Origin of the sequence: Sulfitobacter sediminilitoris, from assembly GCF_010667575.1 — a bacterium.
Lineage (GTDB): Bacteria > Pseudomonadota > Alphaproteobacteria > Rhodobacterales > Rhodobacteraceae > Sulfitobacter > Sulfitobacter sediminilitoris.
The window spans coordinates 1-57,671 of sequence record NZ_JAABNT010000013.1 but is presented as its reverse complement, the minus strand read 5'-3'; the positions used below and the strand labels follow the sequence as shown (position 1 = coordinate 57,671).

General features: G+C 53.7%; 44 protein-coding genes and 1 tRNA gene. 21 read left to right on the top strand and 24 right to left on the bottom strand.

Translation table 11 applies throughout. The features are described 5' to 3' along the window. Positions 1 to 135 precede the first annotated feature (135 nt). Positions 136 to 924: a crotonase/enoyl-CoA hydratase family protein gene (locus GV827_RS17715; RefSeq protein ID WP_164355150.1), complete on the bottom strand. Its 789-nt coding sequence runs from the start codon at positions 922 to 924 to the stop codon at positions 136 to 138. A 73-nt stretch (positions 925 to 997) separates the two neighbouring features. Next, positions 998 to 1,162, bottom strand: coding sequence for a twin-arginine translocation signal domain-containing protein (locus tag GV827_RS17710; protein ID WP_164355149.1), 165 nt, complete (start codon positions 1,160 to 1,162; stop codon positions 998 to 1,000). A 99-nt stretch (positions 1,163 to 1,261) separates the two neighbouring features. Here GV827_RS17710 and GV827_RS17705 point away from each other — a divergent pair, with 99 nt between their 5' ends. Beyond that, on the top strand, positions 1,262 to 2,365 hold the full coding sequence (locus GV827_RS17705) for a pyridoxal phosphate-dependent aminotransferase (RefSeq protein ID WP_164355148.1): 1,104 nt from the start codon (positions 1,262 to 1,264) through the stop codon (positions 2,363 to 2,365). Positions 2,366 to 2,417: 52 nt separating this feature from the next. Beyond that, positions 2,418 to 2,612 carry a hypothetical protein gene (locus GV827_RS17700; RefSeq protein WP_164355147.1) on the top strand — a complete coding sequence of 65 codons (195 nt, stop codon included), beginning with the start codon at positions 2,418 to 2,420 and terminating at the stop codon, positions 2,610 to 2,612. Positions 2,613 to 2,656: 44 nt separating this feature from the next. Here the strand turns inward: GV827_RS17700 and GV827_RS17695 are convergent, their stop codons facing one another. Next, the gene (locus tag GV827_RS17695; RefSeq protein ID WP_164355146.1) at positions 2,657 to 3,865 is read right to left on the bottom strand and encodes a pyridoxal-phosphate-dependent aminotransferase family protein; all 1,209 of its coding nucleotides are present in this window, start codon (positions 3,863 to 3,865) and stop codon (positions 2,657 to 2,659) included. A gap of 142 nt (positions 3,866 to 4,007) precedes the next feature. Between GV827_RS17695 and GV827_RS17690 the strand changes: the two genes are divergently transcribed. Further along, complete coding sequence (locus GV827_RS17690; protein ID WP_164355145.1) at positions 4,008 to 5,873, top strand: ABC transporter ATP-binding protein; 1,866 nt, start codon at positions 4,008 to 4,010, stop codon at positions 5,871 to 5,873. Here the strand turns inward: GV827_RS17690 and GV827_RS17685 are convergent. Continuing rightward, positions 5,861 to 6,538, bottom strand: coding sequence for a TIGR04283 family arsenosugar biosynthesis glycosyltransferase (locus GV827_RS17685; protein WP_164355144.1), 678 nt, complete (start codon positions 6,536 to 6,538; stop codon positions 5,861 to 5,863). The genes GV827_RS17690 and GV827_RS17685 overlap by 13 nt on opposite strands. A 63-nt stretch (positions 6,539 to 6,601) precedes the next feature. On the opposite strand from GV827_RS17685, the gene ygfZ reads away from it, so the two are divergent. Continuing rightward, positions 6,602 to 7,360 carry a CAF17-like 4Fe-4S cluster assembly/insertion protein YgfZ gene (gene ygfZ / locus GV827_RS17680; RefSeq protein ID WP_164355143.1) on the top strand — a complete coding sequence of 253 codons (759 nt, stop codon included), beginning with the start codon at positions 6,602 to 6,604 and terminating at the stop codon, positions 7,358 to 7,360. Between the two features lie 94 nt (positions 7,361 to 7,454). On the opposite strand, the gene efp is transcribed toward ygfZ, so the two are convergent. After that, on the bottom strand, positions 7,455 to 8,018 hold the full coding sequence (efp, locus tag GV827_RS17675) for an elongation factor P (protein ID WP_164355142.1): 564 nt from the start codon (positions 8,016 to 8,018) through the stop codon (positions 7,455 to 7,457). Between the two features lie 221 nt (positions 8,019 to 8,239). Here efp and GV827_RS17670 point away from each other — a divergent pair, with 221 nt between their 5' ends. Continuing rightward, positions 8,240 to 8,560, top strand: a complete 321-nt coding sequence (locus GV827_RS17670; protein WP_164355141.1) for a DUF6280 family protein — start codon at positions 8,240 to 8,242, stop codon at positions 8,558 to 8,560. A gap of 55 nt (positions 8,561 to 8,615) precedes the next feature. Here the strand turns inward: GV827_RS17670 and GV827_RS17665 are convergent, their stop codons facing one another. Continuing rightward, complete coding sequence (locus GV827_RS17665; protein ID WP_164355140.1) at positions 8,616 to 9,194, bottom strand: cobalamin biosynthesis protein CobQ; 579 nt, start codon at positions 9,192 to 9,194, stop codon at positions 8,616 to 8,618. 67 nt (positions 9,195 to 9,261) lie between these two features. Here GV827_RS17665 and GV827_RS17660 point away from each other — a divergent pair, with 67 nt between their 5' ends. After that, a complete protein-coding gene (locus tag GV827_RS17660) occupies positions 9,262 to 10,719 on the top strand; it encodes a cobyric acid synthase (protein ID WP_164355139.1) in 1,458 nt (485 codons plus the stop codon). A gap of 13 nt (positions 10,720 to 10,732) precedes the next feature. Here the strand turns inward: GV827_RS17660 and GV827_RS17655 are convergent, their stop codons facing one another. From GV827_RS17655 to GV827_RS17645, 3 genes are all read right to left on the bottom strand, one after another. Beyond that, positions 10,733 to 11,959 carry a hypothetical protein gene (locus GV827_RS17655; RefSeq protein ID WP_164355108.1) on the bottom strand — a complete coding sequence of 409 codons (1,227 nt, stop codon included), beginning with the start codon at positions 11,957 to 11,959 and terminating at the stop codon, positions 10,733 to 10,735. A gap of 72 nt (positions 11,960 to 12,031) precedes the next feature. Beyond that, positions 12,032 to 13,441, bottom strand: coding sequence for a TolC family outer membrane protein (locus tag GV827_RS17650; protein ID WP_235930423.1), 1,410 nt, complete (start codon positions 13,439 to 13,441; stop codon positions 12,032 to 12,034). A 71-nt stretch (positions 13,442 to 13,512) separates the two neighbouring features. Further along, positions 13,513 to 14,166 (bottom strand): protein-L-isoaspartate O-methyltransferase family protein, encoded by a 654-nt coding sequence (locus tag GV827_RS17645; RefSeq protein ID WP_164355137.1) that lies wholly within the window; start codon positions 14,164 to 14,166, stop codon positions 13,513 to 13,515. 142 nt (positions 14,167 to 14,308) lie between these two features. Between GV827_RS17645 and GV827_RS17640 the strand changes: the two genes are divergently transcribed. The 7 genes from GV827_RS17640 (at position 14,309) to GV827_RS17610 (ending at position 29,808) form a co-directional block, all read left to right on the top strand. Beyond that, positions 14,309 to 14,382: transfer RNA gene (locus GV827_RS17640), tRNA-Cys, on the top strand. 555 nt (positions 14,383 to 14,937) lie between these two features. Continuing rightward, the gene (locus GV827_RS17635; protein ID WP_164355136.1) at positions 14,938 to 17,913 is read left to right on the top strand and encodes a helicase-related protein; all 2,976 of its coding nucleotides are present in this window, start codon (positions 14,938 to 14,940) and stop codon (positions 17,911 to 17,913) included. Then, positions 17,910 to 21,851, top strand: coding sequence for an Eco57I restriction-modification methylase domain-containing protein (locus tag GV827_RS17630; protein WP_164355135.1), 3,942 nt, complete (start codon positions 17,910 to 17,912; stop codon positions 21,849 to 21,851). The genes GV827_RS17635 and GV827_RS17630 overlap by 4 nt, the downstream gene beginning before the upstream one ends. Then, entirely contained in the window at positions 21,848 to 25,345 is a 3,498-nt protein-coding gene (drmA, locus tag GV827_RS17625; protein ID WP_164355134.1) for a DISARM system helicase DrmA, read from the top strand. The genes GV827_RS17630 and drmA overlap by 4 nt, the downstream gene beginning before the upstream one ends. Next, on the top strand, positions 25,342 to 27,177 hold the full coding sequence (gene drmB / locus GV827_RS17620; RefSeq protein WP_164355133.1) for a DrmB family protein: 1,836 nt from the start codon (positions 25,342 to 25,344) through the stop codon (positions 27,175 to 27,177). The genes drmA and drmB overlap by 4 nt, the downstream gene beginning before the upstream one ends. A gap of 133 nt (positions 27,178 to 27,310) precedes the next feature. Further along, on the top strand, positions 27,311 to 28,243 hold the full coding sequence (locus GV827_RS17615; RefSeq protein WP_164355132.1) for an ATP-binding protein: 933 nt from the start codon (positions 27,311 to 27,313) through the stop codon (positions 28,241 to 28,243). 470 nt (positions 28,244 to 28,713) lie between these two features. Beyond that, positions 28,714 to 29,808, top strand: coding sequence for a hypothetical protein (locus GV827_RS17610; RefSeq protein ID WP_164355131.1), 1,095 nt, complete (start codon positions 28,714 to 28,716; stop codon positions 29,806 to 29,808). A 303-nt stretch (positions 29,809 to 30,111) separates the two neighbouring features. Here GV827_RS17610 and GV827_RS17605 read toward each other — a convergent pair whose 3' ends face one another. Both GV827_RS17605 and GV827_RS17600 read right to left on the bottom strand, forming a co-directional pair. Beyond that, positions 30,112 to 31,653, bottom strand: coding sequence for a recombinase family protein (locus GV827_RS17605; protein ID WP_235930422.1), 1,542 nt, complete (start codon positions 31,651 to 31,653; stop codon positions 30,112 to 30,114). Continuing rightward, entirely contained in the window at positions 31,650 to 31,805 is a 156-nt protein-coding gene (locus tag GV827_RS17600) for a hypothetical protein (RefSeq protein ID WP_164355129.1), read from the bottom strand. The genes GV827_RS17605 and GV827_RS17600 overlap by 4 nt, the downstream gene beginning before the upstream one ends. 343 nt (positions 31,806 to 32,148) lie before the next feature. Between GV827_RS17600 and GV827_RS17595 the strand changes: the two genes are divergently transcribed. The 3 genes from GV827_RS17595 to GV827_RS17585 all read left to right on the top strand — a co-directional run bounded on the left by GV827_RS17595 (position 32,149) and on the right by GV827_RS17585 (position 33,568). Continuing rightward, entirely contained in the window at positions 32,149 to 32,493 is a 345-nt protein-coding gene (locus GV827_RS17595) for a helix-turn-helix domain-containing protein (protein WP_164355128.1), read from the top strand. Continuing rightward, positions 32,483 to 32,956 carry a hypothetical protein gene (locus GV827_RS17590; protein WP_164355127.1) on the top strand — a complete coding sequence of 158 codons (474 nt, stop codon included), beginning with the start codon at positions 32,483 to 32,485 and terminating at the stop codon, positions 32,954 to 32,956. Before GV827_RS17595 ends, GV827_RS17590 begins: the two co-directional genes overlap by 11 nt. Positions 32,957 to 33,037: 81 nt before the next feature. After that, complete coding sequence (locus tag GV827_RS17585) at positions 33,038 to 33,568, top strand: DUF3768 domain-containing protein (protein WP_164355125.1); 531 nt, start codon at positions 33,038 to 33,040, stop codon at positions 33,566 to 33,568. 32 nt (positions 33,569 to 33,600) lie between these two features. On the opposite strand, the gene GV827_RS17580 is transcribed toward GV827_RS17585, so the two are convergent. Beyond that, on the bottom strand, positions 33,601 to 34,881 hold the full coding sequence (locus GV827_RS17580) for a type IV secretory system conjugative DNA transfer family protein (protein WP_235930421.1): 1,281 nt from the start codon (positions 34,879 to 34,881) through the stop codon (positions 33,601 to 33,603). A gap of 421 nt (positions 34,882 to 35,302) precedes the next feature. Here GV827_RS17580 and GV827_RS17575 point away from each other — a divergent pair, with 421 nt between their 5' ends. After that, positions 35,303 to 36,109: a hypothetical protein gene (locus GV827_RS17575; protein ID WP_164355124.1), complete on the top strand. Its 807-nt coding sequence runs from the start codon at positions 35,303 to 35,305 to the stop codon at positions 36,107 to 36,109. A 494-nt stretch (positions 36,110 to 36,603) separates the two neighbouring features. Here GV827_RS17575 and GV827_RS17570 read toward each other — a convergent pair whose 3' ends face one another. The 5 genes from GV827_RS17570 to GV827_RS17550 all read right to left on the bottom strand — a co-directional run bounded on the left by GV827_RS17570 (position 36,604) and on the right by GV827_RS17550 (position 42,060). After that, positions 36,604 to 37,359 carry a hypothetical protein gene (locus tag GV827_RS17570; protein WP_164355123.1) on the bottom strand — a complete coding sequence of 252 codons (756 nt, stop codon included), beginning with the start codon at positions 37,357 to 37,359 and terminating at the stop codon, positions 36,604 to 36,606. Positions 37,360 to 37,941: 582 nt separating this feature from the next. Beyond that, on the bottom strand, positions 37,942 to 38,562 hold the full coding sequence (locus GV827_RS17565; RefSeq protein WP_164355122.1) for a hypothetical protein: 621 nt from the start codon (positions 38,560 to 38,562) through the stop codon (positions 37,942 to 37,944). Positions 38,563 to 38,611: 49 nt separating this feature from the next. After that, the gene (locus GV827_RS17560) at positions 38,612 to 39,511 is read right to left on the bottom strand and encodes a metallophosphoesterase (RefSeq protein ID WP_328823182.1); all 900 of its coding nucleotides are present in this window, start codon (positions 39,509 to 39,511) and stop codon (positions 38,612 to 38,614) included. Positions 39,512 to 39,840: 329 nt separating this feature from the next. Next, a complete protein-coding gene (locus GV827_RS17555) occupies positions 39,841 to 40,434 on the bottom strand; it encodes a YqiA/YcfP family alpha/beta fold hydrolase (RefSeq protein ID WP_164355121.1) in 594 nt (197 codons plus the stop codon). Between the two features lie 57 nt (positions 40,435 to 40,491). Then, on the bottom strand, positions 40,492 to 42,060 hold the full coding sequence (locus GV827_RS17550) for an ADP-ribosylglycohydrolase family protein (protein ID WP_164355120.1): 1,569 nt from the start codon (positions 42,058 to 42,060) through the stop codon (positions 40,492 to 40,494). Positions 42,061 to 42,306: 246 nt separating this feature from the next. Here GV827_RS17550 and GV827_RS17545 point away from each other — a divergent pair, with 246 nt between their 5' ends. Then, positions 42,307 to 44,982: a PD-(D/E)XK nuclease family protein gene (locus GV827_RS17545; protein ID WP_164355119.1), complete on the top strand. Its 2,676-nt coding sequence runs from the start codon at positions 42,307 to 42,309 to the stop codon at positions 44,980 to 44,982. Next, on the top strand, positions 44,975 to 48,127 hold the full coding sequence (locus tag GV827_RS17540; RefSeq protein ID WP_164355118.1) for a UvrD-helicase domain-containing protein: 3,153 nt from the start codon (positions 44,975 to 44,977) through the stop codon (positions 48,125 to 48,127). Before GV827_RS17545 ends, GV827_RS17540 begins: the two co-directional genes overlap by 8 nt. Before the next feature lie 213 nt (positions 48,128 to 48,340). Here the strand turns inward: GV827_RS17540 and GV827_RS17535 are convergent, their stop codons facing one another. The 6 genes from GV827_RS17535 to GV827_RS17510 all read right to left on the bottom strand — a co-directional run bounded on the left by GV827_RS17535 (position 48,341) and on the right by GV827_RS17510 (position 55,231). Then, on the bottom strand, positions 48,341 to 49,786 hold the full coding sequence (locus GV827_RS17535) for a 5-methylcytosine restriction system specificity protein McrC (RefSeq protein ID WP_164355117.1): 1,446 nt from the start codon (positions 49,784 to 49,786) through the stop codon (positions 48,341 to 48,343). Positions 49,787 to 49,789: 3 nt separating this feature from the next. Continuing rightward, on the bottom strand, positions 49,790 to 51,433 hold the full coding sequence (locus GV827_RS17530; RefSeq protein ID WP_164355116.1) for an McrB family protein: 1,644 nt from the start codon (positions 51,431 to 51,433) through the stop codon (positions 49,790 to 49,792). A 35-nt stretch (positions 51,434 to 51,468) separates the two neighbouring features. After that, entirely contained in the window at positions 51,469 to 51,741 is a 273-nt protein-coding gene (locus GV827_RS23885) for an AAA domain-containing protein (protein ID WP_164355115.1), read from the bottom strand. A gap of 7 nt (positions 51,742 to 51,748) precedes the next feature. Beyond that, the gene (locus GV827_RS23880; protein WP_164355114.1) at positions 51,749 to 52,036 is read right to left on the bottom strand and encodes a hypothetical protein; all 288 of its coding nucleotides are present in this window, start codon (positions 52,034 to 52,036) and stop codon (positions 51,749 to 51,751) included. A gap of 69 nt (positions 52,037 to 52,105) precedes the next feature. Then, positions 52,106 to 53,062: a helix-turn-helix transcriptional regulator gene (locus GV827_RS17515; protein ID WP_204325953.1), complete on the bottom strand. Its 957-nt coding sequence runs from the start codon at positions 53,060 to 53,062 to the stop codon at positions 52,106 to 52,108. Between the two features lie 132 nt (positions 53,063 to 53,194). Then, entirely contained in the window at positions 53,195 to 55,231 is a 2,037-nt protein-coding gene (locus GV827_RS17510; protein ID WP_164355112.1) for an AAA family ATPase, read from the bottom strand. 118 nt (positions 55,232 to 55,349) lie between these two features. Here GV827_RS17510 and GV827_RS17505 point away from each other — a divergent pair, with 118 nt between their 5' ends. Beyond that, positions 55,350 to 56,726: an exodeoxyribonuclease I gene (locus tag GV827_RS17505; RefSeq protein WP_164355111.1), complete on the top strand. Its 1,377-nt coding sequence runs from the start codon at positions 55,350 to 55,352 to the stop codon at positions 56,724 to 56,726. 2 nt (positions 56,727 to 56,728) lie between these two features. Then, entirely contained in the window at positions 56,729 to 57,397 is a 669-nt protein-coding gene (locus GV827_RS17500; RefSeq protein ID WP_164355110.1) for a HEPN domain-containing protein, read from the top strand. Between the two features lie 140 nt (positions 57,398 to 57,537). On the opposite strand, the gene GV827_RS17495 is transcribed toward GV827_RS17500, so the two are convergent. Further along, a partial coding sequence (locus GV827_RS17495; RefSeq protein ID WP_164355109.1) for an IS3 family transposase occupies positions 57,538 to 57,671 on the bottom strand: 134 nt, incomplete at its 5' end.

Here is a 57,671-nt window from a genome sequence, read left to right as displayed (position 1 = left end):
TTTGCCTCCGGCGGGGATTTTTAACCATTTGGAAACCAAGACTGCGCGAAGAATAAGACGCGGTCCTAGCTGGGAAGCGAAGATCGTCCATTTGGAAGGCCCCATCCGATAACGGGTGGGGCTGACCTTTTGAGGCTACTTGAAGACCGGGGCGCGCTTCTGCATCTGGGCGGCAATCACCTCCATCTGTTCGGGCTTGCCGATGAGCTGTGACTGGATGCGCGACTCCGCTTCGAGGACATCCTGAGCTTCTGCCGTCTCGGCGAGGTGGATCAGTTTCTTGGCGGCGCGGATCGCGCTAGGGCTCTTGCCTGCAATGGTTTCGGCCAAAGCCGTCGCCGCCGCGAGCGGATCATCCGAAATCTCGGTAATCAGACCCCAGTCCGCAGCCTGTTCGGTTTCCACCTGTTCGGCCGTATAGGTCAGTCGGCGCAGCACGTCTGATCGCACCAGTTTAGGAAGCAGTACCATACCGCCCATGTCGGGCACGATACCCCATTTCATCTCCATCACCGCGAAGCGAGTGCCGGGCGCGGCGATGCGAATGTCACAGCCCAGCGCCAGTTGTATTCCCGCCCCGAAACAGACGCCATGAATTGCCGCAATCACCGGTATTTCCATCCGGTGCCAGATCATCGCAACCTCTTGCCATTGGTTCGTCGTACCATGGCCATGGGTCCGCGGCATCAAGACCTCTTTCGGATCCCTGCCCATCATGCCCGACAGGCCGGTGATGTCGATCCCGGCGCAGAACGCTTTACCCTCGCCGGAGATCACCGCAACGCGGGCGTCTGATGCGGCAACTTCTTGTCCTGCAGCGATGATTCCGTCGATCATCTCCTGATCGACGGCGTTCATTTTGTCTGCACGGGTCAGACGGACAAAAGCGATGTGATTTTCGTATGTGACGGTGACGCGGGCCATGGGATCCTCCGAATTGGTTGGGGATCACTGAACCGCAAACCGACCGCTCAGACCAGCAAAACGTCGCGGCAGATCAGGGCACCAGCCGGTCAATCGCACGCATCATGGCAAGGCTCTTGTCGTAGACGAGCGTCAGGATACGCCGCGCCGGTGGTTTCGTGGCAAGGCTTGGCACTGTGCGGACAACACCGGCAGCAGCGGTCGCAGCAATAAATCCACGGCGGGTGAGTTTCGGCATCTTGGTGCCGCCGACCAGTTGCGAGTGATTCTCATATAAGGTCGATTGTGCCGTTTTCCAACCCTTGCCCCGCATCCCTAGCCCGCCTATCAGATTGGTATGACTGAATATCGCCTGACCCCGCTTGCCCTATCCCTGCCCGCGACAGTCCCCTTTGTCGGGCCCGAAACGCAGGAACGCGCCATGGGCCTCGCCTTTGATGCCCGGCTTGGAGCGAACGAAAATGTTTTTGGCCCCTCACCTTTGGCGAAGGAGGCCATGTGCGCAACTGAAATGTGGATGTACGGAGACCCCGAAAGCCATGATCTGCGCGCGGCGTTGGCCGCACATCACAACACCACGATGGATCATATCGTCGTGGGCGAAGGCATTGACGGTCTGCTCAGCTATCTGGTGCGACTTTTCGTTGGGCCAGACGACGCGGTAGTAACCTCAGATGGCGCATATCCGACGTTCAATTACCACGTAGCAGGTTTTGGTGGTGCACTGCACAAAGTCCCCTACCGGGACGACCACGAAGACCCAGCGGCGCTTTTTGCGAAAGCAGCCGAGGTTGATGCCAAACTGGTCTATATTGCCAATCCCGACAATCCTATGGGGTCTTGGCATAAAGGCGCTGACTTGGCTGAAGCGATGAAGGATCTGCCCAAGAACACGCTCCTTGTTCTGGATGAGGCTTATGTCGATACAGCCCCCGAAGGCACGGCCTTACCGCTCCCCCTTGATGATCCACGCTTGATCCGCATGCGCACATTTTCAAAGGCTTATGGTCTTGCGGGGGCACGTGTCGGCTATGCGATCGGCGCGCCTGAACTGATCACCGCCTTTCACAAGGTCCGCAATCATTTCGGGATGAACCGCGCAGCACAGGTCGGGGCGCTTGCCGCGCTCAAGGACCAGATCTGGCTGGCGCAGGTGATCAGGCAAGTGAGCGATGCACGCAACCGTATCGCGGCAATAGCACGCGCACATGGGCTCACGCCTTTGCCTTCTGCCGCGAATTTCGTGGCGATAGACTGCGGCCAAGACGGCGCTTTTGCCAAATCTGTTCTGGACGGACTGGTAGCACGCGGAATTTTTGTCAGGATGCCCTTTGCCGCCCCGCAGAACCGTTGCATTCGGATCAGTTGTGGCACGCAGGAACAACTTGGCGCCCTAGAAGCCGCCTTGCCAGCAGCCCTTGCGGAGGCAAAAAGGGGCTGACGGCGCTATATGTCGCGCTATACTCGATAACGGATCAGATGATGAGACCGTTATGCGCCATAGTAACGACCGCCCCGCTGCACCAAATTTTACGCAAGCCTGCATCGTGATGTTCGGTATAAACCTGACATGGATATTCATGGTGATCTGGGCGATCTGGGGATTGCTGGCTGTCGCCCTGATCGGGTGGGTGGTAAACAAGGTGATCACGCGCATTGACGTGGCACGCAACGGCGCACGCGCCTGACGTCAGACTTTTTGCGCGACGTGCGTATCCTGACCAGAAGCGGTTCAGTTCTCTGCAATTACCGCCGATGCGGCATCCAATGCACCCGGTCCATGCTCTATGTTCAGGCTGCGCATCCCTGCTTCGATGCCGCCCAAAAGTCCCATGATCATCTGCCCGTTTACATGCCCCATATGTCCAAGCCGGAAAAATCCGTGCCATGCCGGGTCCTTCGGTGGCGCCATGCCCAAGCCGATGCCAAGGGTCAGCCCAAGCTGTCCTTCCACCCAGTTGCGCAGGGCTGTCGCCTTGGGCGCTTCCAACCGTAAGGACGTCACCGCGTTACTGCGATAAGCCCGGTCCGTGACGTTCATTGCAAAACTGCCAGCCTCCGACCATGCCTCGCAAGCAGCCCAGATCGCACGGGCCAGAACCGCGTGGCGTGCCCAGACGGCTTCAATACCTTCCGCGTGGATCATGTCGAGCGCGGTGCGCAAGCCATAAAGGTGATGGGTGGGTGCTGTGCCGCCGTGATACTGAAAGAACTCTTCGGCATGGGCACGCGGTGACCAGTCCCAGTACCAGCTGACCCGTGGCATGCTGGCGCGGGCTGCATCCGCCTTGTCATTGAAGAAAACGAATGACATGCCGGGCGGCACCATCAGCCCCTTCTGGCACCCGGTCACCATCACATCGACGCCCCAATCGTCCATCTCGAACAGATCACACCCCAAGGACGCGATGCAATCGGCCATCAGAAGCGCCGGGTGATCGGCGGCGTCGATCACTGCGCGCAGGGCCGGAATATCATTACGGATTGAGGTCGACGTGTCCACATGCACGCCCAGCACCGCTTTGATTTCATGGGCCTTATCGGCCTTCAGAACCTCGCTGATGCGGTCCATATCCATTGGGGAGTGCAGTCCGAAGTCCAGCAGATCAACTTCCGCGCCGATGCCTTTTGCCATCTCGCCCCAGCCGACGCCAAAGCGGCCCGTAGCGGGTACCAGCACCTTATCGCCGGGGCGGATCACGTTGGCCAGGGCCGCCTCCCACGCCGCATGACCGTTGCCGGTGTACATCGCAACATGGTGTTGTGTCCGTGCCACCCGTTTCAGATCGGCCGTCAGCCCCGGCATCATGTCGACCAGTTCCCCGTCATAGATATTGGGTGCAGCCCGATGCATCGCCTGCAAAACCGGATCTGGAATCACCGAAGGGCCGGGGATCGCAAGGTATGGGCGTCCGTGAGAGAGATTGGGGGGCGTGGTCATCATGACGGCCTTTTATGCTTGAACTGGCCGGACATTAGAACCACCTCGTGCGAGGTCAACATCATATCGGTCACCTTGCCCATCGCCATCGCGATGCGTAGACCGGGCCGCAAGCTTCTATCCAAAGGATAAACCGCTTCCTATGAACGATCAGACATATACCTCGAAAGAGCTGCTGTCGTGGCTTTGGCGGGATTATCTGCGCAAACACGTCGGGCTGATGGGCGTGGCCGTGGTCTTCATGATTATCGAGGGCAGTACGCTGGGCGCACTGGCGCGCCTGATGGAGCCGATGTTCGACCGTGTGTTTGTCGCTGGTCAGGAAGACGCACTGATCTGGGTCGGCCTTACGCTGATCGGCATCTTCATTCTGCGCGCCATCGCCGGGGTCAGTCAAAAGGTGCTGCTGACCAAGGTGGCGCAGCGCACGGCAGCGGATATGCGCATCGACCTGCTGGAACGGATGATGAAGCAGGACGGGGCGTTTCACCAATCTCATCCGCCGGGCTTTCTGATTCAGCGGGTGCAATCGGATGTAAATGCCGTGGGCGATGTCTGGCGTGCCGTGATCACCGGCGCAGGCCGTGATTTCATCGGTTTGCTGGTGCTGTTGGGCGTGGCAATATCCATAGATCCAATCTGGGCGCTGATGGCCTGTGTGGGCATCCCTATCATGGTGCTGCCCGCTGCTGCCGCTCAGAAATTCGTGCGCCGCCGTGCACGCGAGGCACGGGATCTGGGCGCAAGTCTCGCCACTCGGCTGGACGAAGTGTTCCACGGCATCGTGCAAGTCAAACTAAACGCGCTTGAAGCCTATCAGACCCGGCAATACCGCGACCTGACGGGCAAATTCATCGACACCGAAGTGCGCGCCGCGTTCGGCAATTCCGCGATCCCGGGCATGGTAGATATCCTCTCTGGCATCGGGTTCATGGCCGTGATCCTTTATGGCGGATCCGAGATCATCTCTGGCGATAAGACCATTGGTCAGTTCATGACATTCTTCACCGCGATGGGTTTTGCTTTCAGCCCCCTGCGGCGATTGGGCGGGATCAGCGGGTTATGGCAAATTGCTGCCGCCGCGCTGGAGCGGATCAGGGAGCTGTTTGAGGCGCCGCTTCACCTGCGTGACCCGGCGCACCCGGTCCCTGCCCCTGTAGGCACCCCCGATATCAAACTTGAAAATGTCGATCTGTTTTATAGTGAAACCAAAGTTCTTGATGGCCTCACGTTCACTGCAAAGGCAGGTGAGACGACAGCGCTTGTCGGGGCATCCGGCGCAGGCAAGTCCACCGTGTTCAACGTTCTGACCCGTTTGATTGATCCACAAGGTGGCAAGGCCTTGCTCGGCGGTATCGCAACGACGGATATGGCCCTAGCTGATCTGCGCAGCCTCTTCTCCGTGGTCACACAGGAGGCATTGCTTTTTGACGCAACGCTGCGTGAAAATATTGTGTTGGATCGCAAAGACGTGACCGAAGCACGTTTGAACGAGGTGCTCGACGCAGCTCATGTGGCGGACTTTCTGCCGAAGCTGGAGAAGGGCCTCGATACCCTTGTCGGCCCGCGTGGCTCTGCCCTGTCCGGTGGTCAGCGTCAGCGCGTTGTGATTGCACGCGCGCTGCTGCGCGACACGCCCATTCTGCTGCTGGACGAAGCAACATCGGCGCTTGATGCGCAATCCGAACAGGTGGTGCAGGAAGCGCTTGATCGTCTTTCGAAAGGGCGCACAACAATCGTCATCGCACACAGGTTGGCCACCATTCGCAGTGCGGACCGGATTGTCGTGATGGACCGGGGCCACGTGGTGGACGAAGGTACCCATGACGCGCTGTTGGAACGGGGCGGGCTTTACGCTGATCTTTATCGGTTGCAGTTTCAAGACGGACGACAGGTTGGCGACCCGGTGCCCGAAAAACGCGCTGCCAATCGGGCAAGCCCAGACACGTCGGAGCACATTGGACTTTGGCAGCGCATTGGACGCAGGCTTTTCGGTCAGCGGCGATAACTTGCGGCAAGCGCAGATGCGTCAACGCCGGCAAAGTAACGCAGCAACGTCCAAAGATTGCGCGCGCCGCGTCTGATCCATCCCTGACGGGTGTATTTCTCGGCGCTTGTGACCGCGTCAATCGGCAGGCCCTTCAGCTTACCCTTCAAAGCACGTGCAAGCGCTACATCTTCCATCAGAGGGACATCTGGGTATCCCCCTGCCCGCGCATAGAGCGCCGACGAGATCAACAAGCCCTGGTCCCCATAGGGCAGCCCGAAACGACTGCGCAGGTTGGCCCAAGTTGCAACCAGACGCGCTGCCGCCCCTGGCTGATCAAAGCGCAGTTGGAACCACGCGGCCTTGTCTGGTTGACCAAGATGCGCACGGACTGATTTTGTCCACCCCGACTGCAGCACGGTGTCCGCATGCAATATCAGCATCCAATCGGCTTTCGCCACCTCACAGGCCCGGCGAAGCTGCCCCCCCCGAGACGGTTCCCCATGCAACACCTCAGCGCCCCATGCCTGCGCCGTGGCGCCTGTTGCGTCGTCCGATCCGCCATCAGAGATGATGAGTTCACGGATCAGGCCTGCCTCCAGCCCTTCCATTAAAGCGTCGAGACACTGTGGCAAACGATCAGCTGAATTCAGGGTCGGGATGATAACGGAAATAGGTGCGCGCATGTTGCCCCTTTTGGTGTGGCGTGTGATCACTATATCTCATCCCGAACCGCAAAGGACAAATCCATGATCAAACGTCGCATTCTGCGCCTCTCGGGAACCGACACGAAAGACTTCCTGCAAGGGCTGGTGACCAACGATATCGGCAAGCTCTCGGAAGGTGCGGTGTATGCAGCCTTGCTCACGCCGCAGGGCAAATATCTGGCCGATTTTTTTCTCGTACCAGATGGAGATGCCGTACTTCTGGACGTCGCGGACAGTCTTGGCGACATGGTGATGCAGCGCCTGTCCATGTACAAGCTTCGTGCCAAGGTCGACATTGCCGAAACGGATCTGCATGTGCATCGGGGCTTGGGCGACACGCCAGCGGACGGTTTTGCCGATCCACGCGCTGCTGAATTGGGCTGGCGCGCCTATCGCGATGAACCGCAGACCGATGACACGATCGATTGGGATGCTTTGCGTGTGGCGCTCCTGATCCCTGAAACGGACGTTGAATTGACACCGGATACCTTCATTCTTGAGGCGGGGTTTGAGCGGCTGAACGGCGTGGATTTCCGCAAGGGCTGCTATGTCGGTCAGGAGGTCACCGCACGCATGAAACACAAGACCGAATTGCGCAAAGGTCTGGCACCGGTACTGGTAGACGGGAGTGCTGAGGTAGGCACAGACCTGATGTCAGATGGCAAACCAGCTGGCACGCTCTTCACTCAGGCGAACGGGAAAGCGATCGCCTACCTGCGTTTTGATCGCGCCAAGGGCGAGATGCTAGCCGGTGACGCCCGCGTCAAATGGGCGGATGCGCCGGAAAATGCGTCAAATTGAGTCGAAAAGCCCCGCCAGATGCGGGGCTCTCGTTTCCTCAGAACGTTAACTGAGTATTACGTCGCGTCAGCGAGGGCTCCCGCCTAACGGGAAATCATGCGCGCTCGACGTATTCCATTGTTTCAGTGTTCACCACGATATCTTCGTCTTGACCGACGAAAGGCGGTACAGACACCTTGACCCCATTATCCAATATGGCCGGTTTGAAAGAGTTCGCTGCCGTTTGGCCTTTCACGACAGGCTCCGTCTCGACCACTTTGCAGATGACCTTTTGCGGCAGTGAGGCATTCAGCGCTTCGTCCTCATGGTACTCGACCACGACCATCATGCCGTCCTGCAAGAAGGGGCGCCGTTCCCCCAGAAGCTCGGCCGGGAGCTGGACCTGCTCGTAGGTTTCGGTGTCCATCAGAACCAGCATCCCACTGTCTTCATACAAGAATTGCTGGTCTTTCTGCTCCAGACGCACCCGCTCGACCTTGTCGGCAGAACGAAAACGTTCGTTCAGTTTGGAGCCGTTGCGCAGGTTGCGCATCTCTACCTGAGCAAAGGCGCCGCCCTTGCCGGGCTTCACGTGGTCGACCTTGACCGCCGCCCAAAGGCCTCCGTTATGCTCCAGGACATTTCCTGGGCGAATCTCGTTTCCGTTAATTTTGGGCATGTGGCAAAACCATGGCAAAAGGTTGATGAAAAGTTAGCGCACCCTATATCTCGCCCTATGGGACCCTGCAAGCCAACGATATGTCGTAGTGCACCTGCAGCATGCTATGCACAGCGCGCATGGGTGCCATGTCAATTAGATGTATCCGAATCGAGGGATATCGGTCATAAGAGGCGTCACGCCGAAATGACAAGAGCAAGAATAATGGAAAGGACGACGAGTTGAGAGATTTCGTTGATGGCACTGCTTTCAATAATGAGCAAGGCAACCGTGCCCGCAAACTTTTTGCTGCCGTGGTACTGGCAGCTCTGGATGACGCGATTGCTGATGACAAGAAGTACGGCAATGGCCCAGAACAGATCGCCCGCTGGGCGCGCTCCCGCGATGGCCGCGAAGTGTTGAGCTGCGCCGGTATCGACCCTAACGAACGTGTGGTAGCGGGTTTGATGGATTTCGTCGGCAAAGGTGTCCGCACCTCTGTTGCGCTGTCGCGCGAAGAGTCTGAGCGCCGCCATGCTGCACAGCAGGCTGAAGCTGCCTAAATCAGGCCGCAAGACCTACAAAATCGCAGTCCTTCTCAGGGCTGCGTTTTTCGTTTCAGGCACCTGAAAATACGAACATCCAGACCTGCGCTACCATCAGCTCTGCCAGTAGCAGCCCCAATATCAGGCCAGAGAGTACCAGGCCCGGCTTCCGCTTCCACAGGATCAAAGCGCAGATCGCAGCGGCAGCTGCACCAAGGGGTGCAATCCATTCTGCCCCCCTGCTCCGGTCCCAATAGCTGACCGGGCTTTCAAACACCCAAGAGGTGATGGGCCAGAAATGGGGGCGGCCGTCATCATGATGCAGTGGGAAATCCAGCGTCAGGTGCAAAAGTGCAGCCCCTGTCAGTACGATGGCCCAATCAATGCGCTGCCAAATCGCAAAACCCAGTAAAATGCCCCAGACCAGAAATGAGTTATCAACGGCAAAGACCGTCTGCCACAGCTCTGAGAAATAGAGTTGGTCAAAGACGATCTGAGCTGGAATGTTCAGCACGTAAAGAGCCGTGCCCGCCAACAGGTAAAGCGACAGATCAGGCAGCAATGCGCCGACAAGGGCGGCCCATATCAGCTTGCGATCCCCTCCCTTTGCCAGCGCGGCCGCGCCCAGCAAGAGAGGTACAGGCGTATTCATGGTGAATCCCCCTTTCGCGTCCTGTTGAATTGCGCCAGTTTGCGGCCAAACCGTGCGGGACCACCACATGACAAAAGCCATCATGATACAAGGCACTGGCAGCAATGTCGGCAAATCCATGATCGTGGCTGGCCTGATCCGCGCCTGCGTGAAACGCGGCCTGAGTGTGCGTCCCTTCAAACCGCAAAACATGTCGAACAATGCTGCCGTTACAGAAGACGGTGGTGAGATCGGGCGCGCGCAGGCCTTGCAGGCGCGGGCGGCAGGCGTCGCACCGCATACCGATATGAACCCCATCCTGCTTAAACCGCAGTCGTCCACAGGGGCGCAAGTGATCGTTCAGGGCCAGATCGCAGGCACCCAAGAGGCCGCCGCCTTTGGGAAAAACAAGGCCGCGCTGATGCCATCTGTGCTTGAGTCCTTCCAACGGCTTGGCAGCCAGTGCGACCTGATCATCGTCGAAGGTGCAGGCAGCCCGGCAGAGACCAACCTGCGGGCCGGTGATATCGCGAACATGGGCTTTGCCACCGCCGCCAATGTGCCTGTCATCCTGATGGGTGACATCGACCGGGGTGGCGTGATCGCACAGATCGTTGGCACCAAGGCCGTGATGTCAGCGCAGGACAATGCCATGGTGCGAGGCTTTGCCGTCAACAAGTTCCGGGGCGACCGCAGCCTGTTTGATGCAGGCCGCGACGACATCGCGCGGCGCACGGGCTGGCCAAGTCTTGGGGTGATCCCTTGGTTCGATCAGGCGCACCGCCTTCCAGCGGAGGATGTGATGGACCTGCCTGCGCGTTCACAATCGGGGGGGGCCGGCTGTGTGATTGCCGTGCCGCGTCTGCCGCGCATTTCCAACTTCGATGACCTTGACCCGCTGGCGGCTGAGCCGGGCGTTGACCTGCGCGTCATCATGCCGGGTCAGCCGTTACCAGCAGATGCAGACCTTGTGCTGATGGTCGGTAGCAAAGCCACCATCGCCGATCTTGCGGCCTTCCGCGCAGAGGGCTGGGATATTGATCTGGCTGCACACCTGCGCCGCGGTGGACGGGTGCTGGGGCTTTGCGGCGGGTATCAGATGCTGGGACAATGCATATCCGATCCACACGGCATTGAAGGGACGCCGGGGACCGTTCAGGGCCTGGGACACTTACGGATCGAGACGGAGATGGTGCCGATCAAACACCTCTCGCTCAAAGAGGGGCTACATCCGGCAAGTGGAACCACCCTGTCTGGCTATGAAATACACATCGGGGAAACCACGGGCCCTGACACGGACCGTGCCTGGCTTATGTTTGACAGCACGCCTGAGGGCGCGACAAGCAAGGATGGGCTGGTTCAGGGCTGCTATATGCACGGCTTGTTCAACTCAGACGCTTTTCGGGCCGCATATCTGGCCACATTTGGCGCCTCGTCATCCGTAGCCTTTGAGGTAGGTGTAGACGACACGTTGGATGCATTGGCTGACCACGTCGAACGCTATTTCGACATCGATCACATGCTGGTACTAGCCGGACAAGTCTGAGCGCACAGCCCGTTTATTCAAGATCCTGAGCAGTCAGAGCACGATGTATTTCGCGCCGGACCAATTTGCGCACGTTCCGCGTGATCCGCTCGCCCAGTGCGCCTTGAAGTTCCTGTCTTACGATATCACTGACCAGATCGCGCAGGGCCTCTTCGTCAATCAACTGTTCGTCCTCAGAGAGATCCCGACCCAAATCAACATTCTCAGAACGATCGGTAGACGAGGTTTCTGGCGCAGCCGCTGAGCGTGATTCCGTATTTTCCGGGAACACTTGTGATTCTGGTTCTGTTTCGGGCTCAGGTTTTGATGCTGCGGCTTGTGCCTTGGGGGCAAAAACCGCGGTGGCATGTACGAACTGGGGCCGATCCGTCTGCTGTGTTTCAGGCTCGTCGTCTTCCCACGCCATCGTTTCAGGTTCGGTACCGGCATAATCGCTTTCGCCCGCGTCATCAGGCTCCCACGTATCAGCTATGTTACCGATAGCGGTTTCTAACGCCTCGATCTTGGCGCTTAGGGTCGCTGTTTTGCCGGCCGAAGACGCCTGCTGTTCTCCTGTCACTTCTGTATTGACAGGTTTATCTACATGAAGCGCAGTTTGCTGGTCCAAATTAAGGGGCGCAGCTTTTTCTTGCGCTTTTTCAAGTTCATCCTCGAAGTCTTCTCCGATGAACGCTGCCTCAGCCGCGCTCTCGATTTCCTGACGGTCCTCAAACGCGGTCCGCTTGTTGCTGCCCTCCCGAACGTCACCCAGAAGAATTTCGCCCCCTTCTCCGTCGGGGTCATCGTCATCATCAAAGTTATAGGGATCGGTAGAATAATCCTGAGCAAGGTCCTCGAACCGAGCCTCCTCATCCGCTTCTTTATCATCATCAACTTCCGCCACGTCTTCGTGCGGATAGACATCCAACAATCTGTCGTCTGTGATCAGATCATCAAGAGAGCTGTCAATTCCACCGTCCTCGTCCTCCTCATCCAAGGCGGCGAAAGCGTCAATGTCTTCGACATTATCCTCATCGTCATCAAAGATGGTATCTTGGGCCGTACTTTCAGAAACGGAAAGTTCGGACTGCCTGTCATCCGGCGCATCATTTTCTGCAACACGCAATGCTGGTGTAAGGACCAGACGATCGTTTTTTGGTTCGGGTTTCGAAGCCTGCAAAGGACGTTTATCTTCGGACACCAGACGGCGGATCGAAGATAGTACATCCTCCACCTCAGCATTTGTGACGGGGTCGGACATTTTTTTACCACTCTTTTCTCTCTTCCAAGGTACCCCGGCAGAGAGATTCCCACAATGGGGCCGCGAAAATTGTCAGTCTTTTTGCAGCGCCCGCAACACACGGTCCAGTTGCTTGCCCTGCTTTGACCGCTTGACCGGGCCGTCCTTGACCAGATTGTAATACTCTGCCGGATCATAGAGTTGCACAGGAAGGCCCAGGTTCTTTGCCGTCAAACGTCCGGTTGAAGCAAGGATACGGTAGGCCGCCACGTAGACAGCCGCGCGCGCCGACACCTGCAAGGACTGCGCATCAAGCAAGGCCTGTTCTGCATCAAGCACGTCCAGTGTGGTCCGGGCCCCAAGCCGGGCTTCCTCCCTGATGCCGTCAAACCCGATGCTTGCCGCGCGCACCTGACGCACGGAAGCGGCAAGCTGGGCCTGAACCGTTGTCAGGGTGGCATAGGCATTACCCACATCCTGCTGAACGTTATTACGTACCACATGCAGGTTTCCGCGTTGGGCGTCTGCTTGGGCCTGCGCCCGCCGCGCCGTCGCAGAAAGCGCCCCCCCCTGATAGATCGTCTGACCGGCCTCAAGCCCGATAGACCCACCGCGATTGAATTCATTCGCGTTCAGGTTCTCTGTGGCGGCAAGACGGCCAGAAAGATTGATCGTCGGCTTCATGTCCGACAAGGTGGCGCGTACCAGCAAGTCTGCTGCGGCAACCTGATGCTGCGCGCTTTTTAGGGACGGATGGGTGCGCACAGCCAATGCCTTGGCCCCGTTCACGTCTTCTGCGATCGCGGGCAGGCTGGGCGGCTGGCGCAGCGGGCCGGGCGTGCGGCCCACGATATTACGGTATTCCTCAATCGAGCTGACCAGATCCCCCCGCGCTGCCGCCAGGCCGCTACGTGCCTGTGCCAACTGCGCCTGCGCAAGCGCCACATCCGTCCGTGTCACTTCACCCACCTCAAAGCGGTCTTGGGCAGCACGCTGTTCCTGGGTCAACAGGCGCACGTTGTTTTCACGCAGGGCCACGAATTCCTGAGCTTCGATCACGCCCATATAAGCCTGCACCGCGCGCAAAAGAATCTGCTGCTCGATGTCCAAAAGCGCCTCTCGGGTGGCCAAGACCGTTTCTTTGGCAGCCTCAATTCGGAAACTTCGCGATCCAAAATCATAAAGGACCATTTCGGCAATCAGGTTCACAGCTGCCGTCAAATCATCATTGTCAATTGTGGTCCGGGACGCAGCCGTGCGAACCTGTCCGAAGTTCTGTGTCAGGCTGGTTGACCAGCGCAAGACTGGCTTCAATGCTGCGGCGGCAACCGCTACGTCTTCATCCGCGGCGCGCAGCAAGGCGCGGTTCTGCTCCAAGAGGCCGGAGTGCGTGTAGGCCCCTACCAGCGCATCCGCCAGTGTTTCGGCTGTAGACGCGCGCGGGGCCGCCACACTCAAAGCCAGCGCACAGGCACCAGCCATAACACGCAACCCAAGGGGCATTTTCCTGATCAGCATCGACCGTTGACCTCTTTCATGTTGAAACCACTTGTCCGCCCGTGACGAACCTCATTCTAAAGTTGAAACGCCGCCTCGCGTTTGAAACCTTCCAGCACCGGTGCCGAGGCATTGAATGCCATGCGCCAGCTGACCTGGTCACCGCGCTTGTAGCCGACACGCACCTCACCCAATGCGCCGTCCATGAACAAGGCCGCGATCCGCCCCCCGTCTTTCAACTGCGACACAATAGCGTCCGGGACCTCCATGACGCCGCCCTCGATCAGGATGACATCATAGGGACCATGTTCCGCAGCACCTTCGGCCAGCGGTCCAATATGCACCACCGCGTTGTCAGATCCCGCAGCGATCAAGGCTTCCTGCGCCTCAGTCGCCATGGACTCGTCTTCTTCAACGGCGATGACCGCTTCAGCCATGTGCGCGACCACCGCCGCCGAGTAGCCCATGGCACATCCGATATCGAGCACCATTTCCGCCTTGCTTATGGCTAACGCATCCAGCATTTTGGCCAGCGTACGCGGCTCCAGCAGCACACGTCCCTGTCCTAAATCAAGGTTCTCGCCCATGTAGGCCGCTTCCCGCTGGGCTGCGGGCACAAACTCCTCACGCGGGACGCTGAGCATGGCATCGATGATGGGAAACTTGGTCACATCCGAGGGAAGCACCTGCGTATCAACCATCATTGTTCGGCGGGCGGCGAAATCACTCATTTGCTAAACTCGTCCGTTCAGATTCTTATCCCTATGATGTGCCACATCGCGCACGGGTCAGCAACGGCTAGCGGCATACTTTCACCGATCATACATCTTGCAGCGGCAACAGGGATCGGATAGTCAGCAAAAACCACTGGTCGGCGAGTTGGCGGAGTGGTGACGCAGCGGATTGCAAATCCGTGTACACCGGTTCGATTCCGGTACTCGCCTCCAATATTTTCAGATAGTTAAATCAGAGCGTCATGTTTCTAGGCACTATTTAGGCACGGAAACTTCTTGGCGCACTACAACCGCTCGACGATTTGTCTTGGACGCTGAGGCCTCGCGTACGTAGCTGACGCTTGGGTTTGAGATCCACATTTTCACCAATGGGCTGTTAATCAATTGGTCGTAGGTTCGATCCCTACCGCCGGAGCCAAAATCTCTCATAGAAAACAAGAGACTAACAAGCCGCCCTTCGGGGCGGCTTTTGGTTTCTGCAACATCTCTGCAACATTGCTATTTGCGCGTTCGGCAAATGTTAACTGCATCTCTGCAGATCATATCGATCCACGGCGTCCCCGGTGCAGCACTTAACGTGACACACCCACCCGTCACTCAGACATGGGAACCGCTGCATCACTCCATCCGTACTCCGCGGGCAAATACGCGTTGCCGACGACGAGCAATTGGTTCAAACTCAAGTGGCTGATAGTAAAGAAAAGCACGCGGCTTATTCGGCTGTAGAAGCTTGTTCACCCTGCAACTTGATCTTGACGAGGAAACCGAGTGGGAAGTCCTAAATTCGAAATTGGTCAATGCGTTCGCGTCCGTAGACGTCACTGGCTAATTGAAAATATTGAATCAAGTGAATTTGCACCTGATGTTCTTGAAATCCGATGCCTCGATGACGACGCGACAGGTCAAAAACAACTCATCCTCCCAAGATCGGAAATCGCTATCGAATGCGTTGACGATGAACTTTGGCACCAGCTTGGATCAAATGTTCCAACTGATGCAAAAGGGTACTCAGCCTATCTGCAATCTTTGCAATGGAACACAGCAACAGCAGCCGACAATAAGCTCTTCCAAGCTCCATTTAGAGCCGGGATCGAAATTTCGCCCTATCAATTGACTCCATTGGCCAAAGCGCTGGACCTGCCTCGAGTTAACCTATTGATCGCCGACGATGTTGGTTTGGGAAAGACAATTGAAGCCGGGTTGGTTTTACGTGAATTGCTGTTACGAAAACGTGTAGACTTCTTCGTAGTCTCATCCCCCGCATCGATGACGCAGCAATGGAAAGAAGAACTGTCTTCAAAATTCGGTTTAACTGCTGAAATTGTCGATGCAGATTTCTTCGCCGAGATGAGAGCTGAACGTGGTTTTGGTTACAACCCGTGGCAATCAGGAAATGCATTCATCATTTCTCACTCTCTACTGAGGGATGAAGGTTATATGGTTGGCCTAAAGGCGATACTTGGCGCGCCTCGTGCCAGGTCAATGTTCATTCTTGACGAGGCTCACCACGCTGCGCCCGCACACAGTCAGGCATATGCCACTGACAGCCAGATGACCCGCGCGGTCCGCGAGCTTTCCAAGATGTTTGAACATCGCCTTTTCCTAACCGCAACCCCTCACAACGGGCATTCAAATTCTTTTGCAGCCCTGCTGGAAATGCTCGATCCGCAACGTTTCACCCGCGGAATAGCTGTGTCACAAGACGAACACGACGCGATAATGGTGCGCCGGCTAAAATCAGACTTGAGAGAGCTTACTGATACGCCTTTTCCGGTTCGCCATGTGGATAATATAGAATTACCGGACACCCCGGCTGAGGCACCGGAGCTCGATCTATTTCAGTCACTATTGGACTTTGGAGAACTGGAGGGGAGCAAAGGCGGACATTCCTTTGTTTTGTTGCAGCAAAGGCTCTTATCATCGGTTTCAGCGTTTTGCACCACGCTCCAAGGTGAAGTTAACAAGATGGTGAATGGTGATGTTAAAATGGCTGCCGAGGCCTTGTTAAAGACAGCTACACGCCAAGCCTTCAAGGGCGACTCAAAAAGTAAGAATCTTGCGGCCTGGATCAGAGAGCATTTGGGACAAGGGAGCTCCTGGAACCAAAGACGGCTCATTGTCTTTTCAGAGTATCAAACCACAATTGACTGGTTGAAGAAGCAACTCCTCGAAGAACTGTCTGTCGAGCTTGAGGATGAGCGTATCGCTGAATTTACTGGCGACACCGACAAAAATGAAAGGGAACGCCTCAAGGCCAGATTCAACGCAGACCCCGCAATGGAGCCACTGCGCATTTTGTTGTGCACAGATGCCGCGCGCGAAGGCATTAATCTTCAGCATCGTTGCTACGATTTGTTTCACTTTGATTTGCCTTGGAATCCTTCCAGGCTGGAGCAGCGCAATGGTCGTATAGACCGACGCTTGCAACCAAACCCGGATGTGTATTGCCGTTATTTCACCTACAAGCATCGGCCATCGGACCGGATTCTTGCGGCACTGGTAAGAAAAACTGAACGTATAAATAGGGAATTGGGCGAAGTTGGCTCAGTTATCGAAACCGAGATTGAGAAGCGCTTCAAAACTGGCATCACACGCGAGAATATGGACCGGCTGGAACAGGACTTAGAGTCTGAAAGCTATCTAGAAGCGCAGCGTTTGAAAGAAGAGCTTCTGATTGCTCCAGAAAAGCACAAACGTCTTCGGAAACTGGAAAGCGAATTGCAATCAATTGCAAGACGTTTGGAGCAATCAAAACTTCAAAAAAATGTTGCACCAAATGCCTTGCAAGCGGTTTTCCTCAATGCACTTGAAAAAATGCATGTAGATATTGGTCCGAAACAAATTAATCAGGAAAACGGTGTGGATGTCATCGCCCTTGACCCTGAATCTCCGGGCTTTTCCAATGCCGACTGGACACCGGTCTTTGACCAATTGCGTGAGCGGCCGCGCAACAAAGACGAGACTGTTGCTGAGTATCGCCAGAACGCCCCAGTAAAGAGAGTCAGCTTTTCACCCGTCAAGGACGGTGATCGGCTGCAAACTGGCATAGAACATCTACATCTGGAACACCGTTTAGTTAGGCGACTGCTGGCGCAGTTTGATGCGCAGGGATTTCGCTCGCGGCTGGAAAGGACGGCAGTCCTGCAGACAGCGATTGAACGCCCGCGCGTTGTGCTGCTTATCCGGCTCACGCTCTACGCCAAAGGAGCCAATCGGCTGCATTCCGAGATCATTCCCGTTGCAGCGTCGGTTAATCAGAAAGGAGTGACGCCTCTGAAGTTTGAAGGGCAAACAGCATCTGAGGTTTACAGAAACCTCCAAGAAGCAATCCAGTCTTCGTCAAGGCCGGATGAACCGATTTGCGATGAGTACCGTAAGCGCGCTTCGGCCGACGCCCAATTTCTGCGCGATATTGCCGAGCAGCAGGCGCGAGAGAATGAACAAAATGTCCGTAGGGAATTGACCGAGATTGGCGAAGCCCAGGCTCGCTCTCTGAAACTCCTGCTTGAACAGCAGCGCGACCGAATTATCGAACAACAGGGTGCGGTCCAACAAGAATTCGACTTTAGCGAGCAAGAGCGTGAACAGCGGCGGCTGGACAAGCTTAACTGGGAAAACCGGCTGCAAGAGCTTGATATCGAGATTGAATCTGAGCCCGAGCTTGTGCGCCAAAAACACATTGTATCGGCCCGTCGAATTGAGCCTGTAGGCATTGTTTATCTGTTGCCGGAGAAACTTTCATGATTGATCTCTGGCTGAAACATGTGCGCCAAGAAGGGTTAGTTGTTTCTCAGTCGGCATTAGATGAGGAGAATCTGGTTCCCATCAAGCAAACTGCTGAAGACACCAGGGTGTTCGAAGAAAACGCATCCGATTTCTGGCAGATGGGCACCAATGTTCTGGGTTGGCCTCAAAGCCGCATACTGCGCGGTGAGAACTTGCCCGCCGAGGCCACTTGCAGGCTGACCGAAATGGACGTCACGCTGCAAACTGATGCAGCGCTTGCAGGCAAAGCAGACGAACCACCACGCCTGTTAGTTAAATGCATTGAGAGCGGCTCAGACCCGGATAGCCGAATTTCCATTGGGAATTGGAGCGGCATTACCGAACAACAAGCATTTGAACGTCATCTGCGAGAATCTGGCGTCGCACAGGGATTGCTTGTTACTGATCAGGTGTTACGTCTGACATACTCACCGCCGGGCGAAACCCCGGGTTTTCTTGAATGGCCAATCACCGGCCTGAAAACCACAGCCGGACGTGAGATGTTGTCTGGTCTGAAACTGCTTCTGGGCAAGAATGCCATCTGGGGTAGTGCCGAAGCCCGTCTTGACGGCATTCTAAAACGTTCGCGTGAAAACCAGAACATCGTCTCGACTAAACTGGCCGACCAAGTGCTGGGTGCGCTATACACCCTTCTGCGCGGGTTCACTTCAGAGGCCGAAACTGACACCAGCCTGCGCGCCGTGGCTGAAAGCCAACCACAGGAGTTTTACGAGGGTCTGCTCACGGTTTTGATGCGACTGGTCTTTGTGCTCTACGCCGAAGATCGCGAGTTGATGCCCTCGTCAGATAATCAACAGGCCAAGTCGATCTACGAACAGGGTTACGCGGTACGCCGCCTTTTTGTCGATCTGGAGGCTGAAGCGGCCCATTTTCCGGATACCATGGCTGACCGCTACGGTGCGTGGGGTCGACTGCTTGGGTTGTTTCAACTGATCCACGATGGGGCTGGACCAGAGTTCATGCACCAGCGCCGTGGCAAACTGTTTGATCCGGAAACCTTCCCCTTTCTGCTCGGTCGGTTCGGCGATGGTGATCAGCCCGATGTCCTGCCCGTCTCGGACAAGTGCATTTACGAAGTATTGCGCCAATTGCTGATGCTGGGCGGCGAACGGCTGTCTTATAAGACACTGGACGTGGAACAGATTGGCTCGGTTTATGAGACGGTCATGGGCTTCACCGTTACCCGTTCCCAAGGGTCGAGCATCGCGTTGAAATCCGGCAAGGGCAACATTCCCGCCTATATCAATCTGGAAGACGTACTCGCCAAAGCCCCGGACAAGCGCAAGAAGTTTCTGTCCGATACAATCGATTACACGGCCACCGACGCCCAGAACAAACTCCTCAAACCCGCCAAAACTGTGGATGACCTGTTGGCGGCTCTGGACAATAAGATCGACGAACGCGGCTCGCCCGGGAAACGTATCGTCACGGCGGGGACCATCATCCTGCAACCCACTGATGAACGACGCAAAACAGGCAGCCACTACACCCCTCGTTCCCTTACTGCGCCGATTGTGCGCGAAGCATTGGAGCCAGTCCTTGCGCAACTGGGCGAAGATGCGACACCCGATCATGTGCTTGATTTAAAGGTTTGCGATCCGGCAATGGGGTCCGGGGCGTTTTTGGTGGAAACGTGCCGCGCTTTGGGTGAACGGCTTGAGGCAGCATGGGTCTCCCACCCTGACTTGTTGCCTGACGAGGCCCGTACAGATCCGCAAACATTCGCCCGCCGCGAGGTAGCCAAGCGCTGCCTTTATGGTGTCGACAAAAACCACATGGCGACCGATCTAGCCAAGCTGTCACTTTGGCTGGTAACTTTGTCCAAGGATGAGGATTTTAGCTTCCTCGATCATGCGCTCAAAACGGGCGACTCTCTTGTTGGGCTGACCCTTGATCAGATCAACGCCGTCAATTGGCAAACAGAAGGCTCAACACCTCTTTTCGCCAGTCAGTTTGTTCAACTGGTCAATGCAGCGCGTCAGGACCGTCAGCGTATTCGCACAGCACCGGACAATGTCACGTTCGAAGCACAAAAGCATCGGTTGGATGAGGCCGATCATGAACTGGAAGATGTGCGTCTTGGTGGCGATGCGGTAATCGCCGTGTTCTTTTCTGAAACAAAGGCCAAGGCACGCAAAGAAGCACTAGATGAATTTCAGGTGCAGCTGGGACGCGAGGATGGATGGGACAAGGCCCGCCAGTTGCGCGCACAGCTTTCCAGCGGCGACCATCCGATTACGCCATTCCACTGGCAAATCGAATTCCCCGAAGTGTTCGAAGGTGACAAACCCGGTTTTGACAGCATCATCGGCAACCCGCCTTTTGCGGGCAAGAACACCATCACCAGTGGAAATCGCACAGGGTTTCTTGACTGGCTAAAAGTGATTAGCCCCAAGTCGCATGGCAACGCCGATCTGTCGGCGCACTTCTTTCGCCGAGCCTATGGCCTGCTGCGGACGGGCGGAACGATGGGGTTGATCGCCACCAATACCATCGGACAGGGCGACACCCGCGAAAGCGGGTTGCGGTACCTTCTGCAAGAGCAAAATGGCGAAATTTACCGCGCCAGGCGGCGGGTTAAATGGCCTGGCGATGCTGCGGTGGTAGTTTCGACCGTGCACATGGCCAAGGGCGGGGAGATCGATGTGCCGATCCGCCTCGATGGTCGTCCCGTTAGAAGGATATCAGCTTTCGTTCGTGAGGGCGATTTTGACGATACTCCGGCTGCTTTGTCTGAAAACCAAGATAGGGCTTTCCGTGGACAAGATGTGTATGGGATGGGTTTTACCTTTGACGACACCGACAAAAAGGGCGTTACCACCCCCCTTAGTGAAATGCACCGCTTGATTAAAGAAGACCCAAACAACACCAAAATCATTAGACCGTACCTCGGAGGAGAAGAGGTCAACACTCATCCACAACATCTGAATCATCGATACGTAATTGACTTTGGTGAAATGCCATTGAGGCGTGATCCCGATCTCTCCGGCTGGCCGACAGCTGAAATTGAAAAACGCCGCGAATGGTTGCAATCTGGAGTTGTTCCAAAAGATTACCCTGACCCTGTCGCATCTGACTGGCCAGAATTGCTCGCGATTGTGGAAGAGAAAGTCAGACCAGGGCGTCTAGCAAGTAAGAATAAGGCTGTGAAGGCACACCCTTGGTGGAAACATTGGCGCTTTGGGGGAGCTTTAGCGGAAGGGACTAGAGGACTGCACAGGGTATGTGTTTTGAGCCGAGTTTCGAACAACGTGGGTATTGGAATTACAGAGAATAAGTTTCTGTTTGCGGATTCAACAGTTGTGTTTGCGTTTTCTACCTTTGCTCATTTTGCAGTTCTGCAATCAACTTGTCATGAAATTTGGGCGCGAGTTTTTTCGTCCTCAATGAAAGACGACCTTCGTTATGCGCCCTCTGATTGCTTCGTGACATTTCCTTTTGCGGAGATCCAATCCAATAATGACCGGTTAGAGAAGGCCGGTCAGGCCTACTTCAGCCAACGTGCAAATTTGATGAAAGCGTCCAATCAAGGCCTCACAAAGACATACAACCGGTTCCACGACCCCCTTGACCGCAAGCCCGATATTGTCGAACTCCGCCGATTACATGTCGCAATGGATGACGCGGTTCTGCGTGCCTATGGTTGGGATGATCTCGCCGATATGGCGCAAGACACCTCACCCGACGGTGCAGCACCACGTTTCATGCACCAGACCGATGAACCCGAATTTGCCTATCAGAAACGCTACCACTGGCCCGCATGGTTCAGAGACAAAGTTCTGGCAAGGCTGCTGGAACTGAACCGTACCCGCGCCGCTGAAGAAGCCAAAGGGGACACCGAAGGAAAAATGAAGCCAAAGGCCTTGCAGCTTGATCAACAAGGAACGCTGATATGAGCGACGAAGCCCTGAAAACCTCGGCAGAGGTGCGCGACGAAATCATTGACGCCTTCCGCATGGATGTGGTCGGCCCCGACACCCGCCCCGCATTCCACGACAGCCACATGGCCAATCATGAGGTCATCAATTCTACCCGCCCGTCCAGCTTCTATTTGATCGGCTATCTCACCCCAGCAGAAGGCTCTGCCGTCGGCCTCTCCAAGAACGACGCCCCGGAAATCCAAAAGCCGTTACCCAGTATGGATGACGACCCGGAACCGGGCGCGGCAGCTGGCGAGGACAGCGATGGCGGAGTAGAAGCCAAGCAGCGCAAACGCCTTGATCCATCCAGCCTTGGTCTGACGGCCTTCGTCGCGCCTGATTGCCCGCATATCGACGTCACCCTGCGCTATGCCGATTACATCGCCCAACCGCCCATCCCCGAGGCAGTGTTGGACGGAAGTGGCAAAGGTGCACCGAAGGAAATCAGCTGGCACCGCAAACCCAATTCCGTTGATCACCGGATTACGTCAACAAAACTCGCCGAGGCAGCCCAGACCAAAGGCGGTATTTCCATTCCGTTGTTTGAAACCGAGTCCCCCCAGAGGAAAGGTGGCGTACTTCATCTGCATCTAATGGTGCAACAGACAAAACTGCCCCGACCCGAGGCCGATCTTGATGGGCTTTCTGTCACTCTGTTTGTGATCAACCGTCGCCTTGCCGCTCAGCGCTTTCGTGATGTGTCCAATGTGTTTCAGGTCGGCTTGTCACTGATGGCAGGCGGTGCTGGATTCATCGGGAACCCGGATATGAGCGGCTACAAAGCAGATGACCCTGACCTGCGCCTGCACGATCTGCACTATGCAGATGTTCTGCGATTTGCCGGTGGCCGGAATATCGGCACGGGTCATGCCGAACCGTCTGATGGTCACACCGACATGATCTGGACCGATCCGTTGCCCTCGGCGGATGTGGAAAAAGTTGACCAGAACAAAGCACTGAAGACAGTCACAGAATTCAACATGCTCAATTTGGCTGAGCTTGCAAAGGATGCCTCGAAACTTGCGAGTGTTTTGCAGAGCTTTCCAAGTGACTATGCCAAATTCATTTCCAGTCAGTCGAATGATCTGCCGTCGATCAAAACTGCCGCGCGACGGGACGTCGCTAGCGAACTAGTTGCCAAGCAGGAAGAGGCCCGCGCTCGTATGCAGCAAGGCATCGAGTTGCTGAAGGTCGATGAGGCAGCGCGGGATGCGTTTCGTGCGATGAACCTGTCGATCAATTCCTATCTTGAGAAGCGCGGCATTATCGGAGCCGCGTGGCGACCGTTTCAGTTGGCCTTTATTTTGCTAAACCTAAACGGCCTTTCTGATCCAACTCACGCCGACCGCAAGATTGTCGATTTGCTGTTCTTCCCCACAGGTGGCGGTAAAACTGAGGCCTATCTTGGCCTTGCAGCCTTTCAGATTGCTTATCGACGCCTTAACAGTCCGGACTGGCTAGGTAGCGGCGTATGTGTGATCATGCGCTATACTTTGAGACTTCTCACACTGGACCAGCTTGGCCGTGCCGCCGCTATGATCTGCGCCATGGAGTTGTTGCGCCGTTCACCGGAGTGGCAGAAGAACGGTCAACCTCGACTTGGCCTTTTCCCCATTGAGATCGGGCTGTGGGTCGGTTCCGGGGCAACTCCAAATCTTATTGGCGGACGCGGTGAACAAGACACCCACGCACGTCATGCCTACACCAAGGTCAACAGGTATCGGAAATCGGGGCGCGAAGCACCGGCCCCAATTAAGGAATGCCCATGGTGCGGCACGCAATTCGACGAGGACACCTTCCATGTGGTTGGCAAGCGTATGCTGATCAACTGTGTAAACATCGATTGTGATTTCAGCGCCGAAAACGGTGGCCTGCCCGTTCTGGCCGTGGATGAGGAAATCTACAACAGGCTACCTGCGTTTATTGTCGGAACTGTCGACAAATTTGCGTCTTTGCCAAGGCGCGGCGAGGTCGGTCGGTTCTTCGACAATGTTGATCGAATGAGTCAGGAGACGGATTCTAAACATCTACGGTTCTATGGGGCCGATGAGCCGGGCGTTGGCTTTCTGTTGAACGATCAGGGTGAGAGTCTTCCACCGCCATCGTTGATAATTCAGGACGAGTTGCACCTGATTTCCGGCCCTTTGGGCACGATTGCGGGTCTTTACGAGGCCATGGTTGACCGATTGGCCTCACGCAACATCAACGGTGAATTGCGTGGTCCAAAAATTGTCGCTTCGACTGCCACAGTACGGCGCGCCGAAGACCAGATCAAAAAACTGTTTGGCCGGGACAAGACAGCAATCTTTCCACCACCGGGGATTGATCGACGCGACAGCTATTTTGCCATTGCACGATCTTTGGAAGAGGCTCATGGCCGTCGATATTTGGCCATAAGCGCTCTGGGTATCGGTCCGCGTAAAGTTCTCCTACGCTCCGTCGTACCTATTCTTGCCGCAGCACAAAAACAGTACGATGACGATCCGAGGGACGCGGATGAAAACGCAGCGGATCCCTACATGACTGCCTTATGCTACTTCAATGCACTCCGGGAGCTGGGAGCCAGTCGGCGCATTGTCGAAGACGAGGTAGCCAACAACTTGCGCAGTTGGCCCCTAAAGCGCCTGCGCGATGGACAAAAAATCACAGAATCTTCTTTCGCCAGTCGCAGCATCGCCGCGCCGGAAGAATTGACTTCGCGCCTCAGTACAGACCTCGTGGCTAAGGCCAAGAAGCGGTTGGCGGAAAGCTTTCTCAAATCGCCACCAAAAGAAAATGAAGGTCCGCTTGATGTAGCGCTGGCAACCAATATGATTTCAGTCGGTCTCGACATCACCCGTCTCGGCTTGATGCTTGTACAAAATCAACCCAAGTCAGCGGCTGAATATATCCAGGCCACCAGCCGCGTAGGGCGTGACTCCGACCGCCCTGGCATGGTGCTTGTAATTTTGAACATGCACCGGGCACGTGATCGAGCTCATTATGAAGACTTTGAGACTTATCACAAAGCTTTCTACCGTGCAGTCGAAGCCACAAGCGTCACACCGGGGTCAATGCGCGCCAAAGACCGAGCTCTTGGTGCAGTGTTTGCCGGTTTGGTACGGCATCTCAACCCTGACTTTGCAATCAAGGCTGGTGCATCCAAATTTGATCCAAAGGACCCTTCTGTCATCGAAGCAAGTAACTTCCTGAAATCGAGAGTCTGTTTGCAGGAAGATATCGACCGACTAATTGACAGCTGGGAACAATTGCTAGCGGATCACGGCGATGAAGACCTTTATTGGGACACCAATCGCGCCGATGATCAGGGTCTTATGCACAATCCTTTAACCGACCTCTCTGCTCTTTCACCAGACTTTGAGCTTTATCGGGCTGGCTGGTCAATGCGCGATGTTCAACCTGGGATCGACCTTGATATCAAGGACTACCTGGCCGGGCCGCAAATCAAGAAAAAGGTGGATACTTGGTGAGCTCCAAAGATGAAATTAGGTTGTCACAACTGATCCAGACCTTTGGACCGGGCGCAATTGTTGATCTACCAGACAACTCTGTGATGATCATGGGGCTGGACAGCTGGCCAATTGCATTTGGAAACCAAAGCATGCGGCAGATCAAAGAGCCTCGGCTGGTAAACTACCTTACGAAGCTCTTGAACAATTCTGAAGACGGAGAAAGCTGGCTCGCTACAGGGGTGACTTTGAGCCTGTACGAGCCGCCTCTAAACGGAGACACACCTACAGGCCACAAAACTCCTGCCGTTCCCGCGGTAAAGTACCCCAGATGGGAAGTTGTCTCAGATCCCTCAGATCTGTCCAAACAGGAGCTGCGGCGGTTTCGGTCGGGAGAAAAGCCAAAGGGGAAAAAGGGGCAAACCATATCGCCTGTTCGCTGGGTCGCCGCTTGTAGCAAGGGCCACATCGACGATATCGATTGGCGATATTTTGTTCATCAAGGTAAGAACTGCCAGCAAACGATGTATATGAAGGATGAAGGTGCCGCTGGTGATCCTCAGTACATTACGGTCCAGTGTGACTGTGGAGCCAATCGAAAGTTGAGTGAGCTTTTTACCGAAAATGCGCTTGGTACCTGTAAGGGGTACCGCCCATGGATTGAGGGTTATACAGCTACAGCCTGCAATGAGAGCCAGCGTCCGATGACACGAGGGGCGATCAATAACTACTACTCACAGACACTAAAGCTGATTGCTCTGCCGACCGACCAGAACGAAATTGAACAAAAGATACAGGATCACTTGCCGGCGTTTGACAGTGTGAAAAGCCTTGAGGAAGCACTACACCCTATTCATTACGGACAGGGCCCCATCAAAAATGCGTTCGAGGGTATCAGTCAGGCCGAAGTCTGGGCAGCATTGCAGAAAGTGCGCGCTGATCAGATTTCTTCTGACACAAGTGATATTGAGAATCCGAAAGTCGAAGAATATGCGATACTGGCAAGTGGAAAAAAGCTAATTGGACAAAACAGTTTAGGCGCTCGACTTCATGCCGAGACGCTGGACGACGCGGACTGGCGCGATCCTGGCGAGTTCGATACCTCATTTATTAGCTCGCTCGCAAAAGTACACCGGCTTTGCGAAGTAACCTGCCTATACGGTTTCACACGGATTGAACCGGCCCCATCGCCATTCGATGAAATCCAAGAAGACATTACGCTCGAGGTCAAAGGTCAGTCACTGGCTGACAAGGTAACTTGGCTCCCGGCAATGGAGCAATTTGGCGAAGGCTTGTTCTTAAAGTTTGACATCAGTGAAGTTCAAAAACGCATCGGCACTTTGGGAAAAGAGAGCTCTCTAAACGAGTTAAAGCAGCGCTATGATTCCTGGTATCAAAAGGACCCAACTAGGCGGCGGCCCTACCCGGGAGACGAATACGTTTTTGTCCACTCTTTGTCTCACTTGCTGATTGAGCAGATTTCCCTTGAAGCCGGTTATCCTTCAACATCACTTTCAGAGCGTATCTATGTCTTGAAACCAGAGGGAAGTGGGCGAGTCTCGAAACTTGGTTTGCTGATTTATGCAGCTGGCGGGGGATCACAAGGAACGCTCGGCGGATTACTTGATCAAGCAATCAACCTTCCGGCAACGTTGCAGCGAGGAATAAAGCGCCAATCGGTCTGTGGAAATGATCCGATCTGCTCTTCGGACTCTGAACTTCTGACATCGGATGTCGACATGATCAACGGCGCGGCATGCCACGGCTGCTTGTTCACAGCAGAAACAAGTTGCGAACGCCGAAATACGTTGTTGGATCGGATTTCTATGCTGGAAATCTTGGGGGCTCGGTAGGCGCACAGAGGTTCGTCTTTGGCCTTATCAACACAGATTCATTTAGCGAAAGGTCATTATGCTCATCCATCTACCAAACAGCCTTGAACCCACTAGTCTAGCTGAGTTTGCAATCGAACTGCGAGAACTCCCAATGGCAGATGAATACATGTTCGATTTTGGAAATGTACGTCGTTTTCCCCCTTTCTCGATGTTATTTCTTGCATCAATTTTTAGGACTTTTCGGGAAGCCAGACCTGACGCGCTGCGCAGGGCAAAGAACTACGAAAAACACGAATACGCTGCCCACCTCGGTTTTTTTCAATCCTTCGGCCTGGATCACGGCAAGTCTCCTGGTGCTGCAGCCGGGAGCGATCGATACATCCCGATTACCGAGTACTGTGTTGCCGAAATTGAGCGTGAAGCCTCCGACAGATTTTTAGAAACCGGTGATGTAATTGAAAGGAAAGCCTCCGAACTCGCCGAAATTCTCACGCAGCAGGAAGTTGGGCCTCTGCAGGATACTCTGACTTTTTCTATCCGAGAAATTATTCGCAATGTGGTAGAACACAGCGAATCTGATACGGTGTACGTCTGCGCTCAATACTGGCCCCAAAAGGAACAAGTTGAAGTTGGAATAGTGGATGATGGAATAGGTATCCATGCGGCACTAACACGGAACCCAGCTCATGAAGGCCTGACTGAAGACCAAGCGCTTGAGCTAGCATTAATGCCCGGCATTTCGGGGAATCCACTTGCTGGTAAAGGACGAAATATATGGAATAATTCTGGTTACGGACTCTACATGACCAGCCGGATATGCCGAAACGGTGGAAATTTTCTGATTTGCTCGGGTGGTCACGGGATTGACCTCACCGATGAAACTGGAAAACAAAAATTTAGAACTGACTTTCACGGGACAGCAATTCGTTTGTTCATCAACACCAAAAATATGACGAGTCTATCAGAGCGGCTTTCTGAGTTTACAGAGCAAGGGCGAAAAGCAGCTCGACTTTTGGATGGCGCAAACGAGAGCCGCGCTTCAAAAGCTTCGCAGATGCTGAGTCGTGACTTTCAAATCGAGTAAATTCACGTTTCTTCTGCTTCGTTTGGCGTTCGACCGGGCAGGATTCTTAGGCATTGTTGCAGAGAATGTTGCAAGCCAGGTCAGAAAAGAATTGAACACGTTGAACTTCAGATAGTTACATCGCCCCGAACAAATGATTGATTATCAATTAATCGATGCCAGCATGAATGAACTTGACCGCCTCGAAACCCGTTGCCGCCTTCTGACGTGTGTGACCCCAGCCCCGGGTATGCTGCGCGACCTGAGCAAACGCCCTAGCTCTGCATCGCCACATGACGCCTTCGAGCCCCGATCGACGATCTTCCACTAGTGTTGTTGAGGACCATCAATGTCTTAGCTTACTATCTAAGCAGATTTAGTAGAACAGAAGCGCTGATTCGAAATTGACTGGGCATAATCACTATCCTTGGTGTACCTGCGGTTGGTGCGTGGGCGGAGGAAATAGCGGAAGCCGTTCTCCTCCGATGCCAATGAAACCAGCGCGACCTGCGTACTCAGAAGAGGAGAAACACAAAGCCAGACAGGCACTGAATAGCTATGGAGCAAGTAGTTATTCTCGTTGTTTTGTCGATCCGAATGCCGTCTGCCCTGTTTGCGGGCAATCTGTATATTTTTACTCTAATGATTTCGGCAGTCGGGTGTTTTTTGATGAACTCGGCAAACCTTGGACAAAGCACCCATGCACCGACAATGGTCGCAGCAACTCCACAGCAGTCAAAGCGCGTCCGGTCAGTAGGCCTCTAATCGAAATCAACAAAATTCTGGATGCGGAGAAAAAGATTGATCAGAGAATTCTTCCAGCAAGTAAAAAGGCTCGAAAAAAATCATGGAAACTAGCTCTGGTGACCGAGGTCGATTTTTCTGATCTTTCGATGTCGGTTCTGATTGAAGACCTTTCAACCAAAAATCATCAGAAGCACCGGCTCCAGGTATACTGCGATCAGCAACTTCTAAATGCCGGGGATTTTGTAAGCTGGCGCGGAAATGTGTTCTCTTTTTTGAACCCAGGAACACTTGAAAGCATAGAAATTGTAAATGGCGAGATTTTGTTGAATCTCGATGAGGTCGAGGGCGGTATTGATCACAATGAGATCCCGCAGAAAATATCCGATATGGTCGCTACTGAAAAGCGTCACTTCTCATATGCGCTTACGTCAACCATCACCGTACAGGACGAATTGCGCCCGGTTCTCCAAGACTTCGCGAAGAAGGGAATTGTTGGTGCTAAGCTAGTTGCGCATTACCTAAACGCGACAGGACGTAAGACCGCCAACGGCTCACCTTGGACCCCGCGTCTCGCAGCTTTTCTGATTTTGCTTACTGGCGTGCCTCAAGAAAGGCCGCATGAGCGTCATAAATCGCGTTCCTCGCGAGATTTTGGGAAAAAGCAGCCTACAAAAAGGACCACGAAGGCAAAGAGGCTTAAATCGAAAAGGGTCTCGGTCAACGCGAAGCCGCTACAAAAAAATGACAAAACTCCTGCAAAGTTATCCAGCGATGTCGATGAGTGGGCAAAAATGCTTTCGCGCCTCGGCCGAGTTACTCGAAAGGGTCATGAGGAATAGGTAACCATCATCTCTTTCAAGAGATGCGCGGCTCCCATTCCAACTTGCTGAGAAGGGGGCGGTGTCAGATCACATCGAGACTAATTTAGTTTATTGATCCAGAGCCTGAACCGCAGCGCCGGTCACATCGCCAACAACGTCCTGTGGATTGCGACCATCGCCCAGGTGTCACGAGTGCAATAATCCACTAAATCCGCATAAACTCAGTCACGTTTCGAAGCTTCTGGATTGGTCAGTCTAACTTCTTTCCACAGACGGGATGCACTTGCACCTTCCTTGATGTCGAGATCGTCGTAAGCAAGTTCAGGAACCAGAGCAGGACTCTGCACGGCTCGGACTTACGTTTTCTTTCATAATAATCAAGGTTTCAATTCGTTTGCTGTCGCAGGTCGCTTCCAGAGTTCGATCTGTGTCTCGATGTGGGGCACCATCCAAGACACCTAAGCCAACTTTGGCCTCCGTAAGCCAAGAGTGCGGCTCCAGTGTTAGCTTTCTTTCGACAACAGTTCGGTTCGAGAAAGCGTTTTTGATGAACTCCCTTTTTTCGTCGCGCTTCAAGCTTTGGTAAAGCCCTGCAAGTGTTTTCATGAGTTCGATGAACTGCTTGGCGTTGGCTTTGATTTCTGCTGCATCAGGCAGTTTTTGAAGTTCCTCACGCAGTTGCGCTACCTTCAGCGAGGATTCTTTTCTCTTGGTCACGTAGGTTTCGTTGTCAAGCGTACCATCGATCAAGAGGTCCGCGGCTCGGCTTATGCTCTGTTCCAATAGACTGATACGCAATTCAATCGATCTGCGCAGGTCGTCACGGCCAGTTGGATCGGCATCGCTCAACCATTCTTTCTCCAATTTAGTTGCATTTTCCGGAGAAACCTGCAGCACCTTAAGCTTCTGATAGACTTCATCATCCAACACGTCTTCGCGGACGGTTTTAGTGGCACAATCGGGTCGCTGACATCGATAATAAACACGCCCTTTCTGCAACTCCGGCGACATCGGGGCGTTGCAGAGGCCGCATCGGAACAAGCCTTGAAAGAGATGGTTGTGTCTGGTGATCTTTGGACCGCATCGGCCTGTTTTGATGTCTTGAACCAGCTGATAGAGCGATGGCGTGATGAGAGGTTCATGAACACCTTTGAAGATCTCACCGGTGCGCTTGATTTCAATAATGCCGGTGTAAAAAGGATTCCTGAGGATGGTTTCGACGCCGCAAAGACTTAGCGGCCTTCCAGAGTGATTGAGAAGGCCGCGTCGTTGTACTTCAGCATGTATGCTGCGCAAAGAGTGCTGACCGGAGCCGTACAGTTCAAACATTTCTTTAATCAACGGAGCTTTCACTGGACACAAGGTCTTGGGTCGTCCCTTGCCGTTGTCTACGTATCCGATTGGCGCGCGAAATGGATATAAGCCTTGCTTCAGTCGGCCTCGTATACCTTTTTTGGTCTCTTCTCTTAGGTTACGAATGAAATCAGAGGCTATAACGGCCAACATGTCGGCAGTGAGACGCCCACCACGAGTGGTGAAATCCAAGCTTTCAGTAGCTACAAATACTTGAATACCTTGATCGGGCAGTTCAGAAACGATGGACCAATCTTTCAGGTTTCGAGCAGATCGGTCGATTTTGTGCATAATCAAGCCAGCTGCCTTCCCGCGTCGCAACAGCTTAAGCATTCGATTGAATTTAGGTCGTCCCGATTTGGCAGCGGTTTCCTTTTCCTCAAACCATTCAACTACATCGAGACCTTGGCCCTGCGCATAAGCGAGAATTGCATCCTTTTGTTCTTGAAGAGACACACCCTCGCCTTGCTTGAGTGTGCTCACTCGGATGTATCCGAAGCAAGATATCATACGTCATTAGAGATATCCCCGGATTCTATCACATCCTTGGGTTCTGTCGAATCCACATCTTCTTTCCATGGCCAGGAACGTTCGGCCAACATGCGTTGAAACACCCTTTGGCAGAGGTCCAGGTGGCGTTGTAAGTGTTCATCTTTATCCATGTTGGAAAGAATACTACGATAGGATTTGCCGCCAAGACACGCGTCCATGCTGCATAGCATATCGGGTGGGTCTTGCGTGATATGCGGGTTAGCGTAAGCTTGCTTGTGGAAAGCTCTAAGGCTCGTCGACTACCAGACCACCAGGCCGGTCTCGGGGATCGGAGGGGTTCCACCCCTCCGACGATCTGAAGATCACTTGAGGCCGACTCGGTGGATGACTTGGCATTGTATACGACGACCTTAGGCCGTGGAGCGTACTGAACGATGCTTGCTGCGTTCGTTCAGGTTACTAGCAAGAGCAATGCGGGCCGGGCCCACAGCGCTCTTAGTTCATTTGATCTTTATGCAAGACTTCTCACACTGCCTGTCCGAGGCCCGCAAGAAATCTGGGTTCAGCCAGGCAGATTGCGCCCATTTATTGGGCGTGTCGCAGAGCTATATTTCGCGCCTTGAGCTCGCTCACAGCGTCCCGAGCGTTGCCGACATCTCCGGTGTAGCCGTTCTCTTCGGACGAACGATGGAGATAATGCTTGAACCCCTGCTAAAGGAACAAGCCATGTCAATTCGCGCCAGGCTCTACGACCTGCCAGAGCCCAAAATCGGATGGCTCGGTCGTTTTACCCGGACCAACGCCCTGAACAAACTGGAGAACAGACTTGATCGGATAGCGCGTCACTATGATTCATGACCGCCGCATTCTGTCCATCGCCGTTGCTAGTGGGCGCGTCGGGCACGTCGTCCTGGAGGGTGCCAATGTAGTGCACCTCGGTATGTCCAAAAAGGCCAGCATGGGACCTGCCGAGGCCAGAGCGTTCACAGCGCAGGCTTTGGAGGATCGTCGACCTGATGTGGTAGTTACCGAAAAGGTGCTGAAGAAATCAAAGAAGGGTTCAAAGACGCGTTCGGTTATCAAAGCAATAACTGAAGTAGCTGACTGCGCTGATGTTCTCAATTTTGAGGTTTCACGCGGTCGTTCACATGACAGCCGCTTTGATGAGGCACGGGAATTGGCCGCACGGTACCCGAAGATGGAGCCGTATTTGCCTTCAGGGCGCAAGCCCTGGGAAGCGGAGCCTAAGACTCTCATCTACTTCGAAGCGCTGTCGCTGATTGAGTCTGCATTGGGCCGGATTTCAGCCCCCAACCAGTAGTACGCTAAATCCGCCTTTCGTCCTTCGTGGGGTGCGCCTGAGATGATCTCGGGCGGCCACCCCAACGGAGGAAAGTGCGAAATGACAGATATTCGTGAAGACAGCCATAAAAGCATCGGCGAAGTTCCGATCTGTGCAAAATGCGGATCTGAACGGGTTGTGACGGATGCCTGGGCTTGCTGGAACCGCTATAGTGGGTTGTGGGAGCTCGAATCCCATTTCGATGACGTACATTGCCATGCTTGCGAAGGCCCCACCAAACTTCAATGGATACGTCCTGATGATCCCCCCAACAATCGAGTACGAGCACTCAATGATGCGTTTCGTCAGCTTGGTTACGGTCGCGGTAGCGTGATGATCACGCAAGGCATCCGAGCGCTCGGGAAGGATTTCACCATGGAAGTCAGTCAAGCCGTCCGAGCCTTTGATAGCTTTACGGACGACAATGACCCTTGGGGCGAGCATGACTTTGGCGCGTTTGATATCCGCTCACACAAGGTCTTCTGGAAAATCGACGCCTATGATCTCGATCTCCAAAACGGCTCACCCAATCCAGCCAATCCGGCACAAACCCATCGGGTTTTAACTATCATGCTCAGCAGTGAATATTGAGCTTGAACCGCCTCCAATGTGGAGGCGGTTTTCTATGGAAGAGGTGATGTAGCTACTGAAAATGCCTGGGTGCGTTGACCGTCGAGCATGAGACGCAGATAGGCTCGGCGATTGGGTAGGTTGATAAGGTCAGAATTTGTCACGCGCTCCAGTTGCCGCTGAAATATTGGGGCATCGTTTGCGCCGACACGAAACGCCAGGAGACTACCCACATTACCAAGGATCGCATCAAAGACCTTTGCATCGACCTGGGCTACGTGCTGATGCGCCAGTGTTAATCCGAGACCGTATTTACGGGTTTCCGGCAACAAGTCGGCAATGGCGCCAGTTGTGAAGGAGTGAAACTCATCAACGTGCAGCATGAAAGGACGTCGATCACCCTCCTGCAAGCTCTGTCGCGAGAAAGCCGCATTGACGATGCTGCCGACAATCAATCCGCCGAGAACATTGGCGACATCGACACCCAACCGCCCCTTGCAAAGGTTGATAATGAGCACCTGACCTTCATCCATGATTTTGCGAAATCGCAGGGGCCTTTCGGGATGGCAAAGGGCTTGTCGCACGGTTGGATGGGCAAGAAACGCCCCCAATTTGTTGGCAATGGGAGCCACGCCGTCAAGAGCGTTTTTATAGTTCATGTTGTCAAACTCTGCTGCCCAAAAATGCCGCACCTGAGAGTCGCTTACTTGTTGCATCATCTGGCTCCGAAGAGCCTTATCGAGAAAAAGCGGCATGACATCGCGGAAGTCGGCTTGCGGCTGATCCAGCAAGGTGAGCAAGGCGTGACGAAATAGATGTTCCATGCGCACACCCCAAGCATCTGCCCATTGTTTTTTGAAGGCATCAATCAGCCCTGACGCAACCAAGGGACGATACTCAGCAGGTACCCGTGTTAGAGGGTTGTACCCATACGGGTTGGTCGGATCAGCGGGCGTCCAAACAATGGCCCTCTCTGGCAACCGTTTTGCCAAAGCTTCCGCCAAGTCGCCGTGTGGGTCGATCAGACAAAACCCGAATCCTCTTTGAGCATCTTGCAGCGCTAGATTCCCGAGCAAAGTCGATTTGCCCGTGCCCGTTTGACCAACGACGTGCAGATGCATTAGCCGGTCTTTGAGTTGGATTCTAAAGGGTATTCCGCCGTTGCGGTTTAAGGCCAAACCCAAGACACAGCCTTTCTCGGCAACATTTATCATATTGATATTGTGTAGAAAGTGCCCGTTTTGTTCCAGACCCACTATCGGCCAGAGCACAACAGAACTCGTTTCTCTCTCACGGCGAACATCCAAGGCGACGGCAACTTCCAGAATAGTCAACGAAATCTATGAGTTCGGCTGCGTTCCTCAAAGTAAAGGAATGCTCTATGTGTTGTGGTTGATACCGGGTAATCCTGACTTCCGTCAGCCATTGATCGTCTTGGCACTCAATTTCGCTCTCGAGATCAAACAATCACGTATTGGCCAGCTAGCTACCGGGTCTTTCGATTTCGGGATGTCACGGAGGCCAGATAGTTCGAGTCGGACGGCATCACTCTACTGAGCCCGCGAAGATGAAATGGTGGTTTCACAAATTGACTACGCTGCGATGGATACATCCGCTGACCGAGTATACGCCCACGCTGTCCGCTTTGACACCGCATGCTCGTCAGTGGGGGACGCGAACTCGACAGGTAGACAGAGAATATCGCTTGCTCCAATATGCAACATCGAAAGATCTAACAATGCCAAGGAGGAGTTCGTGACCTTTCTGGTTATGCTCTGTTTTGCAATTGGCCTGGCATTAATTGGCCTTGGTTTCATGGCGTATCAGGCAAAAAACATGATCGCCCCGGTATTGGCAGCTATTGGCTTAGTGCTGATTTGGATGGGTTCAACGGGCGCGCCACTCGATGTGTTTCACGACAGCGAAGAGCGCGAATTTCGTGCAAAAATGCGGTCATTCGACCCGATTGAGGACCACAGGATTGGTTTTGCCTATGTAGGCGCAGACTACCCAGATCCTTTCAATCGAGCCGGAGAGCCTAATTTCTGGTTCATCATGCACCCAAAACGGGAAATACACGCCCGTGCTGAACAGCAATTCTGGGACTGTGAGCGTCGATTCAAAAAAGAAGTAGCAGGTTATACCATCTGCGATCATGAAAAAGGTATGATCATCCTTGGAACAAGAATCGTACTTGATCACTTTAATCGTGTCAGCAACTGGTGCGAACCAGGCTGTAAAACAATTGCCGGGAAGATTCAGCGCAACGGCACCTTAAAAAACGAACCAGTGGTCTGGGATTTCCCACCAGAGGCTATGCGGGATTGTTGGGGCGTTCGCGCTCTAACAGACAATTTGATCGTCGAAATCCGTTACAACGGCAAGTGGCGCGTTTTTGATGAAGCCACAGCTCCTCACCTCGGAAACAAGAATTGGGTGGAGATCACAGGAATGCATGTATCAAATTATCACCCATTGCCCGGCTTGTATGTCCTGGACAGACAGCGCAAACCGTATCTACATAATAACTCTCGCGATAGGGCATGGCTTTGTTGGGCATAGAAAACGCTCGGGGCAAATTAGCGCTCGTCTTTCGTCAGATTTGCCAAATCCAGCGCCTTCCCAGGTCTCTGATGTCGACAGTGTTGTGACACCCGACCGACCCTTTCTGCTCACAAGAATGATCAGCTGATCATTTATCAACTGGCCGAGGTCTTCAAACGACTCCGTTTCGGAGGAACGATTTGGATTATTGCGCATTTTGAGGAAGGCAAGTCTCTGTTTGATCAGGTAGGGGGATGGTGCTCACTGAGAACCCCTTGCAATGCATTTGTCTCCGTATAACTCGCTGTCGCAGAAATCCGACGGGTCAGTAGTGATCAAAATAGAAGCTCAAGTTGATGTCAAGGAGAGCGTGAAACGGTTCTCAACGTAGGTGTTCAGTCCCGGCATCTGATGGATCGGGTCTAGGAAGAAGCGATCCAGCTCTTATGACCGACTTTGCTATCCGATATCGGATGCGCCGACCAATAAGCGTCATCGGCGGCGCAGTGACATCAGGAGTCCTTCAAACCGCGAACGAACGCCATCGCTCGATCCAAATCCATGGTTCTGAAAACTTCGACGCCCTCTTCGTTCAAGAAACGATAGTTCGTCACATGACCGTCTCGGAGGCTCTCGTTCAACAACTCCAAACCGCACGTTTCCAAAGGCCCGGAAACGCCATACAACAGGTTGCCTCTGTTAAAAAAAGCATTTGCAGCAAGGCTTCTTCCAGAGCTAATGCGGCACGCCTCTGCGACCGCACCAGGATCAATCAGCGCATCCGGATCATCCGGATCCTTGATCTCCTCCGGCAATGGTTTCCAAAAAAGCCCAACCTCCGGAGGGCTTCCCTTTTCAAAGCCACTTGAAAAGCTCCTCTCACCAAAACTCGGGCATTTCACGTCCACACCGAATGAAATAATAAAATCACTGTCATAGATGATATCATAGGTGTCGATTTTTACGGCTTCACCGGGCTTGACTTCCCTGTACTCAACGCTGTCGGGGCCTTGAGGCATTGGAATGATGTCATCGTCACTGGTTGCGAAACCGCCGCTGGAGGGGCGAACATAGTCTAGTGTCTCATCTGAATTGTTTACGAACCAGATGTCATTTTCATAATCTTCGCCGCCCCAGGATGTGAGATAGAAAATTCTGTCCGAGTCAGCAATTTTGTCAGGAAACCTACGTTTCATTTCCATTTTAATATTCCCTTTTTTTTGGTTTTTATCATTTATCTTTCCGCAGATATAAATATCCGAAGACATACCCGGGGCTCCCTTTGAGCCTCAACATTTCCTCGTACGCGTCGTCGATCGGCAACGGGTCCGTAATGATTAGTGGAGGGTCTGGGTCGTCCCAACTGAAAGTATCCTGGTAGACAACGACCCACCTGGCATCGCGCTTTTCCTGTTCGTAGCGACGTTTTCTTCCTTTGCTCATTTGGTCCTTTTATCAGGTTCAATCAACGACACGGCTAGACGCGGCCCTCGGGAACACGACGATCAGGAAGACCGGTGCCCGCAGGTCGGATCTTAGACCCGAGACCTGAACCAACGCCTGTCGTGACGCTAGATTTTGTTTGGAGATTGATTTCCGACTGCGGCTCGTTTTATGACGCCTTTACCCGGAACAAGTAGATTATAGACAGTGCATGCGTCAGAAGCGGTCGCATGCCTGCTTTCTGTGATAGGTGGCTCCCAATTGCGCTCGAAAGCCCACGGGCAAGTTTCAATGGTTCAGTTGGAAAATCCAAACAGATGGCTTTGTGGGCCTCGATCCTTAGAGAACCCTGCATCTTGTAATGACCGACGAAGACCGGCGGTGCGTAATTGGGATATGTGCTAGCTTCAGGCAATCGAGAGGATCTTCTCTACCCCCCCAGCTAAAGCCACTCCAACACGCTTTGCGCGGGAGAATTCGGCAACGGCTTGACCAGATCGGTCAAATTCAACGCAGCTTGATGGCGTGTAGTTGATCCAGAACCCAAGAACCTTCCCAAAGAAGGGCGCAATTTCTGGAAGATCACGCAAGACTTGCGAAACGTAGGTCACAGGAGCGGAGTCCCTCTCAAATTCCACGACCAACCACCTTTGTGGTCCGCCGGTTAAGGCGCACATGGTTATTTGCGACGGTCTCGTGCGATCTGTTTTTAAGACTGCATGGGGTTCAAAACTGGCTGCATACTTTTCGTCTTCCCATAGCTGCGCCGTGACCCATGTTTCCGAAATGGCTTTTTGCACTGTTGAAACATCAACTTTGAGCGCCTCGGCGAGCTGATTTTCAAGATGCTTGAGTCCACGAAGCCCTTTCGCCTTTCGGAATTGCAGCAAGCGTTCGCGACCCTTCGAGAAGTTTCGGTAGCCGAGATCCGCCAGAAAGGTCTTCTCCGACAGGCCCAGTTCTATAATGCGCCCCTCAATTAGACGTGAAAGTGGTGTGGTTTTGCCCGGATTTGGCAGTGGTTTCATGTTCAGATTCCTTTGATGATTTCCCTTCTCGTTCTCTTGCAACGCTCGATCAAATCAACACGATCCCTGCTGCCGATAGCACCGGCTCCCCTTCCCAGCGGTAGGCGCAAGCGTGGGCCGGGTAATCTAGGCAAATGACATTCGGGGCATCGGGTACCAGCGGCAGTCCAGTGCGCTTGTAGTGTCCGAAGAAGACGGGGGGTGCATCCGGAGCGTAGAATGCGCAGTCCAGCTTTCCTTCAATAGAGCTGTCTGGGAGTTCCAATGGATTTGGAACCGATAGAGTTGCGTCGCGCCAATTAGCGCCAGCGGGATCGGCCCACCACTTGATGCGCGCCTTTTCACGCCACGTCCGCCGATAATCGTGAAACCCGCAGCCGGAAGGCAGAGTCGCCTCTGGCCCTTTTACCAGATTGACAACCGCTTGCGCAAAGTCGGTGCGTTCGAATGCAACCTCCTGCAAATCCTCAGCCTTCAGTCTCCCGTCCGACCAACGTTTCTCGACCAGATCTACATGCCGAGCGTCCCAGCAGGCGTGAACGAGGCGAAGCCCCTCTAGCTCCAGAAAAAGCGGTAATGTCAGAAACCAATTCATCACGTCCTGAGCCTCAGCGCTTCCCACTGGATACTCATCGAGAAAGCTTTGATGCTGGCCTCTATTCTTGTCATCGTGCGCTCGCATGAAGCCATCATCTGTGTTTAGCCAGTTCTTTCCCGGCGTGTGGTAGTGCAAAGCGTTGAGTTCATGATTGCCCATGACAGCGATTGCATTTCCGGCCTTAACCATCGTGCGGACCTGCTCGATGACCTTCCGGTTGTCCCGCCCAGTGTCGATAAAATCGCCCAAAAATGCCGCGATCCGGCGCTCAGGATGTTGCCAGATGCCGTCGACTAGTTGGTAGCCGAGCTTCTCAAGCGTTTTGCTCAGCCTCGCAGCGTCGGCGTGGATGTCGGGAATAATGTCGTAATATGTAATTGTTGTCTCCTTTTCGGGTTCTCAGTTAACAGTGCCGGGAATGAAAATGCGTTACATCAGGTGAATGAGCAGTCTTAGCCGCGCCGATGATCAGGCCGTAATCTCTGAACTCATTGCGCACCTGGTGCCAACGTCAAAGGCTTCGGAACTTCACCTTTGCAGCATTTGTCCACCATCCATCGAGGACACATATAACATTAGAATGCGTCAAAACCGGTCATATGCCGCTGAATATTTTCTTAAAAGATTCAGTTCCGAATGGCAATTTACGACCCGTAGGAAGCGGGACCCAATCCGCCGACTTAGGCCTCGGGGCTTGGCACTTTGAAATCAAATTTCGCGGCGAGGATCGTCACCAGTTCGGACATATGATCGAAACGATGAGAACCGCCCTCAAACGTCGTTACAAGGAGCCTTTTAGCAACCATGGCCAAAGTGTCCCGCGCATCGATCACCTCATCTCCCAGATCAAGGACAATTTCACCAGGTCCATCAAGTCGGAACTGCAGTTCTTCATACGCTTGAACGACGTCGTTCTTTAGGTCGTAGGGCGTCCCAAAATGGGTCTGCCCTCGCCCAAGATATTTTTGCAGTGAGGTTGCAGGCGACACAGCTGGATTGATTGCGATGAACGGCAAGTTGAAGGCACTGCCTAGCCAGGCTGCAAAGAACCCACCCATACTTGTTCCAATGAGCAGCGTTCTAGTTGATCCGCTTAACTCTGCTGCGAACGCCTCAAAGACTTTTTCTGGCGGAGACGTATAATCGACCGTGACGCCCTGAACCTGAGCAAGCATTGATAATGCCTGAACCTTATCCTTTTGGGGATCAAAGTTTGATGCGAATCCATGACAGTACATGATCCGATCTACTGCACGCCTATCGGTTTTGCTCATGTTTGGTGGCTCCTCATTTGTCAAAAGTCGAATTTCCATTTTAATTCGAACCACCATTCAGGTTCCCGGATAAGCATTCCAAAGTTCTTCAGCGCTGCCACTCTCATGCTCGAGGCAAAGGTAGTCGTGTACCAAATGCGTGATGATGTCCGCGCCTTCTATAGCGCTTGCCCACGGATGTTTAAGCGCCGCCGCAGGATCGATGAGACCGAGCATGTTTCCAGCGATTGCACCTGTAGAGTCGCTATCTCCTCCATGCAAAACAGCGATCTGGAGGCCCTCATCGAAAGATTTGCCGGCAAGACATGCATAGAGCGCAATTGCCAGCGCCTCCTCGGCAACCCAGCCGCCACCGAGTGACTCGACGCTTTCAGCCCTTCCATCCCGGGGGGCCTCAAGAGCATTTCGTATCGCCTGAACGGTCTCTTCCCCATCTTTCATGTGGGCATAGGTGTCAGCGATTTGTGTTGCACTCTCTTCAAGGTCTGCGCCCATCGACACGTCAGCCAACATCTCAGCCCAAGCCGCCGCAGCGATCTGTCCTGTGGGATGTCCGTGGGTTAGAGCAGAAGTTTCCAACGCTATCGATTGCACCCGGTCACGAGAAACCATCAAAGCAACCGGCGCCACCCGCATGATCGTACCACAGCCTTTACTGTTGTTCTCTGCAGGAACTCCAAAGTGCGCGCTCTGCTCAAGGGCCGACATGCAGGTGAGGCCCGGGGCCCGGCGTGCCCAAAGGCGACGATCCGTAATCAGGCCAACATCATCCGTTTCGACACGCGGCTTGCCACCTTGAGTCCGTAGCCAGCGTAGAAGGGCGTGATGCACAACAGATGGTGGGTGGCTGATGCCTTTGAGTGCGCCGCGAACATAAGCTCGAATAATGCCTTCAGCTGTGAACAGGGTCATCTGTGTGTCATCAGTGATCGCGCCCCGCAGTCCCTGATGGGGCGGCAAGTCCGTAATCCCTTCTGGGAAACGCCGACGGATCTGATCCAGCGACAGAAACTCGATGTCCGCGCCCAAACTGTCGCCGATGGCCCCTCCGATCAGGCTGGCATGAAGGCGAATGCCGGGCAGGTCGTGATGGCGCGCATGCTTTATGAGCCAGCTCGCTTGTTCAGAGGTCTCTATCGCGCCAGGCCGCACAGACCGTATGTCACTGATGGCATCGTGCGCAGATCGACCTCGCTCAACGAGCATCAATGCTGAAATCGTGCCTGCCCGACCCAGACCACCTCGACAATGGACGACCACTCGGCCGCCGTGTTCCATGATTTGATGCAGTTTTGGCGACACCGCTCGCCATTGCTCCATCGCTTCCGGCGTCGGTACATCCACATCCCTGATAGGGAACTGAAACCATTCGATGCCACGAGCTTTGAGTGCATCGCCAATATTTGTCACCGAAAGCATCTCGAATTCATGATCCTCAAGAAGGGTCAGGACGGCGCTGGCACCCCAAGCCTTGATCGCGTCGATGTCGAGTTCGAGATCTCGATCCCAAGCTGCGCCATAAACGCTGTCGCCCTTCTTCCCAGGGCAAAAAGTGATGCCTAGCTGTCCGTTTGCAAGCGGCAGAGCATCAATGCGGAGGGGGTGGGTATGACTGGTTCGAACCAAACGGGTCTCCTTTTCTCTTCGATTCGTGATCACTATAGAATTTTCACACGTCACTTTCGGACGCACCCGTTCTGAGTATGGGTTGTAACACGCGATGGTTTAGAGCAAGCTTTGTCTCAAACAGGGGCTGCGATCCACGCATCGCTTAGAAGGTCAGGATAGTGATGGGACTTGAAAAGTACCGCATCATGCAACCCGCTCCTTAGAGAAAAGTTAGCCAGCGACATGTCTGGCAAGGAGGTGCAGATGAATGGACTTGATACGTTTGTAACAGTCCATTCTGAGACGGGCGCTTTCCGTACGATCACTTCAGATCTTCTGGCCGAGACGTATCTTTCCCCTCGCGCTGAGGCGTTCGATCTAAACGCGGTTTTGTCTGTGGACGGGCAGCCTTGGTCTGCCAGTATGGCAGTTGCACCGATGGAAACGGCCACGGCCGTGTTTTCGGCTCTCCGATCTCTCGCTATGGCAACAAAGAGCCTTTCGCCAGATGAGGTCGACCTGTCAGGTCTGGATCAAGACAGCCGACTTTACCGGCATCTCGCAGCCCTATGCGATCTCTGGCGGCAGTCACCTGCTGCCCTTTCCGAGGATCTTCAGGTGTACGCCCATGTTTTGCGCAGTACAGCGACTGACGCGCTCGAACCCCTGCCTTTGGTCACTGCAGAGCCTTGTACCTTTGCTTCCCCAATAGAGCGCAGTCTTCATGCCCATCTGCTGGAGCATCATGGGCTTGCCAGCGAAGCCTTCCAGCAAGAATGGGTGATGCGCAGGTCGCCCCTACTGACTGGTGCAGAGGAAAAGACAAGTCTTTGGCGGGTTCAGCAAGGATTAACCGGTGCTGATATTGCGCCAGCACCCCTTGATGAGAGCTTGAGTTTCTTTGCACTTCGCGATGAAGCGGAAGAGGCAGATTTTGCCGCTGCCCGTGCACAGCGGCTGATCGACGAGGGCGTAGCGCCTCATGAGATCGCCATACTTGTACCAGATGAGATTGGATATTTCGCACAGCTTCGACGAGCCTTTGATACGCTGGGTTTACCGATTTCCGGTCTGCCGGATTTACCAGTTCGTCGGGATATCGCCGGGGAAACCTTGCTGCACCTTCTCCTGTGCCTGCAAAGCCCGGCGCCTGCCATGGCACTCGCGAGCCTTTACATCTCACCCCTCATGCCATGGCCCGCAACAACCGGGCTGCAGCTTGCGCGCGAGGTGATGCAGGGCCGGTTTGATCCCTATGTGGCCTCCGCGCTGACCGGGCGTGCGAAGCGACTTTATGCGCTCCTTCGGAGCAATCTTTCCCAAACACCATCCGGAATTCTGGAGGCGCTCGAGCAAGCCGCTCAGAATTTAAACGATTCCCCGGAGCTGCGCGATGACATCACTCAGTTTCGTTCAAAACTCACTGCGGTCCGCGGCGTACTCTCACAGAGCGGTACACTGGACTGGACCGGCCTCTTTCGCATAGCAACCCCAGGCTCAGCCAAGCCGACATCCTCAGACCCCTTTGTTGAAGGTGTGAGCGTGTTCACTGAGACGGCCATGCCATGGCGACCAGCACGACATCTGATTGCTCTTGGGATGAGCGGCAATCGTTGGCCACGCACAGTTTCTGCATCGCCGCTTTTTCTTGATGGTGAACTTCAGCTTCTACGCAAAAAGACAGGGTTAAATGTCGAGACACGTGGTGATGCACTTGCTCGGCGGCTGGAGAAGCTGCGCCGCCAGTTCTTATGTGGTTCCGAGACACTGACCCTACTGCGCCCTGTTTTTGCGGCAAACGGGAGCCGTCAACCGCCTGCAGCAGCCCTTTCGCTGGTCGCCCGCACAATTGGAGATGAGGCCAATGACCCCGAGGATGAGGAAACCCTGATCCATGATCTACGCTCGATCTCAGCGGAGCGTTGGCCTTTTGCACATCGGTTCGTGGCAGCGGACACTAAAGCACAATCCTTGCCAGAAGACGGTGCTCTTCATCTCGACCGTGATCTCCTGCGCAGACAGTTGACAGACGATGGTCGAATGCGCCCACAATCTCCAAGCAGGCTTGAGACGCTTCTAGTCAGTCCTCTGGCATGGAGCCTTTCAGAGTTCGGTGCAGAACCCATAACCTGGGCTCCCGAAGGGCTTAATATCATGGTCGCGGGCACGATAGCGCACGATGTATTGGAATTTCTGTTTCCAAGAGACGCGCCACTTCCGGACCACGCAAAAATTGACGCTTCGGTGCCCAAGTTGCTCACGGCAGCGATACAGAGATACGCGCCATTTCTACAGCGATCAATTTGGGCAGTGGAACGTGAAGGGCTTGCGCGCGACATCCGCAATGCTGCTCATGCCTGGCGCGACACGCTCGAAGGCCTTGGTGCTTCTGTGATCGACAATGAGATCGATCTCCGCGGCACTGCGTTTGATATCCGATTGCGAGGACGCGCTGACTGCCTGCTGCAACTGGCAGGTGGCAGCCTGCTTGTGGTCGACCACAAGAAAAGTGGCACACCAAAGCGGCGTGCTCGGCTGGAAGCAGGATGGGATCTACAGCTCGGGCTTTACCGTGCAATGCTTATGCACTCGGAAAAAACCGATCCTGTGCTCGAAGATGCATTGGCGGGGAACCCTGCAATTGGTGTCGCTTACCACCTCATAAATGATCAGGGTGTCCTTTTGGAGGGACTGGAACCACCTGACGGGGTCGTAACCGTGATGCAGGGGGATATCTCCGGACAGGCCATGAGCATGCTCGACACACGTCTCCAAGAGATCGGCGAGGGACTCATTCGCCTCAATACCGAAGATGATCGAAAGTTTTTTGAAAAGACTGCAAATCTTGCGCCCTATGCGCTTGATGCCTCGCCTCTGATCGCCCGCTTCATGATGCCAGCTACAGATCAAATAGAGGACCTGGAGGACCTCGATGACTGAGATGCTAACCATCGTTCCTGCCGGTGCCGGATCGGGCAAGACATTCAGGATCAAGTCGGACCTAACGAAGTGGGTAAAAGACAAACTTGTCAGCCCCGAGCGGATTCTGGCCGTTACCTTTACTGAGGCTGCAGCCGCTGAGTTGCGGGGGAGAATCCGCTCGAGCCTTATAAGTGAAGGTTTGGTGGAACAGGCGCTTGCTGTTGAACAGGCCTACGTGTCCACAATCCATGGGCTTGGCTTGCGCGTCCTTTCCGAACACGCATTTGCAGCGGGGGCATCCCCACAGCCGCGGGCATTGGCTGAAGCCGAGCGCGACTTGTTGATCCGTCAGGCAATGGCGCACGCAACGAGCCTTGATGCAGTGAAGGCTGATTTACCTCGCTTTGGTTACAGGTCCAGTTTTGTCTCAAACGCGAGCCTAGAAGACAGCTTTCGAGGCAAGGTCCTCAGCACAATCGATCTCCTCAGAGGCCTCGGAGACAGCGGCAATGATCCCAAGCTGGCGAAAACAGCTGTTGAACGGCTGCGCGATCTTTACGGCGAAGTCGCGAGCGATCCCGCTCCTCTTGAAGCGCGCCTTACAAGTGCGATCGAAGCTTTAATTGGAGCCTTTCCGAATGATTTGACACCACACGCGACTTCGGACGCAGCAAGAAAAGCCTTTGCGAAGGATTTCAGGCTCCTAAAGCGTGCATTGCGAACGGGTGAACTCAGCCGTGATTGGAAGCTCTGGAAGGCGCTGAGCGAATTGCGTCAAACGAAACGCGGCTCACCAACACCAGAAGGTTATGACGATCTCTCAAGTGAGGTCATAGCCGCAGCCTCCGACATTGCGATACATCCTGGGCCGCTGGACGATGCGTGCGCGCATCTGGAAGCGCTGGTGCATGGCGCACAGGAAGTCATGTCCAAATATGCGGACATGAAACGTGAAGCTGGCGTCATCGATTATGCGGATATGATCTGTGATGCCGAGCGCTTACTTCGGACACGCCCGGAGATTCTGGAGGCACTGCTCTCTGAGATCGATTGCGTCATCATTGACGAATTTCAGGACACAAACCCAGTTCAGTTTGCGCTGCTCTGGCGAATTGCCCAGTCCGCGAAACGCGTACTGATCGTGGGGGACACAAAGCAGTCCATCATGGGCTTCCAGGGGGCCGACCCCAGATTGAGCCAAGCGCTTGAAAAGCAGAATCCAGATGCGGCTTCTCCTCTAACCGGCAACTGGCGCTCTGACCCACGCTTGATGAAGATGGTCAACGCCATCTCGCAGGGATTATTTGGCGATGGCTATGTTGCCCTAGACCCACAACGCCCGGAGACCGGTCAGACCTTTGCTGAGGTCCTGCGCATACCTGAAGGTCGGCGGTCAAAGAAATCTCGACCTGAAGATCATGTCGCGGCCCGTGTCGCTGATCTTCTTGCGGAACGTGGTCCCATCGTAGAACGGGAAGGCGACCCCAAGGTTCCGGTATTCAGGCCAGTGGAACCACGTGACATCGCCCTGCTCTGCCCGACACATTCCATGGCAGCACGCTATGCCAGCGCGCTCAAACGACAGGGTATTCCAGTGCGGATCAATGCTCCGGGCTGGTTGGACTCACCTGCCGTAATGGCCGCACGCAACGCGCTCAGTTTTGCGGTGGATCCAACTGATCGGCATGCTGCGCTAGCGCTGCTGACGCTAGGCCCTGCATCCATACCGCTTCAGCAGGCAATGACAGCGCTTGCAGATGGTGAATTGGAGGCCTGTGCAGAACTTGCTGATTTGCTGGAATTGGCCAAAGCTGCTCCCGAGATGCCGCTCGAGGCATTGCTACCCAAGGTGCTAGAAGCAGCCGGCATACTGGAGTGGGCAGCGGCGCATCCAGATGCGGCTCAATTGCATGCTGATCTCATGCGATTCCAGGCAGAAATCACGGATTTTGTTTCTGCGCATCGGGACTTCAAGGCCGCTGCAGGGTTCCACGGCGCAAGCGCACAGGTATTTCTTGGTTGGCTTGAGGCTCGCCGTGACGAACGGGATTTCGACCGTCATCCTGATCCCGGCCAAAGCCAGGAGCAAGGCGTCGAGATCGTGACCTGGCACGCTTCAAAGGGGCGGGAGTGGCCAATCACTGCAATCGTCGGACTTGATGCCAAGATTGGTGAGCGACCGGGAACGCTCAGGGCCGAGTTCACCAATTTTAGTGACCTTGGAACCATCCTCGAACATGCAAAGCTCATCTGGACACCTGATCTTCCAATTAAGGAAAAGAAAGAAATCTTCTTGGCAGATCGCCGCGAAGCCTCTGAGGCTGATGCGCGGCGGCTCCTTTATGTGGCTCTGACGAGAGCACGGGATCGTCTAATCCTCGAATGGCCGGAGTTTGGCCTGAAGAAGCTTGGGGAAAGCGAAGGGCCTGCAAATCACGCCGAAATGCTCGTGTTGGAAGCTGGGCTCGAGCCTGAAGCGGGTTATTTGTCGCTTCGAGACGCAAGCTTTCCAGCCAGGACCTTGATCTGCAGTTCTGAGTCTCCGGAATTGCCAGTGCTTTCGCAGTCAGAAGAACAAGGACGACTGGCATTTGGACAGCCGCGCCCATTGCTTGAAACAGCAGTGACGCCATGGCGTGTTCGCCCGTCGCTGATCGAGCCCAAAGTCGCAAGCGAAGTCAGAACACGTCTCATTAAACTGGACGTCCCACCACAATCGATCGCGATGGAAGGGACGGCCACTGATAGAGGCACGGCCCTGCATAAAGCGTTCCGTGTTCTTTTAATGCGGCCTGATCTGCGTTCCCGTCTCGCAAGTGCGACTGGCTTTGATCAATCCATGCTGGATGCATTGCAGGAGCAGGCGAAGGCTCTACGAAGCTGGCTGACAGCGGAGGGCTACACACAAATTGACTGCGAGGTGCCGATCCAAAAGCGCAAACCTTCCGGTGCCGAGTTTAACGGGATGATCGATCTACTCGCTAGAGGTCCAGACAAGTGTCTGATCCTTGATCATAAGAGTGGTTCAGGGAGTTTTGCCGATTACATAGCGCAGCTAAAAGCATACCAAGACGTTTTGGTCCAGCAAAAGGGTTTCAGCCACCCGAGCGTCTCCATACACTGGATTGATGATTGTTCAGTTGAAGTGTCCGTCGTCAGATAATTTGGGACAGTTGAGCGTCCTTTCGTTTGGAGGCTCTGGCTCATCCATGATTGAGTTTATGCGTTTTCAGTTTGGTGGCGCAAGCGCCGCTTGAGATTGGTTTTGCGTTTGATCTCCTCTCGCTGTTTCAGGGTCTGCTCGGCTCGCCACTCTATAGCCAACTCAGCAAAACTGAACAACTTGGCGATGCCTCTTGGGTTGATAACGGCACAATTATGAACCGCATATGCGCTTGAAAGTCGACACGAAATCTGAGCATGATTTGGACATCATTCTAACAAATGACCCGCTCTGCAAAGCTTCACTATTTTCTGAAGCTGAAGGGATTTTCAGAAAAAGAACATGAAACGGGATATCTTGCCTCTGCTGGCGAATAGTATCGGAAATCAGCCCCTGCGTTTTATCCAGCTTGAGTGAAGCCCATAGTTCTTCGGATATCGGGTAAACAAATCCACACCCCTTTATCGAGGCTCCATTTCCATACTGACCTACGTATGTGTGCAACTGGAAAAGGTCTTCGCGTTTGACCCCAAACTTTCGATCAAATGCTTTATACTTCACATCAAAGACGTAAAGGCCGCCATTACTCTCAAAAACAAGGTCCGGTTCAAGTTTGCGCATATAGTTGCGGGGAGCACCTGCCGGGATTTCATAGCGTTGTTCGAATTTGCTAAACAGTCTAACCCCATCTCGCTTGATGAGCTTCCGAATGAAATATTCGAAAAGCATCGAAATATCGAAAAAGAATGCGCTCGAGTCATGCTGCGAGTCAAAATCAGAGCCCCGCTGGCTGATGACTTGTTTCGAAAGATCTATCAGCACGTTATAATCGTTGTAGAAGGGGTTGGTGAAATACGGTGTTCTCAAAATTTCCTGACGGGATCTTTTCACACCCTGATTGGCGGTAAGAAACGCGTTGTAGACATTCCTTGTTCGCTGGCAAAAGGAATAATGCTCAACCGCCTCATAGGCTTTGATAAAAAGTGAGGTTGCGGGGCTGTCGTAGCTGTGTTCACGGTAGGAGCATAAATACTTTCCGGAGGTTTTATTCCGGAAGTAGTCAACCGCATCGATTGTTCCGCGAACGCGGGAAATCCGATCATTCTTTGTAATGTAGGTTTTGGGCAGCCCCAGCCGGTAAGCTCTCCTGAACTTGATATTCCAAAGATATGCAAGGAGCCACTCGTAACCATCGGCGTGACTTTCACCGCCAATATTTTCCAGTTCAAGAAACCCGTCGGCATCGGCAATGATGTACTGAAGGAAAGCATCACCAAACCGGGAGCTGATCTTCAGGGAATAATCCCCACGCTTAACAAACCCAATCAGATTGCCTGTGCTGAGATTGAAATTTCTGGCATCCGTACCAGTTACACCGATAAAGCCGCCTTCGGTATTGTGTTCGTAATCTTCATCATTGAAGAGGATTAGAGTATCGGCCTTATTTTCATTCAGCGTTTTCTCAACTTCACGAGAAACTGAATTCAAAAAAATCCAAAGAGCAGACTCGTCGTTATTAAGATTGTTCCACTGGCCCTTTGATTTAGTGTTGAGAGAAATCGATTCTCCCAAACGCATATTGGTCAAGATGCCTTGATGGACTAAATAAGATTGGTTGTCGACCAGAGTCCCGTTCTTTATGATATCGAACAGCCACATGATTTAAACCCCGAATTCCTTTCCGAAAGAATTGATGAGCTCAGATTCCTTACCGGTACCGCGTAGGTATTCCTGCAGCAAAGGCCGGATGTAATCATCCCAGACACGCTCTCTTACTTCCGCAACCGTAAGGCTGGTGGCATACTTCAAGTTCATCAAATAGGCATGACCGATTTGGTAATCATGGCCCAGCAAAGGTTCCTTGGCTATCTGGGTGTTCAGCCGTTCAAGGTCATCCGCCAGAGGGACCCAGGTTTTGCAGAACTGGGTCAAATGGTATCTCAACAGCCCTGTATCCGGCGTTAATTCTTCCCAGCGGAATCTACGTCGGAGAGCGAAATCAAAGCTTTCCACACTCCGGTCAATGGTATTCATGGTGCCAATCAGATATATATTTGTTGGGATGAAAAATAGGTATCCCTGATCGGTTTGAAGCATGCCAGTGCCTTCGTTATTCAAATTGGCATACTGGGTTTTGATCCTTCCTTTAATGCCTCGATATTCTAGGCAATACATCAGCTCACCAAAAACTCGAGACAACTCAGCCCGGTTCACTTCATCGATGATAAAGAAGAATGGAGGCACAGCATCGGATACCAGCTTTGATGTGTCTGATATTTTGAAGATGTACTGCCAATGATCACCTGATAATTTTTTTCTATGGGAATGAAGCTCATCGATCGTAATTGATTCCCAGTCCCGATCGAGACCAAGACTAAAAACATCAATTTCCCACTTTCCAGCGTTTCTGCAAAACTCCTTGAAAACACCATTTTGCAACGTCAGCTGCGCGGTTCCATTACAGTCCAGAACTGGGCGCAAGCCTTCCATGAAGTCCTCATAACTAAAAGAAGGATGAAATTGCACTAGGTCAATCTGGCTTGCATGTGTGAGTGCGCTGTTTGGAGCAAACTCCTCTTTCCAGATATCAAACAGCAGCGAGGTCTGCTGGCGAGCTTGATATGTTTTCCCTGTTCCAGGAGCACCGTATTTAACAATCTGCTTTTTTAGGCTGAATGGATTGGAAAGGTTTTCATACAGCATCCAGACAAACTGGCTCAGATAAAACTCATCCGTTTTTTTGTACTGAAGCTCATCTCTGAACTCATCTTTGATGATCTTCATTAGGAAAATGTTTTTTGAATACCAATCTTGATCCTCTTTGGCCGGATATGCCGGGATAATTCCTTCACGAATAAGCCAGCTGAAGACCTGATTAAACTTACCGGAATCAACAGTAGCGGAGACTTCGAGCGTGCAGGCTGCCGCCACACGATTGACAAGAACCGGATTGTTGGACTTGCCTTGGTCAGACCACGCATCGTTAAATTTCTGGAAGTTGTCCTTGTTGGGGGTCTGAATGAATTCTCCTAGCGCGGATATAAAATCCTTGTTTTTGATGAAAGCCTGAAAGTTTTCGTTGCTTAAAACAGACTGGCCGCGAGAAGCGATCCCGTTACTTTTTTCATAGAGGAGCTGCTTCAGGAAAGCCTCATCAGTTTGAGATAAGTCTTCTCCTGATTTGATACGTTTACGGATCTGTTCGACCTGACCGTAAAACTCACGATAGGCATCATACCAGCCTTTGACTTCGTGTTTCCGGTTCTCAATCAAGTATTTGTAAAGATTCTTTAGTCGGCTTTTCATTTTTTCCTCTTTTTTCTATCAACATATTCATCCAGTCAGCAGAATGTATTGACCAGCTTCATCTGTTCCACAGTGCTGCAGGGGATTTCCAGCAGCTTGGGATTGGCAATCACCACCGCCAAAAATTGTGCGCGTGAGACGGCAACATTCAGACGGTTCTTGCTGAAAAGAAACTCAATATTGCGCGTCAGGTCTTCGGCGCTGGATATCACCATGGAAATCAACACGATGGGTGCTTCTTGCCTTTGGAACTTATCAACAGTGCCAACCTTGGCATTGTCCTGCAGGATCGAGCGCAGATAATTCACCTGCACATTAATATGAGGTGACCACCAGAATATCGTCTTCGGTGATCGGGGGTGTGGTGCCATCATGGTCGGTGAACTCTTGGCCGAGCAAGCCACCATATTCGGCTTTAATGATCTCACCTTCTTCCACGTTTTTCTGTGAGCATCCTTCATGCTCAGCCGAGATCATAACAATCCCTTCACTCGGCAGGTCAACGCCTTGCAGGTTCAGACTGCGCTCGGAGGTACTTTCATGGGCTGTTAGACGACCATCATAAAAGGCATCAGATATAAATTGGCAGATGCTCGGACGCATACGATAGATCGTTCAAAGTTCTTCATCCTTTGCAAGAAATTAGAATTTCTCAGTTTCAACCAAGTCGGCTTACACATAATGTTGATTCAATAGTTCCACTTGTTCAACTACTAATTTCCGGAGGGCTTGAGGCTCAAGGACCTCCACCTGATCCCCCCATCGAAACAAATGCCAACACATCTCTTTGAGCCCACCCGCACGAAACCGCACGGTCAAGCTCCCATCGGGTTCATCCTTCATCTCTTGGGTAGCATGGAACAGGTATGTTCGCGCATCTGGCGCAGCCTCCGGTGAAAAACGCCAGATCACGTCATAAGGTTCTGCCTGCCAGACCCCAAACGACCGCTGGATCCAGGCTTGCAGATCAAAATCTGCAGGGCGTTCAAAGCTCTCATTGGACAATTCGATACGCTCAAAGCCTGCCAGAGCGAACAGGTGAATATCTTTGGCCCAGTCACTATAAGCAACGAGATACTGGCGTCCTTCACCAAGCAACATCGCTAATGGACCAAGCCGTGCGTTCCGGCTCAATAATCCCGTTGCCCGGGCACGGTGATCCACAGTGATCCAGACACCAGCAAGTATAGCTTGCCGTAGGTGGTTGAGTGTTTCTTCAGGAATACGCTCTCGGGGACCCGGGCGCAGTGCAACCCCATCTGCTTCGAGCAGTGCTGCAATATCTGGCTCAAGCCGTGTTCGCTTAGGGCCCGGCAAACGGGCTCGCAACCGGTCTGACAGCGTGTCGAGGTTATCTGCTGTTGCGGTATCTCCGCTTTGACGCGCCAGTTCAGCCCCCCGATGCAGCGTTGCAATATCGTCGATGGTGGGATCAGCCAGTCGGCCCGTTGTCCCAGGTGGAAGCCGCCAACGTTTGCGACCCCCCGGCTCGCTGATCTCCTCAATTTGTGGAAAGGCATCTCTGAGCGCATCACGCATTCGTTCAGCTGTTCTGCGCGAAACCTCATAGCTTTCCCCGATATCATCCAGTGACAGACCATCCGCCCTGCCCTGCATCTGCAGCGCCAAACGGACCAGGTCTGTCAGTCGGCCATACCGCATTGGGAAAACTCCGTTTTGAACAGTCTTGCGCAAACCGATCAAGGCTTCAAGCGAATGGCCGCGGTGAGAGACCGCTTTGTCGTGTTGGTCCCCGCCCCATTAACTCACTGCTCGGAATCCGATTGGATTGTTTGCGTTTGGTTTGGACGTTTGTTCCCGGGTCAGCTCGTTCACGATAACCGCAGGCTCTGTTATGCCCAGCAAAGTGCACCGCTTGGCCACGACTGCGAAATCTCCGGGCGTTAACTGGTCAAGCAATTGGAGTCCCACAGGCGGATCAGCATGGAAGAACCGCCGAAAACAGGCTTGGCGCTGCTTGAGATTCAGCGGCAGAAAACCGATCCGCAGGCTGAAGCGCCGTGCTGTGGCAGGGTCCAGCTGATCAACAAGATTTGTGGTGCAAGCAAAAGGTAGAGGGTGGTTCTCCATCCAAGTGAGCATTTCATTCACTTGTGAGATTTCCCAGCGATGAGAGGCGCCATTGCGGGAGCCAAGCAGCGAGTCCGCTTCGTCGAATACAAGAAAGGCGCTGGTGTCACGCGCTTCTGCAAAGGCATCTGCAATGTTGCGTTCGCTTCCCCCGACATAACGATCGAGCAGGTCAGAGGCACGCCGCTCGAGGACAGGCATGTGCAAACATTCTGCAAGGTAGCGTGCGAAGGCGCTCTTGCCGGTCCCAGGCGGTCCACTGAGGCAAAGTCCACCTGTATCGGCTGGACCGCAAGTGACGAAACGCTGCGTGATCAAGCTGAGGTCATGGTCTGCATTCGCCAGTTCCGGATCAAAATGAACAGCGCTGTGCGAGATCAACGGAGTATGGCCCCCACGTACAGCCCGAGAAATGGCGGTTGCAGCCAGTCTCACGTCATCTGTTCCGCCACGAGCGATGCGCACCGCGCGAAGGGCGCTGTTGGCCAGTGCCGGTGCATCCTCCATGCTGTGTGCCAATTCGAAACACAGGTCTTGGGACAGTGGCACCTGATGCTGCCTTGCGAGTTTTTGCCATACCCTGGCACGAACAGCGACCGGGGGTGTACGCAACTCCAGCGTAAAGCTGATCCGACGCAGAAACGCTGGATCGCAGTCGCTGATGTTGTTTGTCGTCCAGAGGGTCGGCACAGGGTTGCCCTCAATTAGGCGGTTGGTATGGACCTTTGAGCCAGACCGACGCAACGAGACTCCGAAGAGCCCATTGTCGAGCCCAGGGAACAGGTCTTCCATCTCGTCGAACAGGATGATGCTGTTGCCTTGATCACCGAGTAGCCGTTGACCGAGACGCAGTTGCTGTAACCTCTCAAACCGTGTCGGCTCTTCGCCATCATCGTCTGTTTCACCAACAGCGTGGAGACTTGCGCCAAGCCTTTCAGCGAGCACTTTGCAAAGCTCAGTTTTTCCCGTCCCCGGCGCACCATGAAGCAGAATGTTCACGCCCTTTTCCTGCCGCTTTAGTCCACCCTGTAGCAACCGGAATGCGAAGTCCCGGCCCTGTCCCAGATGACCGAAGTCTTCCCAGGTGACCGATGCCGGTTCGGTCGTGGCAAAGAGCATGCCCAGAATGTCCTCAAGCCCACGGGAAGGCGGCTCAAGTGCCACCAGCAAGCGATCGGAAGGTAAAAGGCCAAGCCCAGTAAACGGAGGTCTTTCAAATTGCAGTAGACCAGAGACCATCAGTCGTCCTGAGTTGGACAAAGCTTTTCGCACCTGCGCAGGTGAGAGCCCAGTCAGATGAACAACAGCGTCTTCGACTGGAATCCGGGCCTCATCTGTTAATGCTGAGCACAGAGATTTGACCGGTCCGCTACGAGCTGCGCGAATTGCCAGGGCGAAGATTTCCTCTTCATTCTTTCCAAGTCCCATATGCGCTGCCAGCGCCGAGATGTTGCGGGCAAGAGCATCGGGTCGGACGCGTGGTGTTCGTGCAAACTGATACGCGAGGTGGGCACGCAGATCTTTCCAAACCTTAGCAGGCACACCCTTGCGTTTGAAGCGGTCGAAGTCGGTGTCCCAAGAGAACCCCAAATCTTGATCCTCAGTCCAGCTTGAAAGTTCCAGCGCCATAACACTGCGGGCCGTAAAGCGCGTGGCAAGCCTGTGAGCCAAGTCAATCAAATATCTCTGTTCGTATCTGTTCGTCATGTAACCTCCGTATTGACGAACCAGATATAATATCGCGATGCGTCATATACGGACGTGTCGATTATGAAAGGACAGTATCTCTGCGTGACGCCCGCTCTCTGGAAGCTTAAGAAGGCTTATGAATTTCGCATTTTACGATCTCGAAACTACAGGAATAACGCCCGCGTTTGATCACCCTATGCAATTTGCGGCGATCCTCACGGATGCGGAATTCAATGAGATTGAGCGGGTGAATTTGCGTTGCCGCTTAGCACCCCATATCATCCCATCTCCGCAGGCTTTGGCCGTGACGGGCTTGCGCCCTGCGCAACTGCTAGACGAGAACCTGCCCAATTTCTTTGAGTTCACACAGTCGCTGGCGGAGCTGGTAAAGCGCTGGTCACCTGTGATCTGGACTGGGTTCAACAGCATTCGTTTCGACGAAGAGATGCTTCGACAGGCATTTTATCAAAACCTGCAACCAGACATCTTCGCAACGCAGTTCAACGGCAATACACGCTTTGACATCATGACCGCCGTTTACGCTGTGTGGTGTTGTCGCCCAGATTTATTTGAATGGCCAGTCGATGAAGCTGGCAAGGTGCGCTTCAAATTGGATCGCCTCGCACCGCTCAATGGCTTCGAGGGTCACAACGCTCATGACGCACTCGGAGACGTCGAAGCCACAATCCATATTGCCCGCAAGATCGCCGAACTGGATCCTGATCTCTGGAAAGAGCTTCTGTCCAGCCGGAACAAGGGACTTGTTCAGTCGTTGCTGGAAAGTTTCAAACCACTTGAATTGGTAGGTCGTTTTGGCGGTGGCCCACCGCAAATCACTATCGGGTGTTTATGCGGATATTCGAGTAGCAATCCCAATCAGGCTTTTTTCTTTGATCTCGACGCAGCTGACCCCTCAGAGCTGATCACCGCTGACGAAGAGATGCTGGCTGCCCGGCTGGAAGAAACGCCACGGATCATTCGCTCCGTTTCAATTAACAAGTCCCCTGCCCTATTAACAGCGCACGCCGCAACTGAGGAGCAGACCCGCCGAGCAAGCATACTTGCAGACGCCCCTCAGTTTCGCGAACGTTTGGCTCAGGTTATGGCGGCACGGTACCCTCAGGTTTCAGACGCGACCCTCCTTCCTGTGGAAAAACGCATATTTGGTGGTTTCTACAATTGGTCCGACAAAGCACTTTTGAACGAATTTCAGGGCGCCGATTGGCGGCACAGGCAGGAAATTGTCAGTTCCTTTGAGGATGCACGCCTGCGTCAGCTGGGCCACCGATTGGTTGCATTCTATGCCACTGGCCTTTTGTCTGAAGGTGAGCGCCTCAAATACAAAAACTGGCTGCAAGAACGTTGGAATGCACCGGATCAACCCGAGACGGAATGGATGACCCTCAACAAGGCACGCAATGCGCTAGATGAACTGAGAGCAGGAGCCAGCCATGATGCCGCAATGCTGGACGAGATTGAGCGTTTCTTGGCAGATCGGATGGGAGCACGATAGACATGGCTGGAACCTCTTCAGAATTCGACTACCTACAAGACAAACACCGGCAGCTTCGCGAGCAGAACCCGTCAGAACTCAATCTGCGCACTCATCGGTCGATTAGCTGGCTGAATCGGGCAGCAGCACTGGTCGATGACGATCCGGATGGCGCGTTCATCTTCGCATGGATTGCGTTCAATGCGGCTTATGCGAAGGACATGGGTGAGGACCCTGGCTCATTTGCTAGAACTGATTTTCAAAATTTCTTTGACGCATTGGTCCGTTGTGACATCAAGGGACGCATTGCTCATGAAATCTGGTATCAATTTGAGGGAGTTGTGAAGGATCTGCTCGACAACAAATACATCTTCGGCCCGTTCTGGAAGTTCCACAACGGCTCCACCACCTTTGAAAACTGGGAACTTCGCCTCGAGAACGCAAAGAAAGCAGCCCAATATGCGATTGAGGGCCAGGAGACGGCAAAACTCTTGAGCATCTTGTTCGACCGGCTGTATGTTTTGCGCAACCAACTGGTTCATGGAGGAGCCACTTGGAACAGCCAAGTCAATCGTAAACAGGTCCGAGATGGGGCGGAGTTGCTGCTAAGCCTGATGCCAGTATTTGTTGACACGATGATGTCGAACCCAGAAGAAAACTGGGGCGCACCGTACTACCCGGTTGTGGAGTGATCTTAGCTGCGCGACTTGAGCGATCCGCCTGCAATATAGCGGAACACTCTTATTCTTCATCTTCCCAATCATCATCCACTGGAACATCACCCGCAGACAGATTGGACCTGTCACGGTTTGATGCCGCTCCAAGTGCTCGTTTAAGCCACTTTCCTTTCGAAGGCGACCGGGCTTTTCCAGCCCAATGCTGAATGCCGCCGTCGCGGATTGTAGAAGCCGTTGATGTATTGGAAGATGGCCAACTCGGCGTCTCTGCGCGTCTGCCAAGACCTTC

Excerpts from the sequence above, each read along its gene's own strand:
- GV827_RS17500 (WP_164355110.1), top strand. The coding sequence starts at position 56,729 with ATGGCTGGAACCTCTTCAGAATTCGACTACCTACAAGACAAACACCGG.
- GV827_RS17565 (WP_164355122.1), bottom strand. The coding sequence starts at position 38,562 with ATGAAACCACTGCCAAATCCGGGCAAAACCACACCACTTTCACGTCTA.
- ygfZ (WP_164355143.1), top strand. The coding sequence starts at position 6,602 with ATGATCAAACGTCGCATTCTGCGCCTCTCGGGAACCGACACGAAAGAC.
- GV827_RS23880 (WP_164355114.1), bottom strand. The coding sequence starts at position 52,036 with ATGCGTCCGAGCATCTGCCAATTTATATCTGATGCCTTTTATGATGGT.
- GV827_RS17615 (WP_164355132.1), top strand. The coding sequence starts at position 27,311 with ATGGCAGATGAATACATGTTCGATTTTGGAAATGTACGTCGTTTTCCC.
- GV827_RS17700 (WP_164355147.1), top strand. The coding sequence starts at position 2,418 with ATGCGCCATAGTAACGACCGCCCCGCTGCACCAAATTTTACGCAAGCC.
- efp (WP_164355142.1), bottom strand. The coding sequence starts at position 8,018 with ATGCCCAAAATTAACGGAAACGAGATTCGCCCAGGAAATGTCCTGGAG.
- GV827_RS17530 (WP_164355116.1), bottom strand. The coding sequence starts at position 51,433 with ATGAAAAGCCGACTAAAGAATCTTTACAAATACTTGATTGAGAACCGG.
- GV827_RS17715 (WP_164355150.1), bottom strand. The coding sequence starts at position 924 with ATGGCCCGCGTCACCGTCACATACGAAAATCACATCGCTTTTGTCCGT.
- GV827_RS17705 (WP_164355148.1), top strand. The coding sequence starts at position 1,262 with ATGACTGAATATCGCCTGACCCCGCTTGCCCTATCCCTGCCCGCGACA.
- GV827_RS17595 (WP_164355128.1), top strand. The coding sequence starts at position 32,149 with ATGCAAGACTTCTCACACTGCCTGTCCGAGGCCCGCAAGAAATCTGGG.
- GV827_RS17545 (WP_164355119.1), top strand. The coding sequence starts at position 42,307 with ATGAATGGACTTGATACGTTTGTAACAGTCCATTCTGAGACGGGCGCT.
- GV827_RS17610 (WP_164355131.1), top strand. The coding sequence starts at position 28,714 with ATGAAACCAGCGCGACCTGCGTACTCAGAAGAGGAGAAACACAAAGCC.
- GV827_RS17605 (WP_235930422.1), bottom strand. The coding sequence starts at position 31,653 with ATGATATCTTGCTTCGGATACATCCGAGTGAGCACACTCAAGCAAGGC.
- GV827_RS17695 (WP_164355146.1), bottom strand. The coding sequence starts at position 3,865 with ATGACCACGCCCCCCAATCTCTCTCACGGACGCCCATACCTTGCGATC.
- GV827_RS17600 (WP_164355129.1), bottom strand. The coding sequence starts at position 31,805 with ATGGATAAAGATGAACACTTACAACGCCACCTGGACCTCTGCCAAAGG.
- GV827_RS17505 (WP_164355111.1), top strand. The coding sequence starts at position 55,350 with ATGAATTTCGCATTTTACGATCTCGAAACTACAGGAATAACGCCCGCG.
- drmA (WP_164355134.1), top strand. The coding sequence starts at position 21,848 with ATGAGCGACGAAGCCCTGAAAACCTCGGCAGAGGTGCGCGACGAAATC.
- GV827_RS17510 (WP_164355112.1), bottom strand. The coding sequence starts at position 55,231 with ATGACGAACAGATACGAACAGAGATATTTGATTGACTTGGCTCACAGG.
- GV827_RS17540 (WP_164355118.1), top strand. The coding sequence starts at position 44,975 with ATGACTGAGATGCTAACCATCGTTCCTGCCGGTGCCGGATCGGGCAAG.
- GV827_RS17660 (WP_164355139.1), top strand. The coding sequence starts at position 9,262 with ATGACAAAAGCCATCATGATACAAGGCACTGGCAGCAATGTCGGCAAA.
- GV827_RS17690 (WP_164355145.1), top strand. The coding sequence starts at position 4,008 with ATGAACGATCAGACATATACCTCGAAAGAGCTGCTGTCGTGGCTTTGG.
- GV827_RS17710 (WP_164355149.1), bottom strand. The coding sequence starts at position 1,162 with ATGCCGAAACTCACCCGCCGTGGATTTATTGCTGCGACCGCTGCTGCC.
- GV827_RS17535 (WP_164355117.1), bottom strand. The coding sequence starts at position 49,786 with ATGTGGCTGTTCGATATCATAAAGAACGGGACTCTGGTCGACAACCAA.
- GV827_RS17685 (WP_164355144.1), bottom strand. The coding sequence starts at position 6,538 with ATGCGCGCACCTATTTCCGTTATCATCCCGACCCTGAATTCAGCTGAT.
- GV827_RS17630 (WP_164355135.1), top strand. The coding sequence starts at position 17,910 with ATGATTGATCTCTGGCTGAAACATGTGCGCCAAGAAGGGTTAGTTGTT.
- GV827_RS17645 (WP_164355137.1), bottom strand. The coding sequence starts at position 14,166 with ATGAGTGATTTCGCCGCCCGCCGAACAATGATGGTTGATACGCAGGTG.
- GV827_RS17655 (WP_164355108.1), bottom strand. The coding sequence starts at position 11,959 with ATGTCCGACCCCGTCACAAATGCTGAGGTGGAGGATGTACTATCTTCG.
- GV827_RS17665 (WP_164355140.1), bottom strand. The coding sequence starts at position 9,194 with ATGAATACGCCTGTACCTCTCTTGCTGGGCGCGGCCGCGCTGGCAAAG.
- GV827_RS17590 (WP_164355127.1), top strand. The coding sequence starts at position 32,483 with ATGATTCATGACCGCCGCATTCTGTCCATCGCCGTTGCTAGTGGGCGC.
- GV827_RS17570 (WP_164355123.1), bottom strand. The coding sequence starts at position 37,359 with ATGTCTTCGGATATTTATATCTGCGGAAAGATAAATGATAAAAACCAA.
- GV827_RS17555 (WP_164355121.1), bottom strand. The coding sequence starts at position 40,434 with ATGAGCAAAACCGATAGGCGTGCAGTAGATCGGATCATGTACTGTCAT.
- GV827_RS17650 (WP_235930423.1), bottom strand. The coding sequence starts at position 13,441 with ATGCCCCTTGGGTTGCGTGTTATGGCTGGTGCCTGTGCGCTGGCTTTG.
- GV827_RS17585 (WP_164355125.1), top strand. The coding sequence starts at position 33,038 with ATGACAGATATTCGTGAAGACAGCCATAAAAGCATCGGCGAAGTTCCG.